The 57,671-nt window shown below is 41.5% G+C and carries 52 protein-coding genes, 1 tRNA gene and 3 rRNA genes (2 of these 56 only partly in view); 28 read left to right on the plus strand and 28 right to left on the minus strand.

Annotated features, from left to right (window positions below):
- Window positions 1–9, minus strand: partial view of a LysR family transcriptional regulator gene (locus SJ2017_RS20930; protein ID WP_055024124.1) — the 5' portion only. 957 nt of this gene lie to the left of the window's left edge; only the first 9 of its 966 coding nucleotides appear in the window; the start codon lies at window positions 7–9; the stop codon falls past the left edge of the window.
- A 521-nt stretch (window positions 10–530) separates the two neighbouring features.
- On the opposite strand from SJ2017_RS20930, the gene SJ2017_RS20935 reads away from it, so the two are divergent.
- The 5 genes from SJ2017_RS20935 (at window position 531) to SJ2017_RS20955 (ending at window position 3,540) form a co-directional block, all read left to right on the plus strand.
- Window positions 531–1,028 (plus strand): DUF2726 domain-containing protein, encoded by a 498-nt coding sequence (locus SJ2017_RS20935; RefSeq protein ID WP_080917249.1) that lies wholly within the window; start codon window positions 531–533, stop codon window positions 1,026–1,028.
- A gap of 83 nt (window positions 1,029–1,111) precedes the next feature.
- Window positions 1,112–1,585, plus strand: coding sequence for a nitrite reductase (locus SJ2017_RS20940; protein WP_055024122.1), 474 nt, complete (start codon window positions 1,112–1,114; stop codon window positions 1,583–1,585).
- Window positions 1,586–1,601: 16 nt separating this feature from the next.
- Window positions 1,602–2,291 (plus strand): 4Fe-4S dicluster domain-containing protein, encoded by a 690-nt coding sequence (locus tag SJ2017_RS20945; RefSeq protein ID WP_080917251.1) that lies wholly within the window; start codon window positions 1,602–1,604, stop codon window positions 2,289–2,291.
- Window positions 2,288–3,229, plus strand: a complete 942-nt coding sequence (gene nrfD / locus SJ2017_RS20950; protein WP_080917252.1) for a cytochrome c nitrite reductase subunit NrfD — start codon at window positions 2,288–2,290, stop codon at window positions 3,227–3,229. The genes SJ2017_RS20945 and nrfD overlap by 4 nt, the downstream gene beginning before the upstream one ends.
- 20 nt (window positions 3,230–3,249) lie before the next feature.
- Window positions 3,250–3,540 (plus strand): cytochrome c3 family protein, encoded by a 291-nt coding sequence (locus SJ2017_RS20955; protein ID WP_055024119.1) that lies wholly within the window; start codon window positions 3,250–3,252, stop codon window positions 3,538–3,540.
- Between the two features lie 366 nt (window positions 3,541–3,906).
- On the opposite strand, the gene SJ2017_RS20960 is transcribed toward SJ2017_RS20955, so the two are convergent.
- Genes SJ2017_RS20960 through SJ2017_RS20975 form a run of 4 tightly spaced genes read right to left on the minus strand, consistent with a single transcriptional unit; the run spans window position 3,907 to window position 8,054 of the window.
- Entirely contained in the window at window positions 3,907–4,776 is an 870-nt protein-coding gene (locus SJ2017_RS20960) for a DUF4198 domain-containing protein (RefSeq protein ID WP_055024118.1), read from the minus strand.
- Window positions 4,777–4,786: 10 nt separating this feature from the next.
- A complete protein-coding gene (locus SJ2017_RS20965) occupies window positions 4,787–5,311 on the minus strand; it encodes a DUF2271 domain-containing protein (RefSeq protein ID WP_080917254.1) in 525 nt (174 codons plus the stop codon).
- Between the two features lie 20 nt (window positions 5,312–5,331).
- Window positions 5,332–5,943 carry a PepSY-associated TM helix domain-containing protein gene (locus SJ2017_RS20970; protein WP_080917255.1) on the minus strand — a complete coding sequence of 204 codons (612 nt, stop codon included), beginning with the start codon at window positions 5,941–5,943 and terminating at the stop codon, window positions 5,332–5,334.
- Window positions 5,943–8,054 carry a TonB-dependent receptor domain-containing protein gene (locus tag SJ2017_RS20975; RefSeq protein ID WP_080917257.1) on the minus strand — a complete coding sequence of 704 codons (2,112 nt, stop codon included), beginning with the start codon at window positions 8,052–8,054 and terminating at the stop codon, window positions 5,943–5,945. The genes SJ2017_RS20970 and SJ2017_RS20975 overlap by 1 nt, the downstream gene beginning before the upstream one ends.
- A 158-nt stretch (window positions 8,055–8,212) precedes the next feature.
- Here SJ2017_RS20975 and SJ2017_RS20980 point away from each other — a divergent pair, with 158 nt between their 5' ends.
- Window positions 8,213–9,208: a helix-turn-helix domain-containing protein gene (locus SJ2017_RS20980; protein WP_080917258.1), complete on the plus strand. Its 996-nt coding sequence runs from the start codon at window positions 8,213–8,215 to the stop codon at window positions 9,206–9,208.
- Window positions 9,209–9,214: 6 nt separating this feature from the next.
- Here the strand turns inward: SJ2017_RS20980 and SJ2017_RS20985 are convergent, their stop codons facing one another.
- The 7 genes from SJ2017_RS20985 to SJ2017_RS21015 form a co-directional block, all read right to left on the minus strand.
- On the minus strand, window positions 9,215–10,258 hold the full coding sequence (locus SJ2017_RS20985; RefSeq protein WP_080917260.1) for an inorganic phosphate transporter: 1,044 nt from the start codon (window positions 10,256–10,258) through the stop codon (window positions 9,215–9,217).
- Between the two features lie 9 nt (window positions 10,259–10,267).
- The gene (locus SJ2017_RS20990) at window positions 10,268–10,936 is read right to left on the minus strand and encodes a DUF47 domain-containing protein (RefSeq protein WP_055024112.1); all 669 of its coding nucleotides are present in this window, start codon (window positions 10,934–10,936) and stop codon (window positions 10,268–10,270) included.
- Window positions 10,937–11,043: 107 nt separating this feature from the next.
- A complete protein-coding gene (locus SJ2017_RS20995; RefSeq protein WP_080917261.1) occupies window positions 11,044–11,868 on the minus strand; it encodes a hypothetical protein in 825 nt (274 codons plus the stop codon).
- A gap of 17 nt (window positions 11,869–11,885) precedes the next feature.
- Window positions 11,886–13,232 carry an OprO/OprP family phosphate-selective porin gene (locus SJ2017_RS21000; protein WP_080917263.1) on the minus strand — a complete coding sequence of 449 codons (1,347 nt, stop codon included), beginning with the start codon at window positions 13,230–13,232 and terminating at the stop codon, window positions 11,886–11,888.
- 329 nt (window positions 13,233–13,561) lie between these two features.
- Complete coding sequence (locus SJ2017_RS21005) at window positions 13,562–14,929, minus strand: hypothetical protein (RefSeq protein WP_055024109.1); 1,368 nt, start codon at window positions 14,927–14,929, stop codon at window positions 13,562–13,564.
- Between the two features lie 10 nt (window positions 14,930–14,939).
- Window positions 14,940–15,410 (minus strand): CYTH domain-containing protein, encoded by a 471-nt coding sequence (locus SJ2017_RS21010; RefSeq protein ID WP_055024108.1) that lies wholly within the window; start codon window positions 15,408–15,410, stop codon window positions 14,940–14,942.
- A 67-nt stretch (window positions 15,411–15,477) separates the two neighbouring features.
- Window positions 15,478–16,113, minus strand: a complete 636-nt coding sequence (locus SJ2017_RS21015) for a hypothetical protein (protein WP_065110473.1) — start codon at window positions 16,111–16,113, stop codon at window positions 15,478–15,480.
- Window positions 16,114–16,434: 321 nt separating this feature from the next.
- Here SJ2017_RS21015 and SJ2017_RS21020 point away from each other — a divergent pair, with 321 nt between their 5' ends.
- The 3 genes from SJ2017_RS21020 (at window position 16,435) to gltS (ending at window position 20,608) form a co-directional block, all read left to right on the plus strand.
- Window positions 16,435–18,036 carry an SLC13 family permease gene (locus tag SJ2017_RS21020; protein ID WP_055024106.1) on the plus strand — a complete coding sequence of 534 codons (1,602 nt, stop codon included), beginning with the start codon at window positions 16,435–16,437 and terminating at the stop codon, window positions 18,034–18,036.
- 41 nt (window positions 18,037–18,077) lie between these two features.
- Window positions 18,078–19,094, plus strand: coding sequence for a helix-turn-helix domain-containing protein (locus SJ2017_RS21025; protein ID WP_055024105.1), 1,017 nt, complete (start codon window positions 18,078–18,080; stop codon window positions 19,092–19,094).
- A gap of 284 nt (window positions 19,095–19,378) precedes the next feature.
- Window positions 19,379–20,608 carry a sodium/glutamate symporter gene (gene gltS / locus SJ2017_RS21030; protein ID WP_055024104.1) on the plus strand — a complete coding sequence of 410 codons (1,230 nt, stop codon included), beginning with the start codon at window positions 19,379–19,381 and terminating at the stop codon, window positions 20,606–20,608.
- Window positions 20,609–20,675: 67 nt separating this feature from the next.
- Here the strand turns inward: gltS and SJ2017_RS21035 are convergent, their stop codons facing one another.
- Window positions 20,676–21,479, minus strand: coding sequence for a PhzF family phenazine biosynthesis protein (locus tag SJ2017_RS21035; protein WP_080917264.1), 804 nt, complete (start codon window positions 21,477–21,479; stop codon window positions 20,676–20,678).
- A gap of 417 nt (window positions 21,480–21,896) precedes the next feature.
- Here SJ2017_RS21035 and SJ2017_RS21040 point away from each other — a divergent pair, with 417 nt between their 5' ends.
- Together SJ2017_RS21040 and SJ2017_RS21045 are read left to right on the plus strand one after the other, a co-directional pair.
- Window positions 21,897–22,664, plus strand: a complete 768-nt coding sequence (locus tag SJ2017_RS21040; protein ID WP_080917266.1) for an efflux RND transporter periplasmic adaptor subunit — start codon at window positions 21,897–21,899, stop codon at window positions 22,662–22,664.
- Window positions 22,661–25,678: an efflux RND transporter permease subunit gene (locus SJ2017_RS21045; RefSeq protein WP_080917267.1), complete on the plus strand. Its 3,018-nt coding sequence runs from the start codon at window positions 22,661–22,663 to the stop codon at window positions 25,676–25,678. The genes SJ2017_RS21040 and SJ2017_RS21045 overlap by 4 nt, the downstream gene beginning before the upstream one ends.
- Window positions 25,679–25,791: 113 nt before the next feature.
- Here SJ2017_RS21045 and SJ2017_RS21050 read toward each other — a convergent pair whose 3' ends face one another.
- The 4 genes from SJ2017_RS21050 to SJ2017_RS21065 form a co-directional block, all read right to left on the minus strand.
- Window positions 25,792–26,976, minus strand: coding sequence for a BaiN/RdsA family NAD(P)/FAD-dependent oxidoreductase (locus tag SJ2017_RS21050; protein ID WP_080917269.1), 1,185 nt, complete (start codon window positions 26,974–26,976; stop codon window positions 25,792–25,794).
- Between the two features lie 161 nt (window positions 26,977–27,137).
- Window positions 27,138–28,154 (minus strand): NAD(P)H-dependent glycerol-3-phosphate dehydrogenase, encoded by a 1,017-nt coding sequence (gene gpsA, locus SJ2017_RS21055; RefSeq protein WP_080917270.1) that lies wholly within the window; start codon window positions 28,152–28,154, stop codon window positions 27,138–27,140.
- 5 nt (window positions 28,155–28,159) lie between these two features.
- Window positions 28,160–28,645 carry a protein-export chaperone SecB gene (gene secB, locus SJ2017_RS21060; protein WP_055024080.1) on the minus strand — a complete coding sequence of 162 codons (486 nt, stop codon included), beginning with the start codon at window positions 28,643–28,645 and terminating at the stop codon, window positions 28,160–28,162.
- A 206-nt stretch (window positions 28,646–28,851) separates the two neighbouring features.
- Window positions 28,852–29,286, minus strand: a complete 435-nt coding sequence (locus SJ2017_RS21065; RefSeq protein WP_080917272.1) for a rhodanese-like domain-containing protein — start codon at window positions 29,284–29,286, stop codon at window positions 28,852–28,854.
- Window positions 29,287–29,655: 369 nt separating this feature from the next.
- On the opposite strand from SJ2017_RS21065, the gene gpmM reads away from it, so the two are divergent.
- The 4 genes from gpmM (at window position 29,656) to SJ2017_RS21085 (ending at window position 34,375) form a co-directional block, all read left to right on the plus strand.
- Window positions 29,656–31,188 (plus strand): 2,3-bisphosphoglycerate-independent phosphoglycerate mutase, encoded by a 1,533-nt coding sequence (gpmM, locus tag SJ2017_RS21070; RefSeq protein ID WP_080917273.1) that lies wholly within the window; start codon window positions 29,656–29,658, stop codon window positions 31,186–31,188.
- A gap of 10 nt (window positions 31,189–31,198) precedes the next feature.
- Window positions 31,199–32,332, plus strand: a complete 1,134-nt coding sequence (locus SJ2017_RS21075) for a murein hydrolase activator EnvC family protein (RefSeq protein ID WP_080917275.1) — start codon at window positions 31,199–31,201, stop codon at window positions 32,330–32,332.
- Between the two features lie 75 nt (window positions 32,333–32,407).
- On the plus strand, window positions 32,408–33,610 hold the full coding sequence (locus SJ2017_RS21080; protein ID WP_080917276.1) for a S41 family peptidase: 1,203 nt from the start codon (window positions 32,408–32,410) through the stop codon (window positions 33,608–33,610).
- Window positions 33,611–33,622: 12 nt separating this feature from the next.
- Window positions 33,623–34,375 carry a divergent polysaccharide deacetylase family protein gene (locus SJ2017_RS21085; protein ID WP_080917278.1) on the plus strand — a complete coding sequence of 251 codons (753 nt, stop codon included), beginning with the start codon at window positions 33,623–33,625 and terminating at the stop codon, window positions 34,373–34,375.
- On the opposite strand, the gene SJ2017_RS21090 is transcribed toward SJ2017_RS21085, so the two are convergent.
- The 7 genes from SJ2017_RS21090 to ccoG all read right to left on the minus strand — a co-directional run bounded on the left by SJ2017_RS21090 (window position 34,350) and on the right by ccoG (window position 42,645).
- On the minus strand, window positions 34,350–34,805 hold the full coding sequence (locus SJ2017_RS21090) for an Rrf2 family transcriptional regulator (RefSeq protein WP_055024074.1): 456 nt from the start codon (window positions 34,803–34,805) through the stop codon (window positions 34,350–34,352). The genes SJ2017_RS21085 and SJ2017_RS21090 overlap by 26 nt on opposite strands.
- A 28-nt stretch (window positions 34,806–34,833) precedes the next feature.
- Complete coding sequence (locus SJ2017_RS21095) at window positions 34,834–35,085, minus strand: YkgJ family cysteine cluster protein (RefSeq protein WP_055024073.1); 252 nt, start codon at window positions 35,083–35,085, stop codon at window positions 34,834–34,836.
- Between the two features lie 363 nt (window positions 35,086–35,448).
- Window positions 35,449–35,525: transfer RNA gene (locus SJ2017_RS21100), tRNA-Asp, on the minus strand.
- Window positions 35,526–35,634: 109 nt separating this feature from the next.
- Window positions 35,635–35,750: ribosomal RNA gene (rrf, locus tag SJ2017_RS21105) — 5S ribosomal RNA — on the minus strand.
- Between the two features lie 161 nt (window positions 35,751–35,911).
- Window positions 35,912–38,803 (minus strand): 23S ribosomal RNA (locus tag SJ2017_RS21110).
- A 349-nt stretch (window positions 38,804–39,152) separates the two neighbouring features.
- A 16S ribosomal RNA gene (locus SJ2017_RS21115) occupies window positions 39,153–40,697 on the minus strand.
- Together the 16S, 23S and 5S rRNA genes with 1 tRNA gene alongside form the textbook arrangement of a ribosomal RNA operon.
- A gap of 520 nt (window positions 40,698–41,217) precedes the next feature.
- Window positions 41,218–42,645, minus strand: coding sequence for a cytochrome c oxidase accessory protein CcoG (ccoG, locus tag SJ2017_RS21120; RefSeq protein WP_080917279.1), 1,428 nt, complete (start codon window positions 42,643–42,645; stop codon window positions 41,218–41,220).
- Between the two features lie 164 nt (window positions 42,646–42,809).
- Here ccoG and SJ2017_RS21125 point away from each other — a divergent pair, with 164 nt between their 5' ends.
- Both SJ2017_RS21125 and SJ2017_RS21130 read left to right on the plus strand, forming a co-directional pair.
- A complete protein-coding gene (locus SJ2017_RS21125; RefSeq protein WP_244899743.1) occupies window positions 42,810–43,160 on the plus strand; it encodes a hypothetical protein in 351 nt (116 codons plus the stop codon).
- Between the two features lie 83 nt (window positions 43,161–43,243).
- Window positions 43,244–44,146: a 1,4-dihydroxy-2-naphthoyl-CoA synthase gene (locus SJ2017_RS21130; RefSeq protein ID WP_080917282.1), complete on the plus strand. Its 903-nt coding sequence runs from the start codon at window positions 43,244–43,246 to the stop codon at window positions 44,144–44,146.
- A gap of 116 nt (window positions 44,147–44,262) precedes the next feature.
- Here the strand turns inward: SJ2017_RS21130 and SJ2017_RS21135 are convergent, their stop codons facing one another.
- Window positions 44,263–45,411: an endo-1,4-beta-xylanase gene (locus SJ2017_RS21135; RefSeq protein WP_080917284.1), complete on the minus strand. Its 1,149-nt coding sequence runs from the start codon at window positions 45,409–45,411 to the stop codon at window positions 44,263–44,265.
- Between the two features lie 330 nt (window positions 45,412–45,741).
- On the opposite strand from SJ2017_RS21135, the gene SJ2017_RS21140 reads away from it, so the two are divergent.
- Window positions 45,742–46,473 carry an NUDIX hydrolase gene (locus tag SJ2017_RS21140; protein ID WP_055025421.1) on the plus strand — a complete coding sequence of 244 codons (732 nt, stop codon included), beginning with the start codon at window positions 45,742–45,744 and terminating at the stop codon, window positions 46,471–46,473.
- 209 nt (window positions 46,474–46,682) lie between these two features.
- Entirely contained in the window at window positions 46,683–46,877 is a 195-nt protein-coding gene (locus SJ2017_RS21145) for a DUF2061 domain-containing protein (RefSeq protein ID WP_055025422.1), read from the plus strand.
- 18 nt (window positions 46,878–46,895) lie between these two features.
- Here the strand turns inward: SJ2017_RS21145 and SJ2017_RS21150 are convergent, their stop codons facing one another.
- Window positions 46,896–48,095 (minus strand): potassium/proton antiporter, encoded by a 1,200-nt coding sequence (locus SJ2017_RS21150; protein WP_080917285.1) that lies wholly within the window; start codon window positions 48,093–48,095, stop codon window positions 46,896–46,898.
- Between the two features lie 551 nt (window positions 48,096–48,646).
- On the opposite strand from SJ2017_RS21150, the gene SJ2017_RS21155 reads away from it, so the two are divergent.
- The 9 genes from SJ2017_RS21155 (at window position 48,647) to SJ2017_RS21195 (ending at window position 55,829) form a co-directional block, all read left to right on the plus strand.
- Window positions 48,647–49,456: a phosphate ABC transporter substrate-binding protein gene (locus tag SJ2017_RS21155; RefSeq protein ID WP_055025424.1), complete on the plus strand. Its 810-nt coding sequence runs from the start codon at window positions 48,647–48,649 to the stop codon at window positions 49,454–49,456.
- Between the two features lie 100 nt (window positions 49,457–49,556).
- Window positions 49,557–50,462 carry a phosphate ABC transporter permease subunit PstC gene (pstC, locus tag SJ2017_RS21160; protein WP_080917287.1) on the plus strand — a complete coding sequence of 302 codons (906 nt, stop codon included), beginning with the start codon at window positions 49,557–49,559 and terminating at the stop codon, window positions 50,460–50,462.
- Window positions 50,463–50,464: 2 nt separating this feature from the next.
- On the plus strand, window positions 50,465–51,334 hold the full coding sequence (gene pstA / locus SJ2017_RS21165; RefSeq protein WP_080917288.1) for a phosphate ABC transporter permease PstA: 870 nt from the start codon (window positions 50,465–50,467) through the stop codon (window positions 51,332–51,334).
- Between the two features lie 58 nt (window positions 51,335–51,392).
- Window positions 51,393–52,142, plus strand: coding sequence for a phosphate ABC transporter ATP-binding protein PstB (pstB, locus tag SJ2017_RS21170; RefSeq protein WP_055025427.1), 750 nt, complete (start codon window positions 51,393–51,395; stop codon window positions 52,140–52,142).
- Window positions 52,143–52,336: 194 nt separating this feature from the next.
- Window positions 52,337–52,894, plus strand: coding sequence for an outer membrane beta-barrel protein (locus tag SJ2017_RS21175; RefSeq protein ID WP_156003402.1), 558 nt, complete (start codon window positions 52,337–52,339; stop codon window positions 52,892–52,894).
- A 61-nt stretch (window positions 52,895–52,955) separates the two neighbouring features.
- Window positions 52,956–53,207, plus strand: coding sequence for a hypothetical protein (locus SJ2017_RS21180; protein ID WP_080917291.1), 252 nt, complete (start codon window positions 52,956–52,958; stop codon window positions 53,205–53,207).
- A 235-nt stretch (window positions 53,208–53,442) separates the two neighbouring features.
- On the plus strand, window positions 53,443–53,802 hold the full coding sequence (locus SJ2017_RS21185; RefSeq protein ID WP_080917293.1) for a hypothetical protein: 360 nt from the start codon (window positions 53,443–53,445) through the stop codon (window positions 53,800–53,802).
- Window positions 53,803–53,964: 162 nt separating this feature from the next.
- Entirely contained in the window at window positions 53,965–54,831 is an 867-nt protein-coding gene (locus tag SJ2017_RS21190) for an AraC family transcriptional regulator (protein ID WP_080917294.1), read from the plus strand.
- Between the two features lie 203 nt (window positions 54,832–55,034).
- A complete protein-coding gene (locus SJ2017_RS21195) occupies window positions 55,035–55,829 on the plus strand; it encodes a nuclear transport factor 2 family protein (RefSeq protein ID WP_240433862.1) in 795 nt (264 codons plus the stop codon).
- A gap of 130 nt (window positions 55,830–55,959) precedes the next feature.
- Here SJ2017_RS21195 and deoD read toward each other — a convergent pair whose 3' ends face one another.
- Together deoD and SJ2017_RS21205 are read right to left on the minus strand one after the other, a co-directional pair.
- Window positions 55,960–56,670, minus strand: a complete 711-nt coding sequence (deoD, locus tag SJ2017_RS21200; protein ID WP_055025445.1) for a purine-nucleoside phosphorylase — start codon at window positions 56,668–56,670, stop codon at window positions 55,960–55,962.
- 56 nt (window positions 56,671–56,726) lie between these two features.
- On the minus strand, window positions 56,727–57,671 hold the 3' portion of the coding sequence (locus SJ2017_RS21205; RefSeq protein WP_080917297.1) for a NupC/NupG family nucleoside CNT transporter. Its footprint extends 282 nt past the window's final position; only the last 945 of its 1,227 coding nucleotides appear in the window; its start codon lies off the right edge, out of view — the gene reads right to left on this strand; its stop codon occupies window positions 56,727–56,729.

Genomic DNA, 57,671 nt, shown 5'->3' on the forward strand with positions numbered 1-57,671 from the left:
ATCTCTCATCTAAATACCTCCCAATGATAAGTTCATTTTTAATAATACCCAATTTAAATTTATTTTTGTTATTTTATTTTAATTGTTTTATGAAAATGTTTGCCATGTCACTTATTTGGTTATAAAGAAAATGAATAATAAATATTTAAATATCGGAATACTAAAAAACATAACGCCTTTTTATATATAAAAACCTATAAACAGTGAAATAAAAACTTCACAAAAGCCACCAATCCCTTGCGGCTGCTACTTTTTAACAAAGTAAAATCTCAACAAACAGAATAACAAACAAGCTAATTTCGAAAATTAAAATATCACATTTAAATATTCAAAAATCGCAATTCAAAATATATCTTTTAAAATTTGTAAAATCTAAATAACAATAAACAAACTCAAATTTGATATTTAAATATAAAAATAACCATCCAATTATTTAATTGATTTAAATCAATGTTTATAAACCCTCACAAGGAAATACTGAATGTGCTTTAAAAATAAATTTAATAATCAATGAAAGTTTGGAGGCGTTTATGAACACATCAGTCATATTAAGCTATGCTTTTGTCTACTTTATATTATTCCTTGTTGTTCCTTTTGTTCTAGTAACATTTACAATGACATGTATAAAGTTTTTCAAAACCAGCAATGTAGAGAGTGTGGGCGTTAATATTAAATTGAATCCTGAAAAAATTGCGAATAAACCCGTTGGTTTTTTCAATAAGCTCAATTCAATTGCTAAAGGTAAATATAATATTTTATACGGTACTACGATGGATAATATTGTAGATATTGATAAAACAGACAAGCCAGAAGATGCTCACAAGCATCTACAACATTGTCACCTCGATTATGTTGTCGTCGATGATAACTCAGCAGTCAAACTGGTGATTACAGATCCTCAACACAACACACCTGAAAATAATGAGTTCATCGACCATTCATTAGCAGAGGTTGGTATTAAAGTGATTCACTTAGCTAAAAACCAACAATGTGATGAATCATTAATTCGCAACTCTCTCGCAGCTTAGTGCTATCGAGTGCTGAAGCTAGGCTTCAGCACTCAAATCCCTATTAGACGTTACTGTATCACTGAATTATGTGAGGGCTCATTATGTCCAGAATTTCAAAAATCACCCTTCCCTTGTTGACCTCTATTTTGATGGTGGTACTCGGTTTTACCGCGCCTGTCGCCAAGGCTGACACCCCTGAATTTAAAATGAATCAAAATCGCCAATGCATCATGTGCCATAAGAAAAACGGCAACATGTATGGCATGCATGCTAATGACGCATTAGGTCAAACCTGCCAGGACTGTCATGGCGAGAAAGGTAAGCATCCACGAGGCGAATCAGAACTCATTGGTTTTGGTGAAAACTCCCCCGCTACAGCAGCACAACAAACAGCTGCCTGTATGGCTTGTCACGGTCAAGAAGAATTAGCCGCTGCAGATTGGACCCACAATGTCCATTCTAACAAGGTTAACTGCGCCGACTGTCACCAACTGCATCCAGAAGTTGATCCAATTATTGGCATAACTGAAAGCAAGCGCATCGCATCATGTGTTAGCTGTCATGAAAGCAAATAATTAGGAGGATAAAACGATGAAAAAAGAAAGAAGACTATTTTTAAAAGGAGCATGTGTTGCAGCCGTTGGCGCTGCAGGCGCATCTGGCCTAAGTATCGCCAACTCTGGCGGTCAAAAAGAAGATAACAGCACAAATTGCAAATATGCCCTTATTCATGATGAAAACAAATGTATTGGTTGTGACGCTTGTTCCGTCGCTTGTCGTGAAACCAACAATGTACCAGAAGGAGTTAGCCGTTTAGATATTGAGCGCGAAGGGCCTTTTGGTGAATATCCCAATCAATTTTATCGTTTCACCCGTAAGTCCTGTCAGCAATGTGAAGGCAAACCATGCGTTAACGTTTGCCCAACGGGCGCTGCCTACCATAATCCTAAAACTGGCATTGTCAGCGTTGATGAATGGAAATGTGTTGGTTGCTTGTATTGCATCGCTGCTTGTCCATATCAAATTCGCTTTATTAACCCTGTCACTAAAGCCGCTGATAAATGTGACTTCTGTAAGGAGACCCGCTTAAAAGAAGGTCGCCTACCAGCATGTGTTGAAGCTTGTCCAACAAAAGCGCTCACCTTTGGTGACCTTAAAGATCCACATTCACAAGTGGTTGAAGTCCTTAAAACGACGCCTAACTACCGAAGTAAAACCGAACTGGGCACACGCCCTAAAGTGTTCCGTATTGCTTCCCAAGAGGGAGAAATCAAGTTATGAGCCCATTCCATTTTGACAGCCTCATTTGGCACTGGCCAATCGCCATTTACTTATTTTTAGCAGGGATCTCTGCTGGGGCAATTTGTTTTGCAGTATTACTAAAGCACTTCAAGTTGGGTAAAAACGCCTATAAGTCTAGCTTTGTAAGAGCAGCATGTCTTATTGCTCCTCTTGCAGTATTTGCTGGCCTTGGGATCCTGGTCGTTGACTTAACCAAGCCGTTTGATTTCTGGAAAATTTTGGTTTTCTACAACCCAACTTCAGTGATGTCAGTGGGCGTTGCTGTACTGATGGTTTATCAAGTGGCTTTATTCTCGTGGTTGGCTTGTTTATTCCAAGAGCCTATCCGTCATTGGTGTAATGACCGTTGGCCTATCGTCGATAAAGCGCTGGATATTTTGTTAAAGATGGAAGCAACGATTACAGGGTTACTTGTCATCTTGGCACTATCATTAGGCGCCTACACAGGCTTCTTACTGTCAGCATTAACCACATTCCCAATGCTGAATAACCCTGTACTACCAATGCTGTTCTTAATCTCGGGTATCTCTTCTGGCGCGGCAGGCACATTGCTAGGTGGCGTATTAATGAAAGGCAACCCTGACGGTAAAGAAGTGCACTTTATCCATAACATTGAGATCCCACTTATCCTGCTTGAACTCGCTTTATTATTTACCTTCTTCGTAGGGTTAATTTTAACCGGTGGTCAAAGTCAGGTTGCCGCACTCAATGCCATTGGTGAAGGTTTCTGGGGCTGGGTGTTCTGGGCAGGGATTGTCGTTGTCGGTCTAGCTATGCCGCTTGCATTTAACCTATTTATGACAGCATCAGCAAAACGCAAATTCTCTTATGTCGCCATCACAGCAAGTTGTAGCCTATTCGGTGTCCTCTTGCTTCGTAATTTCATTCTTTATACCGGTCAAATGACCGTAGCTTAATCATTATTTAGGAGTTAACCATGCTTAAAGTTTTAGGACTATCGATTTTACTGAGCTTCTCTGGTGCTGCATTTGCTGAATCAATTGCAGACACTCATACGGACATGGCTGGATGTGAAGCTTGCCACATGGATGGTGAACCATCAGCAGATATGGCGTATGAAAACCAAACCTGTATCGATTGTCACGGTGGATTAGATAGTATTGATGGTGAAATTCATCAACAACATGATGGCGTTTTAGATTGTGGAACCTGTCATATCGTGCATGAAGTTCAAGATCCAAACGATACTTGTGCTGACTGTCATTAGCATATAAAGCGCTTCGTCGAACCATTCACGAAGCGCGTTAATTAAACCACCAGCAAACAATGTCACTGTTAAGAAATCGTATCATTAAGCTTTTTTAAAAGTGACTGTTCAGTCTTACCCAAAGCACTGAAAGTGATTAATAGCCATGTAATTGGCTAATCCATCGAAGAAATGACTTTAGCCATTTCGTCGTATTAACAAGGAAGTCATTGGGCAGGATGCCATTTTACTTGTATCTATTGCACGTTAACTAAGTACTTTGCCAAAAGGTATTGCCCCTTATGCAAAGTGAGTGCACCCAACCTCCAAATGGGTTCGCCACCCTTTAAAGGGTGGCTTTTTTAGCGATTGGCCTATATTTCCCTATTATTCTGGAAACACTTCTAAGGTCAAATAAAGGCTAAAGTGCTTCACATCTATATCTGCTGCATCTGGAGCATCAACATGGGTTTCTGCAATCAACAAGTAAAAACCTGCTTGGCTTGGGGTAAAACTAATATCACCATTTTTGGTCACATCCAAAATTTGCTCATCTCGGTCATTACGGTGACGTGTTCCGGCTTTAATCAATTTCACTTTAGTGTTTGTCGTTAAAGGTTTTCCATTAAAAAGCAATTGAAACTGTGCAGTTTCATTAGCAAATAAATCATTCGGGTGGGTAGTTTTACTCACGATTTCAACGCCAGTCCCAGTAGGGGCAATCGCCTGATGAGTCGCACTGTTTAACGTCACAAACGTTTCTACCCTTGATGCTGTTGTTCGACGAACCACCTTTGTTGCTCCGGCAGGAATTTCAGGTGACGGCCCCCATAAACGAGCAGGCTGACCTTCAGCGTTAACAAAGGTAGTCATAAACACATCCGGTTGTACCAAGCCGACACGATACGTTCCCTCGTGAGCTAAGGTCACATCAGCAACAGACATACGTGAATACGCCGCCCATTGTGTGTCTAATGACACCTTGCCATCTGGCGCGATCACCGTGTATTCAAGGTTCGCAAAATATTCTTTTAGCTCACCGACATCTCGTCCTGAACCACTGTCGCCCAATGGTCTATCAGGGTGAAAAATATCATTAGAAATACTCGCCAATACGGTAATTGATTGAGGTGCTTCACCTGATAACAAGGTATGAGACGGCAGAATAAACCGTTCGTGTGCCGTGCTAGTAAATACGGCAAATACACTTGCTATCACCACGACTGCACGTGAAATAAGCTTAACGTTAACTGACATATTGATCTTCCTATTTGATAAGTAATGTAACTGTGCCTAGCTCTTGTTTTCCTTCAAGAACCAACTGCTCTTGTTTGTTACTGGGGTATGAAAACGTTTGGCGTAAATATTCGCGACTCCCTTGCTCTCTTACTGACTCAACGTGTAACACATAATCGCCTGCTGGCAGCATTGATCCTGTTCCCAATCGACCATCCCAATGAATGCTATACACTCCCGGCTTACGCGTAGCGCCACTCACGGCTTGATAATCAGGCGAACCACTACGACCTATTTTTCGCCACCACTGGCGTAAGTCTTTAAACCAGTCAGCTTGTTGTCGCCAAAAAGCCAATGTATGCACTCCCTGACGCTGCGGAGTTTCAATCCAGATCGCCACATACGGTTTATGGTATGGCGCAGCTTTTATATCTGGAATCTCAACCGACACCGTAAACTCCTGAGCTTGCAGCCAAGTGGGTGTCATTAATAAGCCGATAAGTAACAACAACGCGATCTGTAGCCGCACCATGAGTTTTGTTGCATTATTTTTCATTGAATTTCTCCTTGTTGCGATTACCTTGGCACCGCCATCAAATACACCACTAAAGGTGTAATGCTGCCCAATGCCACCACCATTAATCCCATGCGGCGGTGTTTGGCGTTTTGAAGCAAAATAATCAACCCTGTAATCGAAAACAGTAAAATCAGCCCTGCGGACACATCAATCACCACAGACCACACATTGCCGCTATGCCTGCCTTTATGCAGGTCATTCACTAACCCCAGTAAGCCTTGGCTACTGCGTTCAATTTCAATGAGTTGGTCTTCAAGTAACACGGTGACAAAGGCATAACCTGCAGGCAAAGGGTAGTCAAAGGTGATTTCGCCCATGTCCACCAGCACATCAATACTGCGTGGAGAAGCCAGTGCTGTTTTTTGTTCGATATAGGCTTGCAGCGCGTTAAGCGGATACTCTCCTTCAAACTGAGCAAATTGCACAGGTAAAGGTAAGCTTTGGATTTCGCTTGTGGCTTGAGCAGTCCAAGAGGGGTGATTAAGGGTAATCCCCGTAAGGCTAAAAAAGACTAACAGGGAAAATAAAGTGCATGACACATAAATGTGTAACCAACGGCAAAAGCTAAAAAAGCGTTTTGCTTTTGCCGTGCGTTGCCATGAAGTTGCCATTAGAATTGATATGACACCGTGGCCTTAATATTACGGCCAGGTTCAAAATCTTGCAGATACAACTCGCCAAATCGAGGATGGAAAGACACACCAGTACGAGAAGATTGCGAAGCATAATACTCATCAAATAAGTTATCGACACCTGCAATAATAGTTAACCCTTCAACCGCTGTAATATCCCATCTAGCATTGATGTTATGCACGGTATAACCTTGCTTACTGTTATCAAGGCTTGCACCGTCTAAATCAAGTCCAGCAGGCACGTCATCGGCATAAAGCAGTTCCCAATTAAACGACAACCCCATGTCATCCAATGCATAACCTAAGGTTGCACTGACTGTATCACCTTGTTGTCTATCTAATCGTGCACCGTCTAATTCACTATATTGTTCAAACGCCTGTAATTCACTTTCAGCACTTGAGTAGGTTACTGAGCCTGAAAAACCGCCATTGAGATAATTAATGTAGGCCTCATAACCTTCAATATCCATATCGCCGATATTGTCTTTCCAATAACGACCTCCAGAAGTCGCAGGTGCTGTAGCATAATCGTAGATGTAGTCATTAATTTCGGTTTTAAATACGGTCGCCCCTAGGGAAATATTATCATCACCAAATGCTTCAAATTGATATGCAAAAGCTAGCTCATAGTTAACCCCAGTTTCGGCTTCAATTTCTTGATTGGTGGTGTCATATAAACCTGCGCCGACAAACACTTCACCAATTTCAGGCCCCTTAAATAACTCTGTAGCACTGACATTAAACACTAAATCATCAGTAGGCTGAATGGCTAACGCTAACGCCCATGCAGTATTATCAAAGTCGTTATCAACGACCTTAGAATCCACTGAATATTGGTCATAACGTAAACCTGGGATCAAACTGATGTAATCGTTAAAGGCAATTCGATCTTGAACAAAAATAGCAATGTTTGACGATTCTTCAGCAGACTCATCCGTGCTAGCAGTGTATCGAGCAGAGTAATCTGTATCATGTTTCACATAATCAAAACCATAGGTAAAGTCATGCTCCCACAGAGCTGTCAGCGTGGTTTCACCTAATAAGTTTATGCCTTGATTCTTTGCCTCTCCGGTGACAATCGCTGCCCACCCTGCGTAATCAGGATTATCTGCATAGCCCGTTTCATCACGCCACAGCTCGCTGGTATTGGAGTATGCTGCCGCTTTTATCAAGCTTGACGCCAAACTTAGCTCGTAATTAAGCGCCAAGGTGTCACGCGTAAATTTCGTCGGCCAAAGCAGTGGCACATTTAATGACTCGGTAATAGCGATATCAGTTGCAAGCCCCATATCAGGGCGGTAACTGTAGTCACCTTCGTCGGTGTACTTTTCATAACTAAGTTGAATACGCTGATTATCGCTCGGCTCCCAGCCGAACTTAATTAGTGCATCATCAAGTTCGCCCTCAAGCCCTCTTACCGTGCCGTCGGTACCTTCAATGACATCGCCATTTGAATCGGTAATTTCTCCGCCACCCACTTCGTAATTTTCACGATTGACCAAATTGTAATAGCCAAGAAAATCAACACTGTCAGTCATCAAACCATAAGCTGTGGCTGAGTATGTTTGTCCAGAGTTATCGCCAGCCCCCACTTGCACGCGTCCACCAAATCGTTCACCCGATTGCAATAAGTCACGTGCTTGTTTGGTTTCAAATCTTACCGAGCCACCTAAGCCACCGTTAATGACTGAGTTGTTACCCACATCAATATCAACTGACTTCAAAATATCAGCATGAATTTGCAGGTTACCCATGTGGTGATACATGTAGTTATTTTGCTTAGCACCATCAATCGATATGTCTAAGTCTTTATCATCCATGCTACGAATCGTAATACGCTGATTTAATGAATGTGCTCCGCCAACATCCACACCAGGAATGCTGCGTAATAAGTCACTGATATGATCAGCCTGTTTACTGGCAATGGCTTCTTCTTTTAAATACATAGAAGAGGCATTTACAGTGGTACTCCATACTGTCACACGTTCTATTTCAGTGTCTTCAGACTCAGCCGAAAATACCGCTGAAGAAGTAAGCACTGTAACAACAGCTAAGCTTGTCGAACTTATTTTAAAGCGCTTGGGTAACATAACGATTCCTTGTGGATGAAAATTATTCCGAACAACTGTAATGAGAATTATTATCATTATGTTACCACTGTGTTATGGTGTTTGTTTCACTCATTGTTATGCGAAATCGCCAAGCTGTTATGCGTAATCGCCATTTACTATGAAAAGGCAACTTAGGTATGAATACACGCTTATCAAAGGTTGAGTTATCAAGAAAAATCAAAGATGCAGGCTATGAAGATGCTTTTATTGAAGCAAAAGATATTGCTTCAAAGGAGCTGATTACCGGTAAGGTGTATTTTAAAAAACTGCCCAGTGGTATTGATGTTCACTGCGTTAATATGACAGAACATACTGAGGGGTATAGCAACTCGCAGATTGATACCTGCATTAGCATTAATGTATTACTCGCCGGTAAGGTTAGCTTTGCACTAGAACATCAGCGCTATGATATTCAAGCGCAAAGTTCGCCTGTGTTATTCATCAACATTATCAATTCACAGCAGATATTTACTCGGTTTTTTACTCAGCAACAGCAGGTCAAAAAAGTCAATTTAACCATTACCAAGCAATGGTTATTAACCCGCTGTGGCAGTATGGCTGACAGGCTGCATATTGAGAAAATATTTGCCTCGGCTCAGTCTGTTTTTCAGTGGCCATGCACTGAAAAACAACTAACATTAGCCGCTGAGCTGTATCAAAAAAGCCTCGATGAAACGCTTAACTTTCAATGGGAATTAGAGCAACTGGCATTACAATTTTTTTGTGACAGTTTTACGCTACTGAGTGACAACCTCGATCGAGATGCGACTCCCCCAAAAGAGCCTGACATTAACAACTCCCCTTTACCAGTAAGTCAGTTTGATTTTGAGGCAAAAATTGAATCCTTACTATTTGAATCATTATCTCTCAAACAAATCGCTGACAAACTTGGCGCGAGTGTTAGTACCTTACAACGTTATTTTAAGTCACATCATCAACTGACACTCAAAGAGTACATCCGCAATCAGATCCTTGAGCATGCCAGAAGACGCCTTATTTTTGACAATCAATCAGTGGGGGAAGTGGCATATCACTCAGGATACAACCATGTTTCTAACTTTTCTTCGGCATTCAAAAAGTACTTTTCGATGACGCCAATTGAAATGCAAAACCAATACAGAAACCTTGAGTAACTAGGCTTAAACCACCACTTGCTTAAACAAGTTTTGCACGATAAACAAACCAATAAAGCACGCTACGGCCGATAATATTGGTGTGATAACCCAGCCCACTAATATCTTACCTAATACAGGCCATTGAATTGGCAACCGCTTTAAAAAAGCAATGCCTATCACGGCACCAATCACGGCTTGCGAGCTCGATACCGGCACCAATGGAATCGCTGGTAAGCCCATATTTACAAAGCCATTTGACAATGACTGCGACGAGAAAATAAATAGCACGATGGAATGCGCCATTACTACGACCCATGCGGTTACAGGTGTCATTGAAATCAAGTTACCACCCACAGTCATCATCACTTTTTTAGAGTAAGTAAATACCCCAATACTGATAGCAACAGCCCCTAAGAAAAACAACTGCATCGCCCCGGTAAACTCTATTCCAGCCAGCTCGATGGTATCGATAGGCGCGCTTAATACAAACACCCCCATCACATTGGCAATGTTATTCGCTCCTAAACTGTAGGCACCAAAAGCGCCAGCTAAAATCAAACCGACTCGAGTCCATTGGTCAAGCTGGAATAACCCAGGACGCCACCAGTTAATTGCCTTGGTCACCGCCTTATACAACAAAACTGCTGTAATTGCCGCTAAGATTGGACACATCACCCATGTGCTTAAAATTTTAGTGAGCACTTCGGGATCAGTTGCCATGCCACTGAATAGGTTCCAGCCAATAATCGCCCCCACAATGGCTTGCCCTGTGGATACCGGTAAACCTGATTTTGTCATTAAGTACACGGTTGTCGCTGCAGATAATGCCACAGTAAAAGCACCACCAATAGCTGACACTTTACCCAACGCGCCTAACGTATGTGACGCACCAGCACCACTTATCACAGCGCCTAAAATGACCATCACCGAACAAATCATCGCGGCAGTAGAGAACTTCACCATCCTTGAGCCAACTGCGGTACCAAAGACATTCGCAGCATCATTTGCACCCAGTGACCAACCTAAAAACAAGCCACTTGATAGAAACACCCAAATCGCAATATCCATTTGCACTCCTTACTGAACGCGTTTTAACGTGAAAATGGCTACCCTGTCACTGATGTCTTCGGCTAAATTAGCCACTTGATCAATTCGGTCAAAGAAATAACGCAGCTGCACTTTGTTAATAAGTGGCAAGTCTGTATCAAATAAAATCGTTTTAGCTCGAGTACAAGCTTTATCTGCATCAGACTCAAACATGATCACTTTTTGATGATATTCCTGCACCCGCTGTAAATCGGTAAAAAAGCTTTTGGCGCACAATAAAGTGTGGTCAATGGTATTGCCTACAGCCTTAAGTAACACCATCAAATCAGCCTCAACCGCCTGAGGGATTAATGGCTTTTCAATTTGCAGGTGCAAACCTATAGTCTCTTGGCGATTGATTAGGCGGTCAGTTAAATCGATAAGTGACGCTACATCACCCCGTAAATCAGGAATAAGCGTCTTTCGATATAAGGTTTGTTCAATTTCTCGTTTGAGCACATCGGCTTCATGTTCAATAGCTTGTAATTCAGCTAACGCATTGGAAAACTCATCACTATTAGCGCCATGGGTGAGATACATTTGCCACATATAAACAAACTTATGCTGCGCTAAGGTCACTTGATCTAGAAATAAAAAAACATTGGTTTCGGTAGACTGACTCTGAGAAAGAAGCGTAGAAATCCGAGAAAAGCCAAACATTGGCATCTCCTTGTAGTATTGATAATGGAAGGTAAAGCGAAAACATGACCGGGCACTACCAATGGGAGTGAGGGTGATAATACCCAGTCATGGGTGAGTGCGGGAAACTAGTTGAATCCTTTACTCATTTTAAAAGTGGAACTTGTTTTCGAACCACTATGACCATGCTCATAACCGACAGATTCAACTTGTTGGTATAAGTATTGGTACATTTTTTCTAATTGCTCTTTGTCTTTAACATGCCCTTTAAACGAGAACTCATTAAAGCTGATACGTGGCTTACGGTAGTAAGGAGTCCATACTTGAAAGTCCACTTCTACATTATCAAATCGCTTATCTTTTACCGCCCCTTCCCAGCCATGGGTGCGCATGACCATTGTTTGAATAACCTCATCTTGATGAGCTTCATAGATGTCGCCAACGATGTCCCACAAAACAGAATGGCGCTTTAACACCTTAAATACCGAGTCGATATCCACGTTTCTGACATCAATATCTGCTGGAGAATATGGCACGTCATAACTCACACTGTATGCCGCTTTACCATCGGTATAGTCAATTTCCGCTTTACGGTAATTAGACAGTTCACCAAAACTTTCTGGGTCGGCTGCACGTAGTTTTACGGTAATTTTACTCTTGCGAGGCTTACTCACATCTTCACGCACACGGATATTAATATCCTTGGCTTTGAAAGCGCGATTTGGCGTATCTAAGTAAGTCACCAATTTGACTTTAAGGCGCTCTTCTAAATCGATAAAATTAAATGCTTCTTTAAATTCATCGGTTTGCTTAGTCGCTGCATAAGGCATCGTTTTCGCTGTACCCGTATTCACGTGATACTCAAGTGAAGTAAACGCATCTGGCGATAATGCATAGGCACTAGAGCTTAAACACACATTCACCAAGCCAATTAAAAATAGATTATTTCGCATCAACATATCCCCTTAAATTAAAATGCAAATTGCAATCTGGCTTGGAAAATATTGCCATCTTGATCATACATTTCGACACCGTTAATGTCGGTATATGGCTGCTTATAATCCGACTGACTGCGAACATAGTTAAACTGCGCTTTTAGGTTATTTTCTAAGTACCAGTTTACCCCCACGATGTAATCGGTTTTTTCTCCGCCATAGATATCGGCATCCGTATCATCGAAGTTAGCAATATCCACACGTGCGGCGATTTCCCAAGCACCATAACCACCAGCAGAAATCGCATTTTCAGGTTTTACTGATTTAAAGGTGCCTTTCTTACTACCATAGTTCCATTGCTCGCCCGTTAAGGTATACACGGCTTGTAAGTAATAGGCATCAACGCTTACCGACTCATCGTCAACTTGATCCGCTTTTGACGTTACATATTCACCTTGGATCAGTAAATTACGGTGCTGATAAGCCAGCTCTAAGCCATAACTTTGCACTGATTCAGCATCAAACTTACCAGTATCAATAGTGCGGCTAACCGGTTTGCTGCTAGGTCTTGCACGGTAACGCATTTCTTCAGCTTCACTATTATTGTTGGTGTACATACCACTCACACCAATATGCAATAAATGATCACTGGTATTAATCGGCGCCATAGTAAAGCGACCGTTGTAGACATCTTGTTTGAAGTTTAAATCATCATCATTGATGTTAGCGGTTGTACCTAAGCCCAGCATCAAGTTGTAATCATTACCTTTATACAACCATTGCACACCCACATTACGATCTGGTGAGAAGGTATCCGTGCTCGCACGCTCTAAAAAAGCAAGGTGAGCAGAACTGCCTGTCGCCTCTAAGCCGAAGCCAAATTTTTGAAAACCAATTTCAAGCTCTTGGTTCTCCCAGCCACGGTAACTCACGTTGGCATCTTTGACTTCTACTTCTGATTCCCCATCAAAATCAAATTCTAACGAGTACTTCCAAACATTTGAAAAGTAGCCTTCTACGCCAAAGCGGACTCGTCGGAAGTCGACCGTGTTTGCTCCGCCTTCAAATTCACGTTTACTGCCAGTGTAGAAATCATCAGAGTTCACATAGTCCAATTGAATACGACCAGAAAACTCCATGGTCGACTTGCCGTCTTTCGATATAAACTCTGGTGACGGGCTGCTGCTTGAGAACGTTAATCGGTCAGTTTGATTAGCGGCATCTTTTGCTTCAATTAATTCCATTTCTAGTGCATCTAAGCGTTCTTCTAGTTCTGTCACACGGTCGCTATCAGCTGCCATTGCAGCACCTGAAAAACAAAATAACGATATCGCGACAGCCTTAGCTACGCCCGAAACTGAAAACACATTTTCTTTGCTCATCTTTCTCTTCCTTAGATTTATTTTAAGACTAATGTGGAACAAAAATGTTTCTATCCTGTTAGGCATAGAGTAGATCTACAGTAGAAGAAAAAACATGATCAACATCAACTAATTACAACTTAATCTGACAATTATTAACTAATGAGATCTGGGTGCAACTTGTTCATTGTCGGGTGTTTTTTTATATTAGGCAGCCGAATCCCGCATTAGAATTGTCTCAATTCAAACGCAACGATTCCCGGTCTTTTAGGTTAAATTACCTGTATGGTTTTAGGCTTTATATGAGAAGCGATTTGAGCGCCGTACCAGCCGATAAAATCAGAAAGTAATTATTTAACCTGTTCTAATCTATGGATCCCTTTACGGCTGGTCGTGAGTTTATAGCGTTGATAAACGCTATCAGCATCGGTTTTAATTTCTACAATAACGTTTATGGGATACACACTGTGCACATTGTATTGTTTTATGTTGTTATCTGTTTCTTGCCAGTGACAACGAATGGTTCTTGGTAAAAAACGTAAACGCTTACTTAAATTAAGTGTCAGTTTGTCTCTAAACTTAAATAAAGGTTCTTCACCGTTTTTTAAATGTGATTGATATAAGCGTTTATATACCAACGCTTCTTGGGAGCTATGGCTATCTGCACGGTAGAAACGTTTACGAAGCTGATTAATTTTGGCAGGTAAGGCCTCAGCCTTTTGTCGATACAAGGTTTCTTTGGCATCAAAAACAAGTTGACCAGAGTCGGCTTGATGAAAACGATAATGATGCTGAGAGTATTTAGAAAAATACTTCTCCATAAAATAGTTACGCCCCAATTCCTTGATGCGGTCTTTAAAAATATATGACAACACCAATGAAAAGAAAAAAGGAGTCGAGAAATTGCCAAAAGCCCTTTGGGTTGCAAAAGCCACTCCCGTGGCAAACGCCATTGCTAATGCTGCAGCAAAACCAAAAATAAGTTGCTCTGCCACTTCGCCGTTTTTAAGTCGCTTACGAGATAATTGATAAGGTCTATGAATGACTCGTTTTGCAATATGTAAGCGGTTAAGTAACTTTTCTCTGCCAGCTTCTGATTTAGGCATTAACGTCAGATTACGCAGTTCAGCCTCTTCGGTTAACCGATGAATGTGAGTATTAAGCCAAGCTTTTTCTTCTTTAGATGCTTTATGTTTCGCTTCTAGTAAACACTGGTGATAGTGGTAGCTAATAACATGCAATGCCAATTTAAATAATTTACTTTGGGTAACACCCGCTTCATTGTCATGAACCTGTGAGAACTGCTCTATTCTGTCCCCCATAAACCGTAATCGCCGAGCACTGCCAATGGTAAGATCTTGTTCTGTCATTTGATGGGAAGGTAAAAAGTCTTCAGGTTGTAAGTCGAGTAACCCGCAAACAAATTCAGATAAGGCCAACACATAACGACGTTGGTTGGCCTTAGCTGTAGCATAAGCAGTTTGCTTAATGATCAATAAATCACGATCAATAGTATTACAGCTGATGGGGTCAACTTTAATAAGCTGCTGTTGCTGTAGGAGATTATGATAAAAACTACTTTTATTCATGACGTCGCTATTGTCAGCCAATTTAGCAGGATAGAAGAAGTACACCTGCAATTGCACTCGACTTAACTCAGGTGGAATTTCCAGCTGAATCGTTAAGTGGTACTCATCGGCTATCGATAGCGACAACATGACATTCACCCTACCATTGAGTGAAAGGTTGCTTCATTAGCATTGAGTTATAGTAACGCGCATCACCAGTGACTTCTTCTGCTAACCAACTTGGTTTATGAACGGTTTGCGCTTCATCTGTCAATTCAACCTCTGCGACAGTCAGCCCTTGGTTGCTGCCGTAGAACTCATCAACCTCGAAGATGTGTCCTTCGAAATCGACAAGATAACGAGTTTTGTCGATGACGCCTGGTTCACAGATTTTCAGTAGTTCTTGCGCCTCTTCAACAGTGATTTCTTTTTCCCATTCATAACGCGACGCACCTGACTCATTACCTATTCCCTTAATGGTTAAAAACCCTTTATCGCCTTTTACCCGAACTCGCACAGTACGTTGCGGCACACTACTTAAATAACCTTGAATAATGCGCACAGACTTAGCTGCTTGAGCTTTAAATTCGTCACTTGAGACTAAATATTTACGTTCAATTTCTTGTGCCATGATAGCTATTCCCTAAAAATGAATTTGTCGCTGTTACCACTTTTGCCTATTAAGTCGGCCAAGTGAATTAATTCGCTAATGGCAAGTTTTTCATGCCGATAACACGCTTAATAGCTTGAAGGTAGTTAATGTTTTCAACCCCTTCTAAACGCAAATCTTTTACTGTTGTTTGGATATCATCAAGCTCGGTAGATTCACTGTTTACACTGACTAAGCGCGCACCGTTCACTAATACATTGGCGACCTCACAAATGGTGTTATTGACCATGTAACCAAAACGTTCTTTGTGAATTTTTACTGCTTGAAGATCTGGGTGGGCATCGATGATATCGATAAACTCTTCAAAGCTATAGGTTTCTTTCGCTAATGCAGGTTGTTCTACCATAAATGCAGGGAAAATCTCTTCTACAAGCTGAGATTTAGCAATCGGGAATTCTGCTTTTAACTTAGGATCCCACTGCTCTAGACCATCTACCGTTTGCACATAACTTTTAACATCCATTTTGCCATCGCGAATTTTGGTGTTATTTAAATCATTGGTGCGAGACATAATGTAAATTTCATCACTTTCACGACGCCATACCTTTTCTGGAACCGGTACAGATAAACGCGCCATACGTTCTGCAGCTTCAGTAAAGTCCTGCCCAAACGTACGGAACTCAAAGCGTGGTTTCGAAATTTCACCAATTGTTAATTCAGACATACTGTTTCCTTTCATATCAAGTCGTTGTTATTGAGTACCCTTTTACAGTACTCCTGTGATTGACAAAAAAAACAGATCCAGATCAACTTTTATCAATTTTAGTTTTAACCTAATCTTACAAACACAAATACACGGAACATATTTAAATAAATATAATTCATTAAAATCAATAAATTAAGAAAACAACAAAGTTAACACAAACAAAAGCAAAAAATATTAATTAAAAACTAATTGATTATTTTATTGATCTTGATCCAGTTTTATCCTCACGTTAAGGGGTATGGTTAGCCCATAAGGATTTCAGCTAAAGGTCATAAGAAAATGAGCAAAGAAGTTACGGAACGGATAGACCCCCTAGACATGAATCAATATCGAATGGAAAGGTTGCCTGTCAGATCAAAATCAAACTTTGAGTTGTGGCTAGCACGAAGCGGTATATGGATTGCCTTGGTGGTTTTTGTTGCGATATTAACCGGTGCTCCAGCCTCATTTTTAACTCAATTTGATCCCGCTATGCTAAGTCATTCGGCAGCAGAACACTTTCATGAAGTGGGCTTAACGGAGTTTAGTTGGCACGGCCAAGCCATGTTAGCTATCTTTTGTGCGGCGGTGATTCTATGGATTACCGAGCCTATTCCTAACTACCTTACTTCGCTAATGGTCATTATCGCCTTAGTGTTAACTGGCGTTCTGCCCGAGCGTCAAGCATACGCTCAATTAGGCCACCCTATTATGTGGCTTAACATTCTCTCTTTCATCTTGGCATCTATGTTGGTGTCCTCAGGGGCAGCCAAGCGTTTCGCCTTATGGTTTATATGCCGCTTTGGCACAAGCGCTACACCCATTTTTTATAGTTTTATGGTGATCAACCTAGTGCTATCAGCATTCATTTCAGCCACCACAGCAAAAGCCGCCATCTTGATGCCCATTTTTATGGTAATCGCTGCGGTGTATGGTGCCAGAGGCGGTGACAATAAGAATAATTTTGGCCGTAACTTAGTGCTGCAAAACTTACTACAAATCAACTTATGTGCAGGTGCATTTGTTACTGGCTCAGGAGCAAACTTATTGGCAGCAAGTTTAATTGCTGGCGCGATAGGGGGAAGTTTTTTCTTTGCTGACTGGATGATTGTCGCATTACCCATTGTGGTTTGTATGATTGTTATTGGCTGGCTGCTAGCAACTAAAATATTCTTTCCGTTGGCACCAGAAGAACGCTTACCGCAAATTGAAGGCGGTATGGAGCGCTTAAAAGAAGAACTAGAAAAAATGGGGAAAGTCTCATTCCGTGAGATAAAATCGATCGTCATTTTCGTCACCATTTTGGTTTTTTGGGCAACGGATAAATATCATGGCGTGAGCGCAACAGCGATAGCATTTATTGGTGCCATCGTCGCCTTATGCCCACGTATTGGGGTGGTGAACTGGAACCAAGTCGATGTCCCTTGGCATTTACTCCTATTCTCAGCAGGTGCTTACACCTTAGGCGCAGGTTTTAAACAAACTGACCTACCTAATCTGGCAGTAAATTTTAGCCTAGAATATTTTGGCATGGATGAATCAACACCATTCAGTGTGTTTTACATTGCCCTCACTGGCGCCATGTTACTGAGCTCGCTAGTATTTCAGTCTAAAACAATGCGAACCATGTTGTTTGTGCCTATCGCAATTGGGATTGCACAGCGATTTGATTTCCCAATCATGAGCTTAGCATTGCCTGTCGCGTTATTGATTGAGCATGTATATGTGCTTCCCTTTAACAGTAAACCAGCCTTGTTGCTTTACTCAACAGATCAGTACAGTCTGAGCGATAGCTTTAAGTTTGGCTTTACGATGTTAATGATAGGCTGGGCCACCAGCATTCTAATGGGTGAAACCTGGTTTAGGTGGTTAGGTTATACCCCTAACGGCGTTTTTTGGTAAGATGTTTTTAGATGGTAAATACTTAATGATAATAAGCAGATATGAATTCAAATAAAAATGAAATTCGCAGTAAACTTGCTCTGCTTCAGCTAGCAACTGAACTTGGCAGTATCAGTAAAGCCTGCGATATTATGGGCTATAGCCGTGATAGCTATTACCGCTTTAAAAAACAATATGAAGAGGCTGGTGAGCGAGGGTTAAAAAACCTCTCTCGTAAAAAGCCAGCCCTTAAAAATCGAGTCTCTCAAGAAGTTGAAGATCAAGTGATTGAGATTGCACTCGATTACCCTAATTACGGCCAAGCCAAAGCCGCTGAGCTGCTAACTGCTCGAGGGTGTACGATTTCAGCCAGTGGCGTACGCACTATTTGGGTTAGACATAATCTTGAAACCAAAAAAAATCGCTTAGTTGCTTTAAACAGCCACCTACGACAACAAAACCAGCTTAGCTTCAAAAGCCAGCATGATATGGAGCAGCTCTACAAGCTTGAACAAAATGAAACGGCTTTAGACTGTAAATATCCTGGCGATGTGTGTGTACAAGATACGTTTAGTATCGGAGTTGTTGAGCCTATCGGTCAGCTATTTCAGCACACCTTTATCGATGCCTACAGCCAATATGCCATTGCAATTGTGACTGATAATAAAGAGTCTGCGACTGCGGCTGAATTTTTATCAACCACGGTTATGCCTTGGTATCAAGAACACAAGATCCCCATCAATAGTCTACTGACCGATAGAGGGGCGGAGTTTTCAGGCAAACAGTCGGCGGCGCCGTTTAAGCAGCTGCTTGAACAAACCGAGATAAACCATATTCAAATGCGTGCATACAACGGACCTGTAGTTAATGGTTTAGCGGCACGTTTTCAACAGCTCGCTTACGATGAATTTTATGCGCCTTTTTTAAAAAATCATCGTATTACGGATATCGAAGAGCTCAATACCCAACTGCAAAAATGGCTCAACCGCTATAACCATCAATATGCGATTGCTGGTCGTTATACCTTAGGTAAAACAGCTGTTGAAGTCTTAGCTCTCAGTAAGCATTTGCTAACGTAAACAACAGCCTCATTGGTTGTCATTGATATACAAACCTTTGAGGTGTCACCCTTTTGAGCTTCACCCTTACAAAGCTTCATTTTATTGAAACCTTGTAAGGGTGAAGCTTTTTTATTGATTAATAATCAATCGTGGTATCAATTGATTACCAAGGTATGTAAAAATATTGTTTCACCTTACTGGCTGTAATTCAGGATTGAGCAACTGAGCCAGAATTACATTGAGTATTGGTGCTGTTATACGTTAGCCACTGACACACCACACATAAATCACAAGGAAGTTATATGGACTTTTCTGACGGCATTTTACAGCTGAATTCATTTTTTACCGTCACTATCGGTATTATCGTGCTGTTTGTTGGCAGACGCTTAAATCAGGTCGTAGGTTTTTTAAAAGAGTTCAGTATTCCGGAGCCTGTTTCTGGCGGTATTGTTTTCTCGATAATGTTTACCCTCATTTACGCCATCGCCAGTGTTGAGGTGACTTTTGATTTAATGGCTCGAGATATTCTCTTGGTGTACTTTTTTACCACGATTGGGATTAATGCAAGCTTAGGGGATTTAAAGAAAGGTGGAAAACCCTTAGCCATTTTACTGGTAGTGACCATTGGCTACATGATTTTGCAAAACTTAACAGGTATTGGCGTTGCCACATTGTTTAACCAAGAACCAGTTGTTGGCTTATTAGGAGGCAGTGTCTCGTTAATTGGTGGTCACGGCACCGCCATCGCCTGGGCGCCCAAAATTCAAGAACAATTCGGCCTAACCAGCGCAATGGAAATCGGTATCGCTAGTGCAACATTCGGCCTAATATTAGCCAGTTTAATGGGTGGTCCGATTGCTAAATACCTAATTAATAAGCACCAATTAAAACCTTCGGTTGATTTAGATGCATCAAACACGCAAGGTAAAGAAACCGAAACACCTGTCAAAATGACATCTTTTGATTTTTTAGACGCCCTGCTTGCTATTCATATTTGTGTCATCCTCGGCTTTATCCTTAATGAAGTCGTCAGTAATTTTGGTTTAGATTTACCTTTATTTGTTACCTGCTTATTTGCAGGTATTGTGGTCACCAACTTAACCCCAAAAAGTTACCCAAGACTAACAGGTACAGCTTGGCCTACACGTACTGCGGCTGTCGATTTAATCGCAGATATGGCATTAGGTACTTTCTTAGCTATGTCATTAATGAGTATGCAATTGTGGACGCTTGTTGATTTAGCAGGCCCTATCTTCGCCATTCTAGGTATGCAGTTTATTGTCGCTATTTTAGTGAATCTATTTGTCGTATTTCCTGCAATGGGTAAAAACTACGACGCTGCCGTTATTTGTTCTGGCTTTGGCGGTATTTCATTAGGTTCTACTCCTACCGCAATGGCAAACATGTCAGCCGTATCTATGCGCTACGGCTATTCAGCTCAAGCCTTTATTATTGTGCCACTGGTTTGTGCATTCTTTATCGATCTCGCTAATGCGTTAATCATTCCTTACTTTATCGGCTTGATGCAATAACGCTATACAATCAAAAAAGGCCATCTTGTGATGGCCTTTTTAATATCAATTCTTCGACAAGATCATACTAAACATAAATGGTACCTAACAGGTATAACACCCCGTAACCTGATACCAATACTCGCTGACCTTCAAGCTGACAATAAAGCACTCCTCCTCGTGCAGAGGCTTGTCTTGCGACTAAGGTTTGCTTCTCTAAAATAGCGCCCCAATATGGAACTAAACCAGCATGAATAGACCCTGTGACAGGATCTTCATCACCGCCATTTGCAGGCCAAAAGTAACGAGAAACAAAGTCATACTCGGACTCAGCAACATCGACTTGTGCTGTTACCACAACATCTAAGGGCGCAAGCGTTTTTAGGATGTCAGATTGATATTGCAGCCGCTCTACCTCATCAACTGATGACATGATCGCAAAATAAGCCTGTCCGCTTTTTAACACAGCTCGCGGCGTAATAGACAAACCAGCAATTAATGCTTCAGGGACTTTATTAAGCGGTGCGGGCGCCCTGTTAGGAAAGCTCATTTGAATTCGACCATCAGCCAATTGCGTCACGGATAAACTGCCAGCATGGGTCGTCATAAACTGCAGCTCGCCTTCGCAGCCTAAATGGTCAAATAAAACAAAGGAGGCAGCCAAAGTAGCATGACCGCAGAAGTCTATTTCTGTTAATGGAGAAAACCAGCGGATCTCATAGCGATTGTGAGAAAAGAATTTAATAAAAGCCGTTTCAGATAAGTTATTTTCTGCTGCAATATGTTGCATTAACCCATCATCAAGCCAATCGGTTAAAGGGACGACCGCGGCAGAGTTACCTTTAAATTGTTTGTCAGTGAAAGCATCTACGACATATATTTCTAATTCCATGACCACGCTCCAAATCCTTTTGTGGCTGTAGTAACTTAATTCAGACTACAGCCAGTATCTTTGTCAATTCCAATGCATAAAGCGTACATATCAGCTAACCAGCTCATAGACCATAAAGATTAATAGCGAGTTAACCGACTATTCATTAAAACCAATTTTCGAGATGATAGCTACGACTAAACACTCTTCATACCAGTCATTGACACAGGTTCGATTGAGTAATCACGATCAATTTCAATCACTTTTCTTCCACATCCCCCATGTTATTTTTTAATCATTAATATTAAAACCAATCCATATTGAGCGATTAGAAAAGCTTGATTAATCACTTAACGATTCAATTTTATTCATGACACTTAGCTGTATTAACGCACTTGAGTCCATCAAATGTCGATATTAAAAACCAAGGAAATAACGATGAATCAAACGATAGTACTTTTACTGCTATGCCTGTTTTCTTCACATTCTTTAGCCAATAACTATCTTGTTGGCAAACTCATTCCAGAAAAGAGTGTCATCATTCGCAGTGAGGTCAGTGGCGTAGTTGATTCATTTCAAGTTGATAGTGGTGATTCAGTCTCATTTAATTCGTCTTTGCTCTCTATCTCTAAAGCTGATTACTCCCTAAACCTAGATTTAGCAAAATATAATATCGATGTTAAATATGCAAAGCTTGAGACCCAAGAAAAGCAACTTAAACGTTACCAATCCTTGTTATCAAGTAAAGGTATTTCGGAAGGTACTTTTGAAAACCAACTTCGCCTTGCCAATATTAGCCGCGCTGAACATAACATCAGTAAAACGGAACATGAAATAGCAAAACGTACTTTAGCTAAGGCGACTCCCCATGCACCATTTGACGGGGTTGTGACATTGCGCTCAATTGAAGTTGGTCAGTTTATTTCTATTGGCGATTCACTCTACGCTATTGCTGATTTAGAAACACTTAAAGTACGCTTTTATCTACTAGAAAGTGATTTTGACCAATTTAAAAAAGGGGACAAAGTTAAAGTCACCATTCCATCAATAGCGCAGCAAATTACTGGACAAGTGTCATTATTTTCGCCAGTGATGCAAGAGAATGACCCTGGATTTATGGTTGAAGTCTCTTTAGACAATACCAACAATCAGCTTCATTCAGGTATGGAGGTGTACGTGCATTTTAATGGGGGAGAGCCTCAATGAATGTATTACTCTCGTTACTGTTAACACGTAAATTTGCCGCAAAAATACTCACAGTATTAATCATTAGCATAGGAGCATGGACGACATATCACCTTCCTTTGGCTGAGAAACCACGTTTTGATATGGGTAAAGGAAATATCATCACGACTTATCCAGGTGCCACCGCATCAGACATTGAAAGCAACATTACCAGTAAATTAGAAAAAGAATTGCTGTCCATTTCTGGCTTAAAGGTATTCACCTCTAAATCAGAAAGTGGCATCTCTAATATTAGCTTTGAACTCAGAAGTGATGTCTCCAAGCCAGATGTCGTATACCAAGATATACGTGATGCAATTTCAAGAGTCTCTGACTTGCCAGCAGGCATCACTGAGGCACCGACTTTAACCATCAAAAAATCATATAGCCTTGATTTTATGGTCATCGGTATTGCAGGTGATGTGCCCTATTCCGTGCTACGTGAGAAAGCTAAAAAGCTCGAGTTAGCATTAAGAAGGCTTGAAGGTATAGGCGAAGTCCACCCTATCGACTTACGTAATCCCGAATTTATCATTCAACTCGAACCTATCTCATTAAAGCGTTACGGACTAACAATTGATGACGTCGCTAGCATCATTTCACAGCGCAATGCATTAATCAGTGGTGGTCGGTTAGAAGAGTTAAGCAATAATCCTGAACTGGTCACTACAGCAGAATTAAACAATCTACAGGCACTACAAGAGACGTTCGTTTCTTTTAACCCTAATTTGCAGCTTAAAGATCTTGCTAGTGAAATTATTGATAGTTATGAAAAAGGCTCTGCCTACGGCACAATTAACGGCAATCAAAGTATTCTTTTTGATTTACGTACCAACGAAACCGCAGATGTTGTCGCAACCTCTAAACGAGTCAAAGCACTACTCGCCCAAGAGCAACATGCCCTAGGAAAAGAGTATACCTTGGCAATTGGTTCTGACCTTTCCGCTGATATACAAGAAAAAGCCAATATCGTACAAAGTAATGGATTAATTGGCTTGGCATTAGTTTTAGCTGTATTAGCGATATTCTTAAATAAACGCATTGCATTGTGGGTTGCCATCTCTATCCCTGTTTGCATTTTCGGCGCTCTGACCGTTTTAGCCTCTTTGGGGCAAATTTTGGATGTGTTCACCCTTTCAGCATTAATTCTAATTATCGGGATCATTGTTGATGATGCGGTAGTGGTGAGCGATAAAATCGTATCATTAGTCGAACAAGGTCATGACATCAACATCGCTGTCGTTGAGGGGGTTAAAAGTGTTTTTCCTGCTGTACTCGCCAGTATTTTATCAACCATGATTGCCTTTATTCCGTTACTTTTTTTCCCTGGTAACAGCGGTAAACTGATGTATGTCATTCCTCTCACCGTTGTCATCGCACTGATTTTTTCGTTTATTGATGCTTTATTGTTTATTCCTGCTCATTTGAAAGGCGTGTTAAAAAACGATGCAAGATTACCCCAAAAGCCAGCGGGTAACTTCAAAACAATGAACACCTTGATTCGCGACACAATTACACACTACAAATTGATTTTACCTATTTCGTTAATTGCCATCACAGCAATGACAACTCTGTCGGTTAAAAATATCAGTTACTTATTTTTTCCTACCGATGGCGCTTACCTCATTGAGGTAAGCGCTGAAGCAAACCCCAAATTATCACTCGATGAAGTATGGCAACAAACACAACAGCTAGAAGCCATATTCGAGTCAACCCCTGAAGTGAATTATTGGTACGGTGAAGTCAGCTCGCCAACAAGTACGTGGGTAATATCTCTCACCCCCTCTAATAAAAGAACTCGTATTGCAGAAGGCATTGTGGCCGCATGGGAAGAACAGCTGCTTGATATAGAGAACTTGAATCAGGTTGAATTCGATATTGATGGCGGTGGTCCACCTGTAGGTAGACCAATTGATTTAAGGATTGTCGGGGGAAGTGACAATGGGCGAGAACAATTAGCCAATAATGTCACTGAATTTCTGAGCGCGATTGAAGGGACGGCTCGTGTTAAACGAGATATCAATCAACCCACTCCACAAGTCGAAGCCGTTTTACAGCACCGCTGGCTGAACTATTATGGGATCACAGCAACTCAAGTGGGTGAAATCATTAAGTATGCGATTGAAGGGCAGCGTGTCACCCGCATTTTTAACGGTAAAGAAGAAGTGTATTTTCGAGTTACTCTTGAAGATAATGATAAATCCTTGCAAGAACTCGACGAGATAACGCTTCGGGCCAGTGATGGCCGATTGGTTCCTTTAAAAGAACTTGTTCGCTGGAAGTTTAATAATACCGTTGCCAAAATCACCCATTTTAATGGTGAGCGTGTTGTCAGGGTATCCTCAAGTGTTGATGCAACAATCACAGACCCAATTGCTGTATATGAACAAGTGCAAACCGAGTTTTCCACCAAACACTTCGATGGTGCACGCATTGTCCCAATGGGGCAAATTCTAGAAACTCAAGAAGCACAAACAGGATTCAGCATTGCCATCATCATCGCTTTAGTTGGTATAGCGATTATCCTTTTGTTGCTATTCGACAATATTATAGAGTCGCTAATTGTGCTTACTGTGATCCCTTTTGGTATTGGTGGTGCTCTGTTTATTCTGTTGCTGCACAATCAAGTACTGAGTTTTTTTTCGATCATCGGCATGATTGCGCTTATTGGTATTATGGTGAATAACAGCTTAGTACTCATTTGGCATCTAAAAGACACCCTGAAGGACAAAGGCAACTTGAGTGATGTGGAGTTTGTCATAAAAGGAACCCAAAGCCGCATAAGAGCCATCAGTTTAACGACAATGACTACCGTTGCAGGCCTGATACCTTTAGCATATGGCTTCGGCGGTTATGATAATTACATGTCACCAATGGCATTGATCGTTGGGTGGGGATGCATTATTTCACTCATCGTCACCTTAACAATCATACCTTCAATTTATTTATGGGTAATGAAACTGAATCTTGTTCCACAGCCTTCGACCAATCAATAGAGGCTATGAGGTTATGGGCGTATGTCCATAACCTCAATACAAAGATAACGCAGGAGTTGAGCTTGAAAAGCTGTAATTAACGATGCACTTCATTTTGTGGATTCCAATAAAGACTAAACAGCCATTCCAGCTGCAACACCAGATGACCAAGCCCATTGAAAGTTGAACCCTCCGAGCCAGCCACTGACATCCATGACTTCACCGATAAAATACAAACCAGCAACCGATTTCGCTTCCATGGTTTTCGATGACAATTCATTCGTATCAACACCACCTAACGTCACTTCAGCAGTACGATAACCTTCTGTGCCATTCATCACAATTGACCACTCATTTAAGTCTTTAGCTATTTGATCTCGCTCGCCATGACCTAATTGATTTAGAGCTTTATCAAGTTGTGCAGCATCAAATAACGCCTCAACCAAACGCTTTGGTAACCATTGGCTAATAGTATTGCGTAAGCTTTGCTTAGGGCTATTAGCTAAAGCAATTTCAAGCTTTTCAGCCGCGCTTTCATTAGGCAATAAATCAATACTAATAGCTTGACCCGCTTGCCAATAATTTGAAATTTGTAAAATAGCTGGCCCTGATAAACCACGGTGGGTAAACAACAACGCTTCACTAAACTGCGTGCCGTCTTCTGCTGTAATCGTTGACGGTACTGCAATACCTGATAGCGGCTCAAAACGTGCCTTTTGATCACTATGCCATGTAAAAGGTACTAAACCCGCTTGGGTTGGCAGCACCGATAATCCAAATTGTTCAGCAAGCTTATAGCCATATGGCGACGCACCAAGTTTCGGCATAGATAACCCACCCGTTGCGATAACCAGTGAGTCACAGCTAAAGTCACCATTTGACGTCAGCACTTCAAATTGGCCTTGAGCATTCTTGCTCACTTTGGTCATTTCTGTACGTAATTGCACTTTGGCGCCAGCCCATTCACATTCCGTCATGAGCATATTGACGATGTCTTTCGCTGAGTCATTACAAAACAGTTGACCATGATCTCGCTCGTGATAATCAATACCATGACGTTCCACAAGTTCGATAAAATCTGAAGAACGATACCTTGCCAGTGCAGACTTTACAAAGTGGCTGTTACCACAGATAAAATTGTGCGGTTCAACTTTTTGGTTGGTAAAGTTACAACGCCCACCACCACTAATCAGAATTTTTTTACCCGCTTGTTTGGCATTATCCAATACCAGTACGTCACGACCTCGATAGCCTGCAGTTGCCGCACACATTAAGCCCGCAGCTCCTGCACCAATAATAATTACGTCATGATGTATCACTTGTTTACTCTCTCACTTTGGGTGTTGCTAATAAGGCATTGGCCAACAAGCCGGGTTAAATATCTGCCGAAAATAAAGCGCTATTCATAACAGACTACTTTATCATCAGACACAAAAAAGGGCGCTATATTAGCACCCTTTCAGTCGTATTCACACTCACGCTACTCAGAGATGGTCTCAGACTTTTGGTCTCGCCCTAGTAGCTCTTTAGCCGCTTCAACTGGCGTTTTACCTTGATAAAGCACTTGGTAAATTTGCTCAGTTATCGGCATTTCAACACCAAGTCGTTTCGCTAATGTGTAAACTTCTTTGGTATTACGATAACCTTCAACCACTTGGCCAATTTCTGTTTGCGCAGTATCGACATCACTGCCTTTACCTAATGCTAAACCAAAACGGCGGTTACGTGATTGGTTATCGGTACAGGTCAACACTAGGTCACCTAAACCTGCCATTCCCATAAAGGTGTTACTGTCGGCACCCAGTGCCACACCAAGACGAGTCAATTCAACCAAACCACGAGTGATTAATGCTGTACGCGCATTGGCACCAAAGCCAATACCATCAGACATGCCAGCACCAATTGCGATAACGTTTTTTACCGCGCCACCTAATTGTAAACCGGTAAAGTCATCATTTGCATAAACACGTAAGCGTTTAGGACTATGCAATAACTCTACTAAATCACTGGTAAAGTCGGCACAGGTACCTGCAACTGAGATTGCTGTTGGCATTCCTGCAGCAAGCTCTTTAGCGAATGTTGGCCCAGATAACACAGCGAGAGGAATATCACCCCCTAATTGTTCTCGAGCAACATCTTGCAATAATCGACCTGTTTCTGGCTCTAAACCTTTAGTTGCCCAGACAATGCGAGCATCATCTCGAAGCAATGGTTTAGCTTGACTGAGAACTAAACCAAATACATGGCTTGGTACTACAACCAACACATTTTTACTCGCTGCTAATGCTTTACTTAAGTCAGACTCTAGCTTAAGCGTATCAGGGAAAGCGATCCCTGGTAAAAATGCGCTGTTGGCTCTGTCTTTAGCAAGGGCTTCCATGTGCTCAGGCTCATGACCCCATAGCAAGGTCTTATGACCACTGCTGGCGAGAGAAATGGCAAGGGCGGTGCCATAAGACCCCGCCCCTAATACCGTAATTTCGGTAGCGTTACTCATAAATATTAAGCGTTTTCTTCAGCAGCTGGTGCTGCAGCAGCTTCTTGCTGGCGCTGTTGAACGTATTGAGCGAATAACGCGTCAAAGTTCACTGGAGCAAGGTTAAGCTGTGGGAACGTACCACGAGAAACTAAGTTACCTACTGTTTCACGTGCGTATGGGAATAAAACGTTAGGGCAGTATGCACCTAAAGAGTGAGCCAATTGCTGCTCAGTTAAACCTGTGATAGAGAAAATACCAGCTTGTTGTACTTCACATAAGAAAGCGGTTTCGTCGCCATTTTGTGCAGTGACGGTTAACGAAAGAACAACTTCATACACGTCGTCAGAAAGTTTGTTGCTACGAGTATCAAGATCTAGCTTAACTTCTGGGTTCCATTCTTTTTGGAAAACAGCTGGGCTGTTTGGCGTTTCAAATGAAACATCTTTAGTGAATACGCGTTGAATGTTGAATTGTGGTGCTTGTTCTTCGTTGTTTGCTACTTCAGCCATGATTTCCTACCTTCAAATGTGTTTTAGCTCTTCTGTGAGGCTAATTTTAAATTTGGGCTTTTATTCCTAAAACCTAGCCAAAGCCTAGATATTAGTCCATCCCGATTAAAGTTGATCTAACTAGTTAACAAAACGCCTTAAAGCCCTTTATACAAGTAGGATCTTGTTGGACCCGCTAACATTCATTAGCAAGTCGCTGGATATATTTACTTCTTACCTTTTACTGTTGGTAAGTTTGCAGCAGTCCAGTCGCCCATACCGCCTTTTAAGTTGCTGACATTTTCAAAGCCTTGTGTAACAAGAAGTTGAGCTGCTTGCGCAGATGTCATTCCAGCACTACATACAGTAATAATGGGACTGCTTTTATACTTTTCAAGGGCTGTGGCTTTATTATTTTTAATTTCAGACAAAGGCACGTTTAACGCATCTACGATATGCCCTTTACGGAACTCTTCTTGCGAACGAACATCAATCACTTTACCGCCTTGCTTGTTCATCAGCATGGTCAATTCTTGTGTGTTGACGTTGATAACTTTAGATGTTGCTGTCTTAATTGTCGTCACAACTACAACGATGAACAAACCAACCCAAGCGATACTTAAAACTGGGTTCGCCTGAAAAAATTCAATATATTCTTGCATCTTCTCTGCCTACTTTTAGATTGGCTAAAATTAATAAGCCACAGAGTATACCGACTGCGTCTTTATAATGCAGCAAGTTCACGCTTAATCATCACCGATGGGGGCTTATTAGTGACACTTTACACATTAAAGGTTGCATAAAATTAACAAGCCAGCGCCAAAATCATGATGATTTCGCTTTCATTGCAAAAAATTCATCTTGGCTAACCGGTATACCAGCTCCGATATTGCTATATAAATCGGCATGAAGAACAGGCTATATAAGGTAAATATCTTTTTCAGCGCCAGCATAAGTAGTAATATCCATATCAATTAAATTTTACTTTCTCATAAACTTTACACTTTAACTTTAAAAATAGAGGTACTTCCATGGCGACTCAAAAGCGTCCACTGGCATTACTTATCTTAGATGGCTGGGGCTACCGTGAAAATACGCATAATAATGCGATTTATCATGCCAACACCCCAGTTCTAGATAAACTTAATGCTACTTACCCCCATAGCCTGATTTCTGGTTCAGGTATGGATGTTGGCCTACCTGACGGTCAAATGGGTAATTCAGAAGTCGGCCATATCAATATTGGTTCTGGCCGCATTGTCTATCAAGAGCTGACTCGTATCAGTAAGTCTATTGCTGACAATGAGTTTGCACAAAACACTGCACTGTGCGAATCCATTGATAAAGCCATCAGTAAAGATGGCGCTGTGCATATCATGGGGTTAATGTCGCCAGGTGGTGTACATAGCCATGAAGAGCATATTGAAGCTATGTGTCGTATGGCTGTAGAGCGTGGTGCCACAAAAGTGTACTTGCATGCATTTTTAGATGGCCGTGATACGCCTCCACGCAGCGCTAAAGGCTCACTAGAGCACTTTGACGAACTGTTTAAATCACTAGGTCACGGTAAAATAGCCTCACTACTTGGTCGCTATTATGCAATGGACCGTGATAACCGCTGGGATCGTGTTGATAAGGCTTATAACCTTATCACCCAAGGCCAAGCTGAATTTAACTTCTCAAGTGCTGTCGATGCATTAGAGGCGGCATATGCGCGTGATGAAAACGATGAGTTTGTAGCTGCTACGACCATCGGTGATACTGTGTCATTAGAAGACAATGACGCACTGGTATTTATGAATTTCCGTGCTGACCGAGCTCGCCAAATCACTCGCAGTTTTGTTAATGCCGATTTTGACGGTTTTAAGCGCCAGGTCACGCCTAGTGTGAACTTTGTCATGTTGACGAACTATGCCAACGACATTAAAGCTCCCGTCGCTTTCCCATCTACTGACTTAGTAAATACCTTAGGTGAAACATTACAAAACCTAGGCAAGACTCAGTTACGTATCTCTGAAACCGAAAAATATGCTCACGTAACATTTTTCTTTAATGGCGGCAAAGAGCAGCCATTTGAAGGTGAAAGCCGCGAGTTAATTAAGTCTCCTGACGTAGCAACTTACGATCTTCAACCAGAGATGAACTCAACTGAACTAACCGATAAATTGGTTGCTGCAATTGAGTCTAACAAGTTTGATGTCATCATATGTAACTACCCTAATGGCGATATGGTTGGTCATACTGGCAACTTCGATGCTGCAGTAAAAGCATGTGAAGCGGTTGATGCTTGTATTGGCCGAGTTGTTGATGCATTACAAAAAGTTGGCGGCGAATGCTTAATTACAGCCGATCATGGTAATGCTGAGCAAATGACTGATGAAACCACAGGCCAAGCACATACTGCTCACACAAGTGAGTTAGTGCCATTTATCTACGTCGGTCGTGACGCGACAATTGAAGATGGTGGCCGATTGAGCGATATCGCGCCAACTATGTTAACCTTGATGGAACAAGACGTGCCATCAGAAATGACAGGCCGCTCAATCATTAATCTCAAAGAGTAAATAGCCTCTCGTGAATAGACGACAACTGTTCAAAGCCAGCATATTTGCTGGCTTTCTGATAATTTCATCATCAGTTCAAAGTGCCGATCTGAATAAGCGTCAGTCAGAGCTTAAAGCCATTCAAGCGCAGATCAATCAACAACAAAACTCTTTGAAAGACACCAGTCGTCAACGAGAAAAGCTCATCTCGCTGCTTAAGCGTGATGAGCAAGCTATTTCAAATGCAGCTCAAAAAGTCAATCAAACCCAATCTTCACTAACTCAAGTTAACAGTAAACTTAGTGAGTTAGAGACTGAAACGATTCAATTAGACAAGCGACGAACTACGCAACAAAAAACCTTATCAAAGCAATTATCTAGTGCCTATTTAGCTGGTAATCATGACTACTCAAAAATGATGTTAAACCAGCAGAATCCAGCGACTGTTGAACGTATGCTGGCTTACTATCAGTACCTTAATAATGCTCGAATTAAAGCCATTACAGATTTAAAGGCGACCATAGAGCAATTAGACACAATCAAGCAGCAGCAAGTCACTGAACAACAAAAGCTTAATGCACTTATTATTGAGCAAAAGCAACAAGCTGAACAACTGAGTAAAGAGCAAAGCCAACGTAAACAAACGTTGGCACAAATTCAGCGAACCTTAACGAGTAAAGGGGCTGAACTTGAGCAAATGCAAATCGAAGAAGCCAGCTTAAAGCGGCTTATCGAGCAAGCGTTACTTGCAGCTAAAGACAATCCTGAAATGGACGGCCTTGCTAAACGACGAGGCAAATTAAACTGGCCTACAAAAGGGCATTTAGCATCTAAATTTGGCAGTCGCCGCTCAGGACAAATACGCTGGAAAGGCGTCGTTATCGCTGCACCAGAAGGGCGGAGTATTACCGCTGTTGCGCCAGGTACCGTCATTTATGCTGATTGGCTACGTGGTTTTGGCATGGTCATGGTTGTCGATCATGGTGAAGGCTACATGAGCCTGTACGGTCACGCTCAGGCACTGTTAATTCAGCCTGGAGAAACTGTACAGAAAGGAGAATCTATTGCTCTTGTCGGGAGTTCAGGCGGACAGACAGAATCTGGCCTATACTTTGAAATACGACACAAAGGGCAAGCCGTTAACCCAGCGAAATATTGTCGATAAACAACTGGCTAGGAAGCCTAACTCGCTGAACTAACCGACGCCCTGTATGTACCTTGACGGTATTAAGGGGCTGTTATGATGCAATTTGCACGCTATTTCTTATGTTTTTTCTTGGGTATCTCGGTTGCGCTTTCGATGAGCTTGTTTAGCTCTGAGCAACATTATAAATCAGATTCTGAGTACAGCTACAGCCTGCTACTTGATGTGATAGATACCATCCACACTTATTACTTTAATGACGTCAATCGCGAACAACTGATCGAGTTTGCCATTGATGGCATTTTTACAAATCTCGACCCATATTCAGGCTTTTTAGACGCTAACGATTACCAAAGCATCAATGACAATAATAGTGGCCAATACTTTGGATACGGTTTCGAAGTGGCCACCGATGATGACCAGATCACGATTATTACTCCTTATCCTAACTCTCCTGCAGCTAGAGCCAACTTGCAGCCTGGTGATAAAGTACTTCAGCTAAACGATACTGTCATTGACAGTGCAAATTTAACTGATGTGCTAATGGATATTAAACAAAACAGCAACGCCAAACAGACCATTAATTTAACCATCGAGCGTGAAGAAAATGCGCCGTTCGAGTTGTCACTTAACCCTGAACTTATTCATATAGAATCTATCAATGCCAAAATACTCAAAGGTAATATTGGTTATATCCAATTGAACTCATTTCAAGAAGATGCAACAAGCGCCATCATAAGACAATCTAAACTTTGGAAGGACATTGAGTTAACAGGGCTTATTCTGGATGTGCGTAATAATCCTGGTGGGTTATTAGGACAGGCCATTAGTATCGCTGACTTGTTTTTACAAAATGGACTCATTGTTTCTACAGAAGGAAGATTTTTTGATGCCAACGAAGTGTATTACGCATCCCAGCCAGCCATTTTTAAGCACGTTCCTATGGTGGTATTAATTAATAAGGGTTCAGCATCTGCATCAGAAGTGCTTGCTGCGGCACTACAAGAAAATAACCGCGCAACTTTAGTCGGCGAAACAAGTTTTGGTAAAGGCACAGTACAAAGCCTGATCCCTATGTTAGAAATGGGCAATGCTATTAAACTCACCATCGCCAAATATAGTACGCCAGATGGTAATGATATCCACAGCAAAGGAATTGAACCTGACATCAAAATTTCTAACGAAGCTATTCTAAATTCTGAATATCTGGATATAATTGAGCAATCAACTGCGCAATATGATGAGCCACAGGATGGCCAGATTTCTTCAGCTATTGCATGGATAACAACACATAACTAAAAAGCAGACTCAGTGCGCTACTTATTTTTTTTATTAACGTTACTTTTTATTGGTCCAGTTCAAGCAGTCAACATAGCAATCATCATTGACGATATCGGTTATCGTCAATCAGATGAGGCCGTGTTGTCACTACCAAATAGCGTGACACTGTCAGTATTACCTCATACACCATTAGGTCAAAAACTTGCCGAGCAAGGACATCATCAAGGAAATGAAATCATGCTGCATATTCCTATGCAGGCCTTGAACGGTAAAAAACTGGGTAATGGTGGACTTACTAATCAAATGAGCGAGCAACAACTCAAACAAGAGTTAACCGCATCGCTTGCCAATATCCCATATGCCAAAGGTGCAAATAACCATATGGGCAGCTTGCTAACTCAGTTAGACAACCCGATGAACTGGTTAATGGAAAGCCTAAAACAGAAACAGCTATATTTTGTCGATAGTGTGACTACACGTTACAGCAAAGCCAGTAGTAAGGCTGAGAAACACGGTGTACCACTGCTACGTAGAGAGATATTCTTAGATAACGATGTCAGTGAAGCTGCACTTGAAAAGCAATTTTCACAAATCATTGAGAAAGCAAAACAGCAAGGAAGTCTAGTTGTTATAGCGCACCCTTATCCTGAAACGGTACGCTTTTTAAATCGAAACTTACATCGATTAGAGGCAAAAGGCATTAACCTAGTTCATACTTCGACATTACTGCCTGTCACAATGGCAAAAAGCGAGGGGGCTAGCTCAACTCAAGTACTGAGATAGAGAGATCAGGTAACGTCTCAAGTAATTCATCTGCATTTGCGACAATGTCAGCCAACGTTGATTCAGCAAGCACCGCCATATAAGCCGCTACCGCTTTAGCCAATATACCTTTTAAGCTACATGCTGGCGTAAATCGGCAATAAGGCTCAGTGCAATTAACTGGCGCTAATGAAGGCTCTAATTCACCGACCAACTTAGCTAAATTAATGTCAGCTGGCGCCACTGCCAATTTAAATCCGCCACTCTTACCACGTATGGTTTGGATGTAGCCAAGCTTACCTAAATGATGAATAATCTTCGCAACATGGTTTGAAGATAACTCAAACACCGTAGTCACTTCCGCAATACGAAATAATGTCTCTCTTTTTGGCTGTGCAGCAAGGTACATTAGAATACGAATGCCATAATCAGTATAGCGAGTTAGTTGCATGAGTTAGTTCCAACATTTAAATACATAATCAACAAGTGGATGATTCAAGATCAGTAATCAACCAAAGCGCTTGTTCATTTGACGTACTACACACATCGATTGTGGCAGTAAAATCCGAGCATACTTTAGGTCTAGAGGGATCGCCGAACAGTTTACAAAGGTTGTCATCATTTAACTGAATACAACGTTCACCAGCAGGTTTACCATCTGGCATTCCTGGAATTGGGCTTGTAATAGAAGGTGCGATGCAGCAAGCACCACAACCAAGACGGCAGTCCATAAAAGTACCTAAGTGTTAAAGCAGCAATATATCTTACTAATGGCTTATATAGAATCATCTTTTCTATAAAACGCACTCAAAATACATCTTTAAGTAAAAAATGAGAGTTACGTAGAAATTATAACCTGATATTCAATGCATTGTGATGGCGCTATATGGCGTGAACTATCAATGATATTTCTGTTAGTTAAGCTATATGCGAAAAAAGTGGCACGACACAATAGCCCGTTATTAAGCTAACAAGAACAAACGATGACAGCGTTCAATTAAAGCTTAATAGAATTTAAGTTTAACGCAGCCCGTAAATTTCGACTCAAAACGAAAAAAGCCTCTACATTACTGTAGAGGCTTTCGTCTTTATGTTGGCGGAGCGGACGGGACTCGAACCCGCGACCCCCGGCGTGACAGGCCGGTATTCTAACCAACTGAACTACCGCTCCTTTAGCAAAATGCTTACGCGTAATGCTAAATGCTTTTTAAGTCGCTAACTTGTCAATGTTAGTAGACTCGCTTTATCGTGATAAAGCTACTCTTTCGAGTAAATTAGGCGCTTGGCAATGACCTACTTTCACATGGGGAGACCCCACACTATCATCGGCGCGATTGCGTTTCACTACTGAGTTCGGGATGGGATCAGGTGGTACCACAATGCTATTGTCACCAAGCAAATTCGGGTGTTAATCGCTTATCGCAATTAACTAAATTCGGAAAGCTGTTTGAGTTTTCTACTTTACTAAGCGCTTTATATTCTTCACTAAGTCTTACCTTCAACAGTAAGTAATAAATCTAGTTACCATCAACTCAGATAAAAACTCATCTGGGTTGTATGGTTAAGCCTCACGAGTCATTAGTACAGGTTAGCTCAACGCCTCACAACGCTTACACACCCTGCCTATCAACGTCCTAGTCTCGAACGGCTCTTTAGAGGAATTAAATTCCTAGGGATGACTCATCTTAGGACTCGCTTCCCGCTTAGATGCTTTCAGCGGTTATCGATTCCGAACGTAGCTACCGGGCAATGCTATTGGCATAACAACCCGAACACCAGCGGTTCGTCCACTCCGGTCCTCTCGTACTAGGAGCAGCTTCCTTCAATCATCCAACGCCCACGGCAGATAGGGACCGAACTGTCTCACGACGTTCTGAACCCAGCTCGCGTACCACTTTAAATGGCGAACAGCCATACCCTTGGGACCGACTTCAGCCCCAGGATGTGATGAGCCGACATCGAGGTGCCAAACACCGCCGTCGATATGAACTCTTGGGCGGTATCAGCCTGTTATCCCCGGAGTACCTTTTATCCGTTGAGCGATGGCCCTTCCATACAGAACCACCGGATCACTATGACCTACTTTCGTACCTGCTCGACGTGTATGTCTCGCAGTTAAGCTGGCTTATGCCATTGCACTAACCGTACGATGTCCGACCGTACTTAGCCAACCTTCGTGCTCCTCCGTTACTCTTTGGGAGGAGACCGCCCCAGTCAAACTACCCACCAGGCACTGTCCCGAACCCCGATTAGGGGCCGCGGTTAGAACATCAAAACTACAAGGGTGGTATTTCAAGATTGACTCCACTCCATCTAGCGATTGAGCTTCAAAGTCTCCCACCTATCCTACACATGTAGGTTCAATGTTCAGTGCCAAGCTATAGTAAAGGTTCACGGGGTCTTTCCGTCTAGCCGCGGGTATACGGCATCTTCACCGCAATTTCAACTTCACTGAGTCTCGGCTGGAGACAGCGTGGCCATCATTACGCCATTCGTGCAGGTCGGAACTTACCCGACAAGGAATTTCGCTACCTTAGGACCGTTATAGTTACGGCCGCCGTTTACTTGGGCTTCGATCATGAGCTTCTCCGAAGATAACCCAATCAATTAACCTTCAAGCACCGGGCAGGCGTCATACCGTATACGTCATCTTGCGATTTTGCACAGTACTGTGTTTTTGATAAACAGTTGCAGCCACCTGGTATCTGCGACTCCCAACAGCTTAGAGAGCAAGTCTCATCACCGTCAGGAGCGTACCTTCTCCCGAAGTTACGGTACCATTTTGCCTAGTTCCTTCAGCCGAGTTCTCTCAAGCGCCTTGGTATTCTCTACCCGACCACCTGTGTCGGTTTGGGGTACGATTCCTACTAACCTGAAGCTTAGAAGATTTTCCTGGAAGCATGGCATCAACTACTTCATCACCTTAGTGACTCGTCATCAGCTCTCAGCCTAATGTTCACCCGGATTTGCCTAAGTGAACAGCCTACAACCTTAAACGCGGACAACCAACGCCGCGCTAGCCTAGCCTTCTCCGTCTCTCCATCGCAGTTAGCAAAAGTACAGGAATATTGACCTGTTTCCCATCGACTACGCCTTTCAGCCTCGCCTTAGGGGTCGACTCACCCTGCCCCGATTAACGTTGGACAGGAACCCTTGGTCTTTCGGCGTGGGGGTTTTTCACCCCCATTATCGTTACTCATGTCAGCATTCGCACTTCTGATACGTCCAGTGTGGGTTACCCCTTCACCCTCAACCGCTTACAGAACGCTCCTCTACCGCTTGCTCCTAAGAGCAAACCCATAGCTTCGGTGTATTGCTTAGCCCCGTTAAATCTTCCGCGCAGGCCGACTCGACTAGTGAGCTATTACGCTTTCTTTAAATGATGGCTGCTTCTAAGCCAACATCCTAGCTGTCTAAGCCTTCCCACATCGTTTCCCACTTAGCAATAACTTTGGGACCTTAGCTGATGGTCTGGGTTGTTTCCCTTTTGACGACGGACGTTAGCACCCGCCGTCTGTCTCCCGAGTAGTACTCACTGGTATTCGGAGTTTGCAAAGGGTTGGTAAGTCGGGATGACCCCCTAGCCTTAACAGTGCTCTACCCCCAGTGGTATTCGCTCGAGGCGCTACCTAAATAGCTTTCGAGGAGAACCAGATATCTCCGAGTTTGATTGGCCTTTCACCCCCAGCCACAAGTCATCCGCTAATTTTTCAACATTAGTCGGTTCGGTCCTCCAGTTGATGTTACTCAACCTTCAACCTGCCCATGGCTAGATCACTCGGTTTCGGGTCTACACCTTGCAACTAAACGCGCAGTTAACACTCGGTTTCCCTACGGCTCCGCTATTCGCTTAACCTCGCTACAAAACGTAAGTCGCTGACCCATTATACAAAAGGTACGCAGTCACGGTCTCAAGAACCGCTCCCACTGCTTGTACGTATACGGTTTCAGGTTCTATTTCACTCCCCTCACAGGGGTTCTTTTCGCCTTTCCCTCACGGTACTGGTTCACTATCGGTCAGTCAGGAGTATTTAGCCTTGGAGGATGGTCCCCCCATATTCAAACAGGATGTCACGTGTCCCGCCTTACTCGATTTCATCTATGGTTAGTTTTCGTGTACGGGGCTATCACCCTGTGCCGCTGTGCTTTCCAACACATTCCACTAACACCCCATAGACTTAAGGGCTAATCCCCGTTCGCTCGCCGCTACTAGGGGAATCTCGGTTGATTTCTTTTCCTTCGGGTACTTAGATGTTTCAGTTCCCCGAGTTCGCCTCATACAGCTATGTATTCACTGTATGATGACCACTTATGTGGCCGGGTTTCCCCATTCGGACATCGTTAGCTCAAATGCTTGTTACTAGCTCGCCAACGCTTTTCGCAAGTTACTACGTCCTTCATCGCCTCTGACTGCCAAGGCATCCACCGTATACGCTTAGTCACTTAACCATACAACCCAAATAAGTTTCAAAGAAACTTAAGTTGTACCGTAACTAGCTGGTTTATTACATAATTTGCATGTGAATTAACACTACACAAATTCGCCTTAGTTTTAGAATATTCAAGACACTTAATAAAGTGTTTTGAGAACTCAATGTATTACTAAAAAGGGATTAACTTCTCAGTAATACGATTTGTAATTAATACAACGACAGACATCATCGTATTAAATACTATCAGCTTTCCAAATTGTTAAAGAACAATGCTAACCGGCTGGCGGCGCATTTCGCTCAACTCCGTTAAGGAGTAACAAGCAATCTGTGTGAACACTCAACAAACATCAAGTTAGTCGTATAGGTAAGGAGGTGATCCAGCCCCAGGTTCCCCTAGGGCTACCTTGTTACGACTTCACCCCAGTCATGAACCACACCGTGGTAAACGTCCTCCCGAAGGTTAGACTATCTACTTCTGGTGCAGCCCACTCCCATGGTGTGACGGGCGGTGTGTACAAGGCCCGGGAACGTATTCACCGTAGCATTCTGATCTACGATTACTAGCGATTCCGACTTCATGGAGTCGAGTTGCAGACTCCAATCCGGACTACGACGAGCTTTATGAGATTAGCTAGACCTTGCGGCTTTGCAACCCTCTGTACTCGCCATTGTAGCACGTGTGTAGCCCTACTCGTAAGGGCCATGATGACTTGACGTCGTCCCCACCTTCCTCCGGTTTATCACCGGCAGTCTCCCTAGAGTTCCCGCCATTACGCGCTGGCAAATAAGGACAGGGGTTGCGCTCGTTGCGGGACTTAACCCAACATTTCACAACACGAGCTGACGACAGCCATGCAGCACCTGTCTCAGAGTTCCCGAAGGCACCAATCCATCTCTGGAAAGTTCTCTGGATGTCAAGAGTAGGTAAGGTTCTTCGCGTTGCATCGAATTAAACCACATGCTCCACCGCTTGTGCGGGCCCCCGTCAATTCATTTGAGTTTTAACCTTGCGGCCGTACTCCCCAGGCGGTCTACTTAATGCGTTAGCTTGGGAGCCCAGTGCTCAAGGCACCAAACTCCGAGTAGACATCGTTTACGGCGTGGACTACCAGGGTATCTAATCCTGTTTGCTCCCCACGCTTTCGTACATGAGCGTCAGTCTTTGTCCAGGGGGCCGCCTTCGCCACCGGTATTCCTTCAGATCTCTACGCATTTCACCGCTACACCTGAAATTCTACCCCCCTCTACAAGACTCTAGTTCACCAGTTCCAAATGCAATTCCCAGGTTGAGCCCGGGGATTTCACATCTGGCTTAATGAACCGCCTGCGTACGCTTTACGCCCAGTAATTCCGATTAACGCTTGGACCCCTCGTATTACCGCGGCTGCTGGCACGAAGTTAGCCGGTCCTTCTTCTGTAGGTAACGTCACAGCAACAACGTATTAAGCTGCTACCTTTCCTCCCTACTGAAAGTGCTTTACAACCCGAAGGCCTTCTTCACACACGCGGCATGGCTGCATCAGGGTTTCCCCCATTGTGCAATATTCCCCACTGCTGCCTCCCGTAGGAGTCTGGGCCGTGTCTCAGTCCCAGTGTGGCTGATCATCCTCTCAGAACAGCTAGGGATCGTCGCCTTGGTAAGCCATTACCTTACCAACTAGCTAATCCCACCTAGGTTCATCCAATCGCGAAAGGCCCGAAGGTCCCCTCCTTTCCCCCGTAGGGCGTATGCGGTATTAGCAGTCGTTTCCAACTGTTATCCCCCTCGACTGGGCAGATCCCTAGGCATTACTCACCCGTCCGCCGCTCGTCAGCAAAGAAAGCAAGCTTTCTTTCTGTTACCGCTCGACTTGCATGTGTTAGGCCTGCCGCCAGCGTTCAATCTGAGCCATGATCAAACTCTTCAATTAAAGTTTTTTGAAACATTCGAAAATGCTTCGGCTCAATGAATTCTGATTACATTATGCAGACTCGGAAGAATCTACATCCTGTTTGTTACATATTGCTATGAACACTCATCGTTACATTGATAATAATTTTGATTGCTGCATTCTTTACGAGAAAGAGTGAGCAATTTCGATTAACTCAACACCTGTGAGTGTCCACACAGATTTACTTGTTTGATTGTTAAAGAGCGTTGACCGTGTTGGTCAGGGATGCGTATTCTACACTTCCCGTTGTCAGCGTCAAGTGTTTTTTCAAACTTCTTTTCGCCGTTGATTTAAGGTGGTTAAAACCGCTTCAAATCAAGCAGACTCAGTGTTGGCTAGTGCCTGTTGCCGTGTCAGTGGATGCGCATTATAGGGAGATTATGAAACCGTGCAAGGGCTAAATTGAATTAATTTAATAAAACAGGGTTAACAGCTGAGATTTTGAACGAAACGCATAAAAAAGGGGCTAAACAGCCCCTTTTACCTATAATACCTAGGTTTAATCACCAAAGAATCTTGACTCTTGTTTGATAGAAACAGGCTTTCCATCGATATTTGCAATCACAATTAGATTAATTTTTGTCACTGTTCGCTCTAAAGCACCTGGATCAACCGCAATACTGACAGGAAGCGTTAATACTTCTCCAGCTTGTATAGAAACGTCTGTCGGACCGGTCCACTGATAGTTATCTAAACCTGTCATCGAAAGTTGATACTCTTGGGCTTGTTCAGTTTTGTTGAGCAGCTTCAATGTATATGTATTTTCTACAAGCCCGTCATTAGTAATACGATATAAAGCATTTCTATCTCTAATGACATCCATACGCACTGGCGCAATAGTCGCGCTGGCATATACAAAGACGAGTATCATGACTGTTAGCGCTACGCCATAGCCAACAAGTTTTGGCCTAACAATTGTCTCTTTAATATTCTCAAGTTTATTTTCGGTGGTGTAACTTATTAGGCCTTTGTCATAGCCCATTCTTTCCATAGTCGTATCACAGGCATCAATACAAGCACCGCAATTAATGCACTCATATTGCAAGCCATTACGAATATCGATTCCGGTTGGGCACACTTGCACACATAAATCACAATCTATGCAGTCGCCCAATCCCATTTCTACAGGGTTTGCTTTACGAGATCTTGGCCCTCGAGTTTCACCACGCTTTGCATCATAACCAACTATATATGTATTCTTATCAAACATAGCAGCCTGAAAGCGAGCATAAGGACACATATGAATGCACATAATCTCGCGCATCCAACCAGCATTACCATAGGTTGCTAAAGTAAAGAATACGACCCAGAAGTAGATACTTAGATCCGCGTTTAGGGTGAAAACATCAATGTAGACTTCACGACTCGGCACAAAGTAAGACACAAAGGTCATTGCAGTTAATAGTGAAACAAGTACCCAAGAAGTATGCTTCGCCGTTTTTCGCCAAAGTTTATTAAAGCTCCATGGCATTTGATCCAACTTGATACGCTTATTTCTGGCACCTTCGAATTTTTCTTCAAACCAAATGAAGATGAACGTCCAAACCGTTTGTGGGCAAGTATAGCCGCACCATACCCTGCCTAGATAAGTGGTCACAAAAAAGAGGCCGAATGCAGCGATAGTAAATAGTGCTGCTAGCAAAGTCAGATCTTGAGGCCAAATAGTCAAACTAAAGATATGGAATTTCTGTTCACCTAGATTAAACCAAACGGCTTGACGGTCTCCCCATGGTAACCATGGCAATATCAGAAAGAATGACATGGTTGCCCAACCAATACGTCTTCTTACTGTTGTCCAAAGTCCGGTTACAGCACGCACATAAATACTGTTACTTGGATTGAAACGATCTGCTTTATTAGCATCTGGCTGATGGATTTTAATCCGCTTTTGTTTGGAAAAATCTTTAGATGTCGATTCTTTTGTCATCTCGATGCCTTACTACTTAAAAAGGGGCAAACTCTATTGTGATTGCAGAAAAAGTTAATATTTTAAATAATAATCTACTGAAACTGCTACACACTCGTTTACAGAGTGTTAATTGAGTATATTATACTCGTATTATTCATGGTTATTCACTTTAATTGGACTAAATGATGAGAGGTTGGATCCTAATCGCACTGATTGCCGGTGTAATTTACTACTTTGCTACCGAAACCGATAAACTCGATGAGCCGATAGCTGAAATACAATCAGTTATGGACAGTGCAGATGATAAAATATCTTCAATGACAGGCACAAAAATCATTAGAAAAAGTGACAAGGTCATTAAAATACCTTCAGGTGTAATAGAAAGATTGTCAGGTAAAGAGGTTAACGCGTTTAAAGACATTTTCACTGACAATGAATCGGTTGCCAATTTTAAATCAGAATATTGTGGTTTTGGATCAAAACATCCTATTTTTGGTAAAGATAACCTTCAATTAATCTGTGACAAGATTTAATTCGAGCTTTACGACATCTGTAATTGACCTGAGATTTAAATCAGCCTAGCCTTTGGATAATCGTTTGAAAAAGGCTAGTAAACATGACTCAACAGGTTTCAGATATTTTTGACCCTTCTCTTTGGGACACAGTTAGTGGTTTCGACTTTGAAGATATCACTTATCACCGAGCAAAAGATCAAGGCACTGTTCGTATTGCGATAAACCGCCCTGATTGCCTCAATTCTTTCCGACCTAAAACAGTTGATGAGCTTTATACTGCGTTAGATCATGTTCGCCAATGGTCAGACGTTGGCTGTGTGCTCATTACCGGTAATGGTCCATCAGCAAAAGGCCAACACTCTTTCTGTGCCGGAGGAGATCAACGCATCCGCGGTAAAGACGGCTATAAGTATGAAGGGGCAGAAGAAGGTAAACCTGATGTCGCTCGTATGGGTCGCCTTCATATATTAGAAGTGCAACGCTTGATTCGTTTTATGCCGAAAGTGGTTATTGCTGTAGTCCCTGGTTGGGCTGTTGGCGGAGGTCATAGCTTACATGTTGTTTGCGATTTAACCCTTGCTTCGAAAGAGCACGCCGTTTTCAAACAAACCGATCCTGATGTCGGCAGTTTCGACTCTGGATATGGAAGTGCTTACTTAGCCAAAATGATTGGTCAAAAACGTGCTCGTGAAATTTTCTTCCTTGGGTTTAATTACTCAGCCGATGAAGCATTCGATATGGGCATGGTTAACCGCTCAATTCCTCACGCAGAGTTAGAAACAGAAGCTTTAGCTTGGGCAAAAGAAATTAACAGCAAATCGCCAACTGCCATGCGTATGCTTAAATATGGCTTTAACCTGCCAGATGACGGTTTAGTCGGTCAGCAACTATTCGCAGGAGAAGCGACTCGCCTTGCTTACGGGACTGATGAAGCACAAGAAGGTCGTGATGCCTTTTTAGAAAAACGCGACCAAGATTTTTCTAAATTCCCTTGGCACTACTAAAACAAGCTTAATTAACTTTAAGTTACTTGTTTCGCCAATAATTGAAAAAGGCGTGGCTTACTTCATCGTAAGCCACGCCTTTTGACTATAAATGCTTACCCTCAATCAAACCTGACTTAGTTTATGATGTCTTTTACAAACGGTTTTAATTGCAGCTCACGATCAAATAACAATGGGTAATCTGTTCGGCCTGTCATTGGCCAATCGTTTCTCCAAGTTTGACCATCATCGACCCCCCAAAATGTCACACGATCGATTTTTTGTTGGTGCTTTATAAATAAATCAATGATTTGCTTATAACGCTGCGCAAGTTGTTGCTCAACATCTGAAGGAAGTCCGTCAGCATAAGGATTAAACTGTTGCTGCAATGCCATATCTAAGCTGATATCTGCGCCTTGATTGTCTTCATCTGGAAAGGGTAATACTGATACATCAACCTCTGTAAACATAACGGTGACGCCTGTATCAGCAAATGCATTAATTGAGTTTTCAACTTCATTCAAATCAGGATAATCCAATGCATAATGCCCTTGAATCCCAACACCATCAATGCGAATACCTTTTGATTGAAGTTGCTTAACTAACTTAACCACCGCTTTACGTTTTGCAGGCTTAAATAAATTGTAGTCATTGTAATAAAGCGCAATATCAGCATCTGCTTGATGTGCATATTCAAACGCTTTTTCAATATAGTCAGGGCCGATGATAGCTAACCACTTTGAATCGCGAAGTGTACCGTCCTCATTAAACGCCTCATTAACAACATCCCATGCTTGCACCTTGCCTTTATATTGCCCTAACACGGTATTGATATGTAACTGTAGTCTTTCAAGTAAAGAGTCACGCTCAAGTAAATTACCCTTCTCGTCTTCAAATACCCAATCTGGCGTCTGCTGATGCCATAACAATGTATGTCCTACCATATACATGTCATGTTTCTGACCAAAACTCACCAATTTATCAGGCGTACTAAAGTTATATTGCTGAGGGCTTGGGTGAATTTCTTCCCATTTCATGACATTTTCAGCAGTTAAACTATTAAACTGCTGAGCAACCAAATCTAATACACCTGGTTTCTTATCTAAGATTTGCGCTTCACTTAATGCTGCACCGATTTTAAATTGTTCAGCAAAGTGATCTTTTAATTGTAACTCTGTCTTATCATCAGCGGCTTGCAGAGTTACAGGCAAAAGTAGGCAAGCAAGTAATGGTACAAACCTCTTCAAACCAGCGCAGCTTATTAGCGAATTATCAGGTACAAACATATCAATCCCTTTATGTTAATAGTAATAATGAAGTCGCATTTCGATAATCTAAGAAGTGAGGACACGATTCGCTTCATAGGGTAAAACGGACAAAATCTAACAAAACACAACTTATTGTTAAAATGACTATTACATATAATATTCCTAAAACCAAGATTCATTTCAAGTGATTTTTTGTAAACAACAGAATTCGTTGCGCCCAAAGTGCGCTTAATTTACTCTTATTGATTAAAATTTATTTTTCTTTTTATCGTGATTTCATTAGATTAAGCTAAATAACCTTTATATCTGACCGATATAGCCAACGTTTTACATATGCTAGGTACTATGATGACAGTAAAGCCGATTTTAAATGCCAATGAGTTAGCCCAAGAAGAAGCTTTGCCAGATAACACCATCACGAATGTGTCGGTGGATAATCTTATTTTCTCTATGCATGAAGGTAAGCTGAAAATTCTATTAGTGAAATACAATAGAGGATTAGCGGCAAACAAGTGGGGTCTTATTGGTCATTGGGTAATGATGGATGAAAACCTTGAAGATGCAGCATCGAGGGTTGTGAAACAAACAACAGGTGTCGATAACTTATATTTGGATCAGCTAGGCGCATTTGGTCAAGTCGATCGATACCCTACCCGTCGTATCATTACGGTTGCCTTTTATTCTTTAGTACGTTTTGATGAAACACGTTTAGCCATGGGCAATAACGCCTATGAAATTGAATGGTTTGATGTCTATAACTTACCGCAGCTCGTTTTCGATCACGCAGAAATTATTAAAAGCTCACTAAGTAATCTTAAATATAAAGTCCACCACGAACCAATTGGCTTTAATTTATTACCAGAGAAATTTACCCTGCTGCAGTTACAAGAGATTTACGAATCAATTCTTAACAGTAAGCTCGATAAGCCTAACTTTAGACGCAAGATATTAAAAATGAATCTATTGATCAATTGCAACGAAAAACAAAAGAACGTAGCTCATCGTGCTGCCGCATTATTTTGTTTTGATAAAGTGGTTTACGAACAGCTTAAACAGTATGGATTTAACTTCGAATTTTAATTCAATCCGCTAATGAAACGTTATTAAGTCGCCTAAGATACGCTTAAGCGACTTTTTTATTGTTCTCAATCAGATAGATATACACGACCCGACGAGATACTCCAGTTTAATCGAATAAACCTTTTGACTTAATTTGTAAAAAACACTTTAAATAGTAATGATAACTGTTATCATTTGAGTGGTTAAAAACAAACTTACTCGAGGTTCACATGAAAAAAACCATGACTTTCGCTATTTTGCATTTCAGTGTTGCATTCACCATTACATATTTACTAACTGGAAGTATTGTCATTGGTGGTGCTGTGGCATTAATAGAACCTGCCGTAAATACAATTGTTTTTTATTTCCATGACAAAGTTTGGAATAAAATAGAGGCAAACAGCTTAGCTAACGCTATCAGCTAGTGCCTCATATTAAGAAAACTACTTTGCAGGTTTGTCTTTTTCAAGTCCTAGCTTATTTGCCAATGGCGCTATCGCTCCACCTTGAATAAAGATAGAAAATAAGACAAAGAAAAACACCATATGCACAATATCAATTGCGCCTGGAACACCAGCTGCAGCAGGTATTAACGCAAACACAATAGGTGTTGCCCCCTTTAGGCCTATCATAGAAATGAATAGTCGCTTTTTCCAACTGGCTTTTACAAAAGGTAAATAGCACAGTTGAACAGCAAGCGGCCTTGCAACAAATATGAGTAATAAAGCTGGAAGTATAGATATCCAGAATACGGTCATCAGCGTCTGTGGGAATATTTGTAGACCTAACACAATAAACATTAGTGCCTGAGCCAACCAAGATAAACTGTTAAAAAAGTGCAAGTTAACTTGCTGCCCTCTTTTAATGCCGTTCCCAATAACGACACCCGCAATGTAAGAAGCCAATAATATATTGCCCCCCAATAAATCAGCACCGTAAGTCGCAATAATAAAGCTGGCTAATACAAACACTGGTATCAAGCCATACTCTGACAAACTAATCTTATTTAGCAGTGTTACAGCAAGCTTACCAATTAAAAATCCGACGATAATTGCAACAGCGATTTGAGTAAACAAGCTCAAACTTAAAGAAGATATAGTAACCGATTGTGTTGAAGACAGTGCCATCTCGGTTAATACAATAACCATGAGCATAGCTACTGGGTCATTGGTTGCTGACTCAAACTCCAAGACGGTGTCGGTTTCTTCTTTTAACTTTAACTTTTTCGACTCTAAAATCGAAAATACAGCCGCCGCATCCGTTGAAGACACAACAGCGGCAAATAGTAGGCAAATTACAAAATTGAAGTCGAGCAGCAAATATAAAATACAAGCGAAGATGAGAGTGGTAAATATCACCCCAAAGGATGCCAAAACGCCCCCTTCTTTATACGCTATCTTAATTTTATCCGTCGAGGTATTAAGGCCACCAACAAAAACAATCACATTTAGCGCTAAGCCACCAATCCATGCAGTTTTGTCCAAATTGTCATAAACAAAATTAAACTCACCATTACCAAGTGAAAGACCCACTCCCATAAAGATGAATAGCGACGGGATCCCTAAGGTACGAGAAGGATGATGCAATAAAATGCCAATAACGATCAGAATAGACATTCCAATCATAATCATTTCTGTGGTCATAACGTCCCTTTTTATTTTGATAAGAAAATGAACTAAGAAGGCCACCAAAATCAAACTTAAGTTATAAAGACATCGCAGCTTATAACTTAATTATTGGCAGTGCTTGAGTGTAATAAAAGTTTAATAAAAATTTTTACGCTAAATAATTTGGCGGCAATATAACATCAATCCTCAAATCCACCTTAACCTAAGCTTAATCCAAGATTAACACTAAAAGCATTTTGCGCTTATTCAGTCAAATTGAACACCATTACACTTCAATAATACTTGGCTTTGACCCCTTCAATAGCAATTTAAGGTATTCAGCGTTTTTTTTGCTGAATTATAGTTAATAAACACATCCGCCACACATAAATATAACATAAAAAAACATAACCTTAGGTAACTTTAGATAATCCAATTTCAACAAAGAACACTGTAACTTAACTGTCATATTGATCTGTCTTAATGCACTCGCTTCAAATTACAGCGAGAAAGAAGCACCCTAACTTTCAATATCCAAGATGGGTATTAAGTACAAATTTAAGTACAAATAATAAGTGGAATTTGTGATGAAAAAAGTGATTGGTTTATTAACTGCTGTTGGCTTAATGACGGCACCTCTTGTTCAAGCTGGTACAGTGACAGTATCTGGTTCAACATCTGTTGCACACGTTATGGAAGTGCTAGCAGAGAACTATCAAAACACTGCTAAAAAGAATGTTGAAGTACAAAGCACTGGCTCTTCTGCTGGTATTCGTGCAGCGAAAGACGGCACCAGCATGATTGGTATGTCTTCTCGTAACATTAAAGAAAATGAGTTAAACGATACAACAAAAGAAATCGTTATTGCTCGTGACGGTATTGCTGCTGCAGTAAACAAAGCAAACCCAGTTCAAGACTTAACTCAAGAACAAATTTCAAAAATCTACCGCGGCGAAATCAAAAACTGGAGCGAAGTAGGTGGCGAAGCTCGTCCAATCGTTGTAGTAACTCGTGAAAACGGTTCTGGTACTCGTGGCGCTTTCGAAGAAATCATGGACTTACAACGTACTGTTAATGGCCACAAGGTAACGGCTATTACACCTACAGCTCAAGTAGGTAATGGTAACGGTATGATCAAAACAATCGTTGCGAATAACCCATACGCCATCGGTTATATCTCTCTTGGTTCAGTTGATGATTCTTTAGTTGCTCTAAGTGTAGGTGGCGTTGAAGCTACTGACACAAACATTGCAGCTGGCGAATACCAAATTGCTCGTCCATTCATCGTTTTAGTGAATGACCAGCCACACCCGAATGCACAAAGCTTCATCGACTTTATCATGTCAAATGACGGTCAAAGCATTGTTGCTGAAGAAGGTTACATCCGCGTTCAGTAATAACTGACCACGGTATATTAAGAGGAGCTTATGCTCCTCTTTTGTAGTTTCTATCAAATATTAAAAATGATTAATCATCAGTACGACCTCGAGGCATATGATGAATACAGCAACTAAAGTCCAATCACAAGGACTGCAACTTGCACAAAAAAAAGCCATGGACATCAAAGAAATTTTCTTTCATGGCCTTTTCCTATGTTGCGCTATGGTTGGCGTACTATCGGTTTCCACCATCGGATGGTTTGTATTTAACGAAGGTTTACCTGCATTTAAAGAAGCAGGTGTTACTGAGTTTGTAACAGGTAAAGAATGGCTGCCACCAGCACTTTATGGCATTTTACCTATGATTGTTGCCTCAATGATATCAACAGCTGGTGCTGTAATCATTGGTGTCCCTATTGCTATTTTAACCGCTGTATTTTTGGCAGAAATTGCCCCTAAATGGTTAGCAGATTTAGTTAGACCAGCAGTTGAGTTACTAGCTGGCATTCCTTCTGTTGTATACGGATTTTTTGGATTGGTGATTATTGTCCCAGCCATTGAAACGATTTTTAATATTCCTGCTGGTAACACCATTTTGGCGGGAATCATTGTGTTGGCAATTATGATTTTGCCAACCGTCATTACTATTTCAGAAACATCTATTAGAGCCTTACCTTCAGTGTATAAGGAAGGTGCGCTAGCCTTGGGCGCATCGCATATATACAGTATTTTTAAAGTACTGATCCCTGCCGCTAAAAGCGGCATCTTTACAGGCGTTGCACTGGGCGTTGCTCGTGCAATTGGTGAAACCATGGCCATCATTATGGTTATGGGTAACGCACCGGCTATGCCAGGTTCGTTATTGGAGCCTGCACGTACACTTACCGCTAACATCGCAATGGAAATGTCTTACGCAACAGGCATCCATTCAAGTGCACTGTATGCAACAGGTATTGTCTTATTGGTATTTATCGTTTTGCTTAACGGTTCATTGTTATACCTAAATCGCAAGAGAGCGTATTAATCATGTTTAAGTTTACTCAATCAAACTCATTAGTATCGAGACAGAATCAAGATAAATTGCTTCATGGCGCTATTTGGGCTGCTGCCGGTATCACTATCTTATTTTTGTTATGGGTGGTTTGGCACATTCTCTCAAATGGATTAAGCCATGTTAGTTGGGAGTTTATTACTGGTGCCTATACCCGCATTGGCGAAGCTTCTGGTATTTGGGCGATGATTGTCTCAACGGTGTACATGGTATTGCTTTCACTCGCTTTCGCCGCACCAATTGGGATTATGACTGCGATATACCTTACTGAATATGCAAAACCTGGCAGTAAATTTGTACAGGTTATCCGTTTTTGTACTGAATCATTAGCTGGTATTCCATCAATTGTTTACGGCTTATTTGGTATGACATTCTTTGTCACGACCTTAGGCTTAGGCTTTTCAATCTTGTCGGGTGCATTAACGCTAGCTATGTTGATTTTACCCGTCATCATTCGTACTACGGAAGAAGCCTTAATGGCTGTCCCAATGAGCTACCGTGAAGGTGGTTATGCATTAGGCAGTAGTAAAATTTACACTATTTGGCGCTTAATATTACCAAGCGCTTTACCAGGTATTGTTACATCGGTCATTTTAAGTACTGGCCGCGTTATTGGAGAGTCAGCACCTGTATTTTTAACCGCTGGTATGGTGACTCAAATTCCTGACTCTGTATTAGATTCAGGCCGAACATTGACTGTTCATTTATATAAGTTAACCCAAGAGTTATTTACTCAGCACGAATGGGATCAAGCTTATGCCACTGCAACCATCTTAATTGTATTGGTATTAGCACTAAATTTAGCAACCAAAGTCATTGCTACCCGATTAAATAAATCTTCTTAGCATTAAACAAACGAATAGGAATAACACGTAAAACATCGTGTTAATTAAAGGCCAGATCATGAACAAACTTGAAGTAAGCAACTTAGACCTATTTTACGGCGAAAACCATGCGTTAAAAGATATCTCAATTAACATCCCATCACGCCAAGTGACGGCTTTAATTGGGCCATCAGGTTGCGGAAAGTCAACACTGCTACGCACGCTAAACCGAATGAATGACTTGGTTGCAGGAGTCAAAATTACAGGCACTGTGGCATTCGAAGGTGAAGATATTTATGCCGACGTTGATGTAAAAAACCTAAGAATGCGAGTAGGTATGGTGTTTCAAAAGCCAAACCCTTTCCCGATGAGTATTTATGAAAACATCGCTTTTGGCCTTAAAGCCCAAGGCGTTAAAGATAAAGCTGTATTAGATAAAGTTGTTGAAGACTCATTACGTGGCGCAGCTTTATGGGAAGAAGTTAAAGACAGACTAAATACACCTGCTTTTGGTTTATCAGGTGGTCAACAGCAACGTTTGTGTATTGCCCGCGCGATTGCGATGGAGCCTGAAGTTATCTTAATGGATGAGCCAACCAGTGCACTTGATCCAATCGCAACCCATAAGATTGAAGAGCTAATGGATGAATTACGTAAAAAGTTCACCATTGTTATCGTGACTCACTCAATGAACCAAGCAAAGCGCATCTCGGATAGAACAGCTTTCTTCTGGATGGGTGAATTAGTAGAGCAAGGTGAAACGCACCAAGTATTTAATAACCCACAAGACTCACGCACTCAGGGTTATGTTAGTGGTGAGTTTGGTTAATACGATTGTGTTAATCTGTCACTAAATAGTTAGAAATAAAAAAGCCTTCAATATGATATTGAAGGCTTTTTTATTTAATCAAACAAATAGTTTCATCAACCAAAAACTAAAACGTCAATGACATGCTAACTGGCTTTTAACCTTGATATAAAGACACGCCAATTTTTAAGGCTGATAGTTCAAGGACACTTAAAGTGAAATACATATTCATCATCATTATGTTGCAAGTTTCTGCTTTGACCACAGCAGAGGAACTTATTGACGAATCTCATCACGTTATCAGTTTAGGTGGTGGCTTAGGAGTATCTCGCTGGGCTGAAGTACATGGTTTTGATGAAGAGAGATTAAACTTAAAACATCATTATGATGTCGCTTACCGTTATCAATTCACTCCTTGTTGGGGAGGCGAAATCGGTTACATGTATCAAAAAATAACTGGCACTCTTATTTTAAACCCGTTAACCAGTGCATACATAGATAAAGTATCTAGCTTTCGTCTTGCGGCTGTATACTCGCAGCCATTATCACAACGATCTTCTTTCTTATTTAAACTAGGTATTGCCCAATATAATGTCATTGCAAATTTTAGATATGATGATGAGCATGTGGTTACTGATAATGAAGGTGTTGGAGCATTAACATCCTTAGGTTGGCAATATAATTTTGCACCAAATTACGAGTTTTCTTTGGTTTATACCTATCAGAAGTTTGATACGAATACTTTAACCGCAAATTTTGGTTATCGGTTCTAGTCACTATCAACTCTACTGCGTTTGATTTACCATTTAATCCTTAACCATATTAGGAGTTATTTTGGCTAAACCAAACGCTAAAGGACCAACCCGCACTGTCGATATTTTTTGTGTTAAATGTAAAACCCAGCTATTTAAATACCGCAAGGGCGGAAAAGGTGCATTAGTTAAATGCTTCAAAGAACGTATTGTAGATGACTACACTAAAACCCCTTGTGTGTGTCCACAGTGTGAAACACCTTTTGCTCGAGATACCTTGGTTCGCTGCACGCCTGCTTTTAAAATAATTGGCGGCAAAGTGACGATGAAATAGACAGTATAGAAATAGTGAAGTGACTTAAGTGATACCACACTAAACTCTGGATATTCACTCTGTTTAGTCTCCAGTAACGACTTAAACAGCTTTTATTCCCTCTTTAATAGATAAAAAAGACTAAAAACAATCAAGCTCTAGAGTTCAGTAACAATATGGATACCGATATTTGGCTAACCTTTCTAAAAATGAATTCAACTCTTATAGAAAATTTAGTTTTACTTGAGGTAACCAAATGAAAAAATTACTCTCTGCAGCTATTGCTAACTGTTTACTCATTGGCTCGGCGTATGCAAATCAACAACTTTCAACAGAAGATGCAATTGGTATGGCAGGCTTAATGATATGCGATGTATTTTATAGTGACATTGATACTAAAGAGTCTGCACAACAGGCTGCCATCATCAAAAAATTGGTAACAGAACAATATAAAACGGGTATAGAACACATGATGATGACGCAACAGACCAGCGATGAATTAGATCTTTATATTGCTCAATTTAAAGCATCAGATGAGCCCAAGAAAGTACAATTATGTCAGGATGCAATTAATTACACGCAAGACAGTACTGTCGCAAGTTTAGGAATGAGGTAATCACTTTATCACCTAAGTATTTACCTAAGTATTTACCTAAGTATTTACCTAAGTATTCACATATTATCGCGCAACCTAATCATGATGAACTTTCATCCCATGACTTGCTAGGGAGTGTCTAATTCCACTACACTTTTATGATTGAACTAGTGGAGTTTAACGTTGAATATACCCGATATTGGCTTTAACCATCAGCAATCAGATGAGGAAGAACTTGAGATAATTGATCTTGCATCATTATATCAAAGAGCCAATATCGACCACGACCCACGGCTTCCTCATAAAGTGAACTTCTTTATGCTCATTTATATTGAGCAAGGCGAAGGCGTTCACATGATTGATTTCAATGATTACCCTTTCTGTGCAGGCTCTGTCTTACTGGTTCAGCGAGAACAGGTTCATGCATTTGATTTTTCTACTAATCCGCAAGGTAAAGTGCTTATTTTCACACAGGCATTTTTAGATCAAGTCCATGCCAATATGCGCTTACCTAAATACACCCCAACACACCTTAACCAACAGCACTCACCACTATTAAAACTTGATAAACAAACTTACCAGCGAACCCGTTTATTGCTTGAGCAAATCACTATTGAGTTTAATCATCAACAAACTGATCCTCTCATCGTTATGTATCTGTTCTCAGCGCTGGCATTGATATTACATCGATTAAGGCCTGCTGCGAAACATGACAACATGTCATTAGAGCAAAATGTAAAACTTGCACGCTTTTTTGAGTTAATGCAGCAACACTTCCGGAAAACTCGAGATGCAAGCTGGTATGCCAACCAAGTTAATACCACTTATAAAACCTTAAATCACATTTGTAAGTTGGCAACAGGATTAACCGCTAAACAAATGATTGATGCTTTTACTGTTATAGAGATAAAACGACATATAGTCATCAGTAAAAAGCCTTCTCAGCAAGTTGCTTATGATTTTGGTTTTGACGATGCCAGCAATTTTGTTAAGTACTTTAAAAATCAAACTAATATCACACCAAGTCAGTTTTTAAAGCAGGTTGGATAATAATAAACATCCTGCTTTAGGTTCGATATTCACCATTTTTACACTCAAATACACTCTGCCAAGTGACTCCAGCGATCGCTAATATTGTTCTCAAGCAAATTGAGGACAACACAATGACAACACCTATTCTTGTTAAACATTCACTTTTAGCGGCCAGCCTTTTTAGCCTTATCGCATGCACATCAAATCAGGAAGTAATCACTATGACAGACTCAAGCGCACAAACATTATCTAATAAGCAAAAAGCTGTAGCGGTTATATCAAGTATCGAAACGGGCGAGCAAACAGCGATTGGTTACATCAATCCAGAAAAGTATATCCAACATAACTTAGCTGTTGCCGACGGATTAGCAGGGTTCGGGGCTGTACTGCAGCAACTCCCAAAAGGAAGTGCAAAAGCCAAAGTTAAACGTGCATTTCAAGATGGTGATTACACCTTCACTCACACAGAATATAACTTTTTTGGTCCCAAAGTAGGTTTTGATGTATTTCGCTTTGAAGAAGGTAAAATTGTTGAGCACTGGGATAACCTGCAAGCAATCGCCCCCGCTAATCCAAGTGGTAGAACGCAGCTCGACGGTGCGACTGAAGTAACCGATTTAGATAAAACTGATTCGAATAAAGCGATTGTTGCTGATTTTGTCGCAACCATATTAATGAAAGGTGATATGAGCAAGATTAATCAATTTATTGATAATGATGACAATGCTTATATTCAACACAACCCAGCAATTGCAGACGGCCTTAGTGGCTTAGGTAAAGCGTTAGGTGAACTTGCTGCTGCGAATATGCCTATGGTGGTCAGTAAAAACCATAAAATACTCGGAGAAGGTAACTTTGTATTATCGATTAGTGAAGGAACCTTTATGAATCAACACGTTGCTTTTTACGATTTATTTCGCTTAGATAACGGTAAAATCGTTGAACATTGGGACACCATTGAAACCATTCCCGCTCAAACAGAGTGGCAAAACAATAACGGTAAATTCGGCTTTTAATATTCAGCTTAATCACAGATAAAACAACAATGCCGAACTTATTTCGTGACAGAAGTAAGTTCGGCATACTTATGTTCAAGCTTATGTTCAAGCTTATGTTCAAGCTTATGTTCAAGCAGAATGAACTCGGTTAATCGATATGACTAACTGCCTCTAAAGTCAGTTTAATCATTTCATTTAACGTTTGTTGACGTTCTTCCGCTGTTAAGTGAAGACCTTGTCTAATATGATCGGTCACTGTCATCATAGCAAGTGCTCGAGCGCCATATTCTGTTGCGACGCCATAAAGACCTGCTGCTTCCATTTCAACACCTAAAATGCCGTATTTTTCCATCAAGTCATATCGGCTTTCATCTTCACAATAGAATAAATCCGAAGAATATAGATTACCTACGTGATAACTCGCACCTTGTTTTTCTGCAGCATCAGTTGCTAAGCGCAGTAAACCAAAATCAGCAATCATGGCAAAGTCAGTATTAGCAAAGCGAGTGCGGTTAACGGTAGAGTCGGTACTCGCGCCCATTGCCATTACCACGTCCATTAATTTAATTTTGTCACTGACGGCACCACAAGAGCCGATACGAATAATATTTTCAACGCCATATTCAGTAATGAGCTCTTTAGCGTAGATAGAAATCGATGGGATGCCCATACCGGAGCCCATAACAGAGATAGTTTTACCATTATATTCGCCTGTGTAACCCAGCATATTACGTACATCTGTCACAAGTCTTGGGTTATCTAAAAAGTTTTCTGCAATGTATTTTGCACGTAACGGATCGCCAGGCATTAATACTGTTTTAGCGAAAGCGCCCTCTGGGGCATTAATGTGTGGGGTCATGCTCTTACTCCGATGTTGCCAACTAAGACCTTAGCTGGCATAAAAATATTAGTGTTCTAGTTGGCTAAACTAAATAATAAGCCTGCAATGGTTCCGCTCATTAAGTTAGCTAATGCTGCAGCAATCAATGCTTTCATACCAATTTCACTTAAATCATGGCGGCGCTCAGGGCACAGAGCGGCCAGTCCACCAATCACCATGGCTAATGAGCCAAGGTTAGCGAAACCACATAAAGCAAAACTGATGATAATTTGAGTTTTAGGTGACAAATCTTCAGCGACTTTTAAGAAATCAATATAAGCAACAAACTCATTGATCACCATTTTCTGGCCAATAAACGAAGCAGCTTGAGTCGCCTCACTCCACGGCACTCCCATTAACCAAGCTAATGGTGCTAAAAAATAACCTAAGATTGCTTGCATGGTGATATCACCATGACCAAACCAACCACCAACACCACCAATTAAGCCATTAACCATGGCTATTAAGCCAACAAAGGCAATTAGCAGAGCTGATACCGCAAGCACTTGTTGCATCCCCATAGCTGCGCCGCTTGCTGCTGCATCCAATACATTGGTAGGCTTGTCTTCTTGCTCATCCATGACTTGCTTAATATCATTGCGTGGCGTTTCTGTTTCAGGCCACATTAACTTAGCAAAGAGTAATCCAGCTGGAGCCGTCATAAAGGCTGCGGTGAGAACGTATTTAATGTCCACGCCCATTTGTATGTAACCAATCATAGTGCCACCAGCAACAGAAGCTAAGCCACCTGTCATCACAGCAAACAACTCTGAACGGGTCATATGTTTAACAAACGGTCTCACCATTGATGGCGCTTCAATAGGGCCGACAAAAATATTGGCGGTTGCTGATAATGATTCAGCACGGCTAGTGCCTAATAATTTAGAAAGTCCACCACCAATAACGCCGATAATCAGTTGCATAATGCCGAGGTAATACAGCACAGCAATCAAGGCACTAATAAACACCACAACAAACAG

Origin of the sequence: Shewanella japonica (assembly GCF_002075795.1) — a bacterium.
GTDB lineage: Bacteria > Pseudomonadota > Gammaproteobacteria > Enterobacterales > Shewanellaceae > Shewanella > Shewanella japonica.

Excerpts from the sequence above, each read along its gene's own strand:
- SJ2017_RS20935 (WP_080917249.1), top strand. The coding sequence starts at position 531 with ATGAACACATCAGTCATATTAAGCTATGCTTTTGTCTACTTTATATTA.
- SJ2017_RS20940 (WP_055024122.1), top strand. The coding sequence starts at position 1,112 with ATGTCCAGAATTTCAAAAATCACCCTTCCCTTGTTGACCTCTATTTTG.
- SJ2017_RS20945 (WP_080917251.1), top strand. The coding sequence starts at position 1,602 with ATGAAAAAAGAAAGAAGACTATTTTTAAAAGGAGCATGTGTTGCAGCC.
- nrfD (WP_080917252.1), top strand. The coding sequence starts at position 2,288 with ATGAGCCCATTCCATTTTGACAGCCTCATTTGGCACTGGCCAATCGCC.
- SJ2017_RS20955 (WP_055024119.1), top strand. The coding sequence starts at position 3,250 with ATGCTTAAAGTTTTAGGACTATCGATTTTACTGAGCTTCTCTGGTGCT.
- SJ2017_RS20960 (WP_055024118.1), bottom strand. The coding sequence starts at position 4,776 with ATGTCAGTTAACGTTAAGCTTATTTCACGTGCAGTCGTGGTGATAGCA.
- SJ2017_RS20965 (WP_080917254.1), bottom strand. The coding sequence starts at position 5,311 with ATGAAAAATAATGCAACAAAACTCATGGTGCGGCTACAGATCGCGTTG.
- SJ2017_RS20970 (WP_080917255.1), bottom strand. The coding sequence starts at position 5,943 with ATGGCAACTTCATGGCAACGCACGGCAAAAGCAAAACGCTTTTTTAGC.
- SJ2017_RS20975 (WP_080917257.1), bottom strand. The coding sequence starts at position 8,054 with ATGTTACCCAAGCGCTTTAAAATAAGTTCGACAAGCTTAGCTGTTGTT.
- SJ2017_RS20980 (WP_080917258.1), top strand. The coding sequence starts at position 8,213 with ATGAATACACGCTTATCAAAGGTTGAGTTATCAAGAAAAATCAAAGAT.
- SJ2017_RS20985 (WP_080917260.1), bottom strand. The coding sequence starts at position 10,258 with ATGGATATTGCGATTTGGGTGTTTCTATCAAGTGGCTTGTTTTTAGGT.
- SJ2017_RS20990 (WP_055024112.1), bottom strand. The coding sequence starts at position 10,936 with ATGTTTGGCTTTTCTCGGATTTCTACGCTTCTTTCTCAGAGTCAGTCT.
- SJ2017_RS20995 (WP_080917261.1), bottom strand. The coding sequence starts at position 11,868 with ATGCGAAATAATCTATTTTTAATTGGCTTGGTGAATGTGTGTTTAAGC.
- SJ2017_RS21000 (WP_080917263.1), bottom strand. The coding sequence starts at position 13,232 with ATGAGCAAAGAAAATGTGTTTTCAGTTTCGGGCGTAGCTAAGGCTGTC.
- SJ2017_RS21005 (WP_055024109.1), bottom strand. The coding sequence starts at position 14,929 with ATGTTGTCGCTATCGATAGCCGATGAGTACCACTTAACGATTCAGCTG.
- SJ2017_RS21010 (WP_055024108.1), bottom strand. The coding sequence starts at position 15,410 with ATGGCACAAGAAATTGAACGTAAATATTTAGTCTCAAGTGACGAATTT.
- SJ2017_RS21015 (WP_065110473.1), bottom strand. The coding sequence starts at position 16,113 with ATGTCTGAATTAACAATTGGTGAAATTTCGAAACCACGCTTTGAGTTC.
- SJ2017_RS21020 (WP_055024106.1), top strand. The coding sequence starts at position 16,435 with ATGAGCAAAGAAGTTACGGAACGGATAGACCCCCTAGACATGAATCAA.
- SJ2017_RS21025 (WP_055024105.1), top strand. The coding sequence starts at position 18,078 with ATGAATTCAAATAAAAATGAAATTCGCAGTAAACTTGCTCTGCTTCAG.
- gltS (WP_055024104.1), top strand. The coding sequence starts at position 19,379 with ATGGACTTTTCTGACGGCATTTTACAGCTGAATTCATTTTTTACCGTC.
- SJ2017_RS21035 (WP_080917264.1), bottom strand. The coding sequence starts at position 21,479 with ATGGAATTAGAAATATATGTCGTAGATGCTTTCACTGACAAACAATTT.
- SJ2017_RS21040 (WP_080917266.1), top strand. The coding sequence starts at position 21,897 with ATGAATCAAACGATAGTACTTTTACTGCTATGCCTGTTTTCTTCACAT.
- SJ2017_RS21045 (WP_080917267.1), top strand. The coding sequence starts at position 22,661 with ATGAATGTATTACTCTCGTTACTGTTAACACGTAAATTTGCCGCAAAA.
- gpsA (WP_080917270.1), bottom strand. The coding sequence starts at position 28,154 with ATGAGTAACGCTACCGAAATTACGGTATTAGGGGCGGGGTCTTATGGC.
- secB (WP_055024080.1), bottom strand. The coding sequence starts at position 28,645 with ATGGCTGAAGTAGCAAACAACGAAGAACAAGCACCACAATTCAACATT.
- SJ2017_RS21065 (WP_080917272.1), bottom strand. The coding sequence starts at position 29,286 with ATGCAAGAATATATTGAATTTTTTCAGGCGAACCCAGTTTTAAGTATC.
- gpmM (WP_080917273.1), top strand. The coding sequence starts at position 29,656 with ATGGCGACTCAAAAGCGTCCACTGGCATTACTTATCTTAGATGGCTGG.
- SJ2017_RS21080 (WP_080917276.1), top strand. The coding sequence starts at position 32,408 with ATGATGCAATTTGCACGCTATTTCTTATGTTTTTTCTTGGGTATCTCG.
- SJ2017_RS21090 (WP_055024074.1), bottom strand. The coding sequence starts at position 34,805 with ATGCAACTAACTCGCTATACTGATTATGGCATTCGTATTCTAATGTAC.
- SJ2017_RS21095 (WP_055024073.1), bottom strand. The coding sequence starts at position 35,085 with ATGGACTGCCGTCTTGGTTGTGGTGCTTGCTGCATCGCACCTTCTATT.
- ccoG (WP_080917279.1), bottom strand. The coding sequence starts at position 42,645 with ATGACAAAAGAATCGACATCTAAAGATTTTTCCAAACAAAAGCGGATT.
- SJ2017_RS21125 (WP_244899743.1), top strand. The coding sequence starts at position 42,810 with ATGATGAGAGGTTGGATCCTAATCGCACTGATTGCCGGTGTAATTTAC.
- SJ2017_RS21130 (WP_080917282.1), top strand. The coding sequence starts at position 43,244 with ATGACTCAACAGGTTTCAGATATTTTTGACCCTTCTCTTTGGGACACA.
- SJ2017_RS21135 (WP_080917284.1), bottom strand. The coding sequence starts at position 45,411 with ATGTTTGTACCTGATAATTCGCTAATAAGCTGCGCTGGTTTGAAGAGG.
- SJ2017_RS21140 (WP_055025421.1), top strand. The coding sequence starts at position 45,742 with ATGACAGTAAAGCCGATTTTAAATGCCAATGAGTTAGCCCAAGAAGAA.
- SJ2017_RS21145 (WP_055025422.1), top strand. The coding sequence starts at position 46,683 with ATGAAAAAAACCATGACTTTCGCTATTTTGCATTTCAGTGTTGCATTC.
- SJ2017_RS21150 (WP_080917285.1), bottom strand. The coding sequence starts at position 48,095 with ATGACCACAGAAATGATTATGATTGGAATGTCTATTCTGATCGTTATT.
- SJ2017_RS21155 (WP_055025424.1), top strand. The coding sequence starts at position 48,647 with ATGAAAAAAGTGATTGGTTTATTAACTGCTGTTGGCTTAATGACGGCA.
- pstC (WP_080917287.1), top strand. The coding sequence starts at position 49,557 with ATGAATACAGCAACTAAAGTCCAATCACAAGGACTGCAACTTGCACAA.
- pstA (WP_080917288.1), top strand. The coding sequence starts at position 50,465 with ATGTTTAAGTTTACTCAATCAAACTCATTAGTATCGAGACAGAATCAA.
- pstB (WP_055025427.1), top strand. The coding sequence starts at position 51,393 with ATGAACAAACTTGAAGTAAGCAACTTAGACCTATTTTACGGCGAAAAC.
- SJ2017_RS21185 (WP_080917293.1), top strand. The coding sequence starts at position 53,443 with ATGAAAAAATTACTCTCTGCAGCTATTGCTAACTGTTTACTCATTGGC.
- SJ2017_RS21195 (WP_240433862.1), top strand. The coding sequence starts at position 55,035 with ATGACAGACTCAAGCGCACAAACATTATCTAATAAGCAAAAAGCTGTA.
- deoD (WP_055025445.1), bottom strand. The coding sequence starts at position 56,670 with ATGACCCCACACATTAATGCCCCAGAGGGCGCTTTCGCTAAAACAGTA.